This window comes from Streptomyces yamdrokensis, from assembly GCF_053890455.1.
Genome location: NZ_CM132679.1, coordinates 4439084 through 4493245, shown reverse-complemented (window position 1 = coordinate 4493245; position 54162 = coordinate 4439084). Strand labels below are relative to the sequence as shown.

The following is a 54162-nucleotide window of genomic DNA, read 5'->3' as shown; positions in this document are numbered from 1 at the left end:
GCACGGCGACCGACTTGGCGGTCTGGACGGCCTCACGGTCGAGGCCGGAGTCTACCCCGGGGAGGCATTGCAAGTGGCCCGACCCGGAGACGTCATTCCCAATTACACACTAGCCGCACCGGCGTCCGGTCCAGGGGGCGGCTTCAGCGTATTCGAGAACTCGGTCACAGTGGTTGAACGAACAAAGCTGGACGCGCTACTCAAGCCCGGTATGGGGACCGTACACTGGGCCGCATGCCGTGAAATCTTCTGAAGGGGCCGAACGAATGCAGTGGGACCACACGGAAGGGGACTGGGTAGAAACGGGTGTGCAGTTGGTCATCCGTAAGTCCGACCTGGACCCTGCCCTTCTCTCGGAAACCATGCAGGTACCTCCGACCTCGTTGAGCCTTCCGGACGCCGATACCCGGAAGGCCGGCCTACCTCAAGAAGGCGTTTGGTCTCTGACTGTACACAAAAGGCTACCGGGAGGGGTAAACGAGCAGTTCCAGAAACTTCTTGAACAAATTGAACCCCACGCCTCCGGAATTGATCATCTGACTTCGCAGGGGTATGAGATCTCGATCAGTGTCACTGGTTTCGTCGGCAACGGCAGCACATTCTCACTGACCCCGGACGTGGTCTCAAGACTGGCCGACCTGAACGTACCCCTCGTTGTTTCACCCAGCACAAGTGACCGATAGCGAGAATGATGACGATCTCGACCCGCTCATGGGACAGTCTCGCAGCGACCCTCCTCATCACAGGAGAGGACCTGACTCCAGGAGACGTCACACGCGCGCTCGGCATTTCCCCGTCGCTGTACCGCGAGCCGACGGCGGACTCACGCTTCCGGCCCGGTGAGGGAATCTGGGCGATCCAGGTCACGGCCGGACCGCATCAGGGTCTTGAAGAGGCTCTGAACGAGTTGGCGGACCTGATCTCCGGTGTTCTGGAAGGCGTCCGGGAACTCGACGAATCCGGGCTCACCGTGCAGGTCGACCTGAGCGGCCGGGTGGACGGGCGTACCCGTATCCCCCTTTCACCACATGCTCTGTCACGAGTGGCCGCTCTGGGGCTTCCGCTCTCCTTCACCACCGGCGCGGTCCCTTCCGAACGTTCCGAAGACCTTTGGGACTGGCTGCCCGCAGCCGACGGGTCTCACCGCGCGCCCCAACGGGACGATGAGGAAGACCCGGGCACCGTCGCGGACCCGGCGCCCGTCGGGGTGTCGCTGGCGGTTCCCGACTCGTGGTGGGAGTTCGACATCCGTCCGGAAGGACGCGAGGCCACGATCCGGGCGCTCGTCGAGGAGCGGATCCGTGAACTCCCGGAACTCGCCCCGTACCGCGCCGACCTGACCGCCATGCTCCGCAGGATGGCGAAGGACGCCCACGACTCCGGTGCGCTCTACCTGGGCTGCATGGCCGAGAACTTCGACGGCGTCCCGCTCTCCGCGACCGTCACGGTCTCCGTCCTCGGTGCCGGGAACGAGCAGGGTGTGGCCCTGTCCACCGACCCGCGGGCCATCGCCGGGAGCCTGGGCACGATCACCGCCCGCCGCGAGGGCGACGCCTGGCGCAAGGTCACGACCGTCGACATCCCCGACGTGGGCCCGGCCGCGCGGACCTACGGCGTCGAGGACGTGCCCGTCGCGCGGGGCGACAGCCGTACCCTGCGTATGGTGCTGACGCAGACGTACATTCCCGTGCCGGGAACCACCGACCAGGTCGTCCTCGTCTCCGGGGCCAGCCCGGTACTGGACCTGGCCGAGGCGTTCCACGACGTCTTCGACGCGGTGACCAGCACCTTCCGCTTCGTCTGAGCGGATCCGCAGAAGATCCGCAGAAGAGAGGACTCCGGGCCATGGGCAAGAGCGACCTCGCGCTCCCGCTGAGCGAGATGGAGGACTACGGGCGCCGGCTGCGGTCGCTCAGGACACGGCTGAACCACACCAGGAAACTCTTCGACTCCTACAAGGACGACATCGGTGACGGCAGCGTCAACGACGCGCTCTTTGACTTCGAGTCCAACTGGGAGGACGGCCGCGAGGACATCTCCCAGCAGCTCGACGCCCTCGCCGGCCTGTCCGACGCCGTCGTCCGCGAGTTCAAGAAACTCGACGACGAACTCACCCGACAGGTCAAGGACAAGATGCAGGTCAAGGACGAACGGGGCGGCAGGGCCGACACGTAGCGGGGCGACACCGCGGGACCGCATGCCGCCCCGGCCGGATTCCGCACGAAGTGACCTCGCCTCCGGCGCTTCACCTACCGCGGACCTCGCCTCGGAGCTGCCCGCCTGGGGCTGGTCTCAGAGGGCCACGGCGTACAGAGTGGACGACAATTCGTCACTCAACGTGCCGCCGACGACGAAGTAGACCATGCCTTCACCGATGACAGGCGGCATCTTGGTCGCGATGTTGCCGGTCTCGGTCTCCTGGTAGGTGCTGTCGAAAGCCCAGCGCTCGCGGCCGGTCCCAGCATCAACGGCATACAGCACTCCCTTGTCGCTGAAGCAGACCGTGCCACCGTCGACGACCGGCGTGGTGAGTACTTCCGCCTTGTCCTTGAGGGAGAAACTCCAGCGCTGCTTTCCGCTCGTGCCGTCGACCGCGTACAGGTTTCCCTGGTCCTCCTGCACATAGACGGCCTCGCCGAAGGCGACAGGTGCCAGGAACCGGCCCTCGCCCCGGAAGGTCCAGCGTCGCTTTCCGCTGACGGCGTCCAAGGCGTGCAGCGTGCCGTGGCCGCTGGGAAGATAGACCGTTCCGGATGCGTCCGCGACGGGCGGGAACTTCTGGGCGCCGTCACCAGGACGTGTCCAGCGCTTCTTTCCGGTGGCGGTGTCGACGGCGAACAGGGTGCCGTCGACGCCTGCGATGCAGACAGTGCCCTCGACGACGACCGGAGCCAGCGCCTCGAGGCCAGGGTCGTACGAAGGGTAGGAGTAACGCCAACGCTGCTTCCCGGTGGTGGCGTCGATCGCGTACAGCTCACCGTCGGTACCGTCGACACTGCCGACGTACACGCTGCCGTCGGCGACCACCGGAGCAGTGACGACTCGGCTGCCGCGTGTGGAGAACGTCTGTTGCTCCCCATGGGGGCCTTCGACGATCACCTGCTTCCGGGCCGGTCGTCCGCCGGGTTGGAAGGACCAGCGTTCCTTTCCGTTGCTCGCGTCAACTGCGTACAGCATGCCGCCGATGCAGGTCGCATACACGGTGCCGTCGACGACCGCTGGGGCCGTTCTCAGCATGCCGGTGAGCGGGAAGGACCAGAGCGTCCTCCCATCCGTGGCATCGAGGGCCAGGAGCAAGTCGCTCTCCCAGTCGTAGCCACCGACGTGGAGGGTGCCACCGGCTATCGATGCGGGGGACGTCGTGAAGCACTCCGGCACCGTCCAACGCTGTGTGCCGCCCTGTTCCTCGGCTTTGGATACCTCACTGCCGCCGGAGCCGGATGCCCTGCCTTGCCGCTCGTTGTCCGAATCGCCGCCACCATCGTTGCCGCCCATGAGTCGCCAGCCACCGAACCCCAGGCCGACGGCCCCCAACGCAGCTGCTGTAAGCAGAAGGTGCCGGCGGGTACGAGTCGTCGGGCCGATGGCCCGTTGAGGTACGGGATCCTCTTTCGGCTGTTCCCCAGACACAGCCGCTTCGGCACGATCCTGTTCATGAAGTCGGTCTCGGCCCGCCGGACGGGGCTCGTCCGTCTCCAGCTCTGCGCACACTGCTGCGTCCTCCACTCGGTTTCCCGCCCTGAGGATCAGGAGGCTGCGGGACTGGTGCACGGTACCGGCTCGCACCGGAGATGCAATTGCGTCGAATGGAGCCGGCCTGCCTCCGGCCAGCTCACCGGCCGCCTGGTTCGTCGCCCCTCTCCCCTCGGGAGGCGCGTCAGAGCGACAGCGTGTGCGCGATGCCGTCCACGATGTCTTCCAGGGGTTCGTCCAGGACCGGCTCCGTCCAGGAGACCAGGAGGGTGACCGCGGCGTCCGTCGTGACCGGCCGGACGCCGTAGAAGAGGGTGCGGATCACCGGACGCGGTCCGAGGAGGCGCTTCCTGTCCTCGACGAGGTTCTGGCGGATGCGTACGGCGTCGCCGAGGGGCAGCCGCGTCTCGCGGACGTCCGGTTCTCCGAAGTCCCGCGCCGACATGGCCCCGGTGAGCAGGGGGAGGGTGACCTCGGGGTGGGTGGCGTCCGGATGGACGGCGTCGAGTTCCAGGACGGCCGCCACCGCATGGTGCCCGCTGACGTACCAGCCGAAGGCGCCGAGGGGGTCGCGGGTACGGCAGTCGGCCGCCGCGCGCTTGAGGTCGCGGGCCAGCAGGCGGGCGTTTCCCTTCTCCCCGTCGCGCTCGTACCGTTCGACGAGTTCCTTCGCCTGGTGCGTGGCCCAGTAGTCCAGGTCCAGGGTGCCGGACAGGGGGAACGGCACCCAGTCCTCCGAGCACTCCAGGCCGAGGTTCGACAGGTCGTCGGTCATGTCCGTGGTCACTCCGTCCAGGTCAGCGAGGAGGCGATCGCGTCGAAGAGGCCGGCCATCGCGTCGGCGATCGGCTCCAGGGGCGTGGAGAAGGTGAGCAGCAGGAACTCCGTCGTGCCGGGGACGGGTACGTGGTACTCCACCGAGACGGAGACGTGGCCCCCGCCCTTCTCCTCCCCCGGTTGGCGCGTCGTTCTGCGCACCCGTACGGCGGTGCCCGCCGCCAGTTCCTCGATGCCGACCTCCGTCGCCTCGGCCGGATCGGCGTCCTGGGTGAAGGCCCGGGCCAGAGCCTCCGGCGGCAGCGGTTCGGCGTGGCGGAGCGGTGCCAGGCTCACCAGCAGCGAGGCGGGGACGGTGACGGGCCCCGCCTCCTGGAGGCTGAGGTACAGCTCGATGCCGCCGCCGCGGTGCGCCTCGGCGGCACGGCGGCGCAGGTCCGCGCGCAGCTCGTCCTTGAGGTGGGGTGCGTTGTCGATGCCGTGGAACTGCCGTTCCACCAGCGCGTCGACCGACCTGTCGCGCTGTTCCGGGTCCAGCAGGATCCGGAACCATCCTTCCGGCAGGAGCAGGTGGTAGTCGGCGGGCGGGGCGCTCTTCCCGGTGCGTGTCATCGGCTGCCTTCCCTGGACGTCCGTTCCACAACCGGCCGGTCGAGCAGGAGTCGGCTGCGCAGCTGGTGGATCGCGTACGGCACGGCCTGCAGGACGAGGCCGAGCGCCCCCATGAGGACCGCGGCGGCCGCCGGCCCCGGGGCCGGGTCCGCGATCCGCAGGCCCTGGACCACGGAGAAGAAGGAGCCGAAGGCCATGACGGCGGTGGACGACACCCCGGCGACGGTGCCGGGGAACCGCGCCGTGCGACGGGCTTCCCCGCCGGAGCCGGGCAGCAGCCCGGTGCCCAGTACCGGCCCCTTGGGCCAGGCGGTCCCCCTGCCGCCCAGGCGGCGCTCGGACACCGCGAGCCCGGCGGCCCGGCGCAGCCGCGACCACCCCTCGGCGCCCTCCTCGCCGCCGAACCACAGGTCCCACGGGAACACCGCCCGCACCTGCTCCCCGGGGCCCCGGAGCTCGACACCGACCGGCCTGCCCGTGCGGTCCTCCACCCGGACCAGCGAGGTCACCGCGTGCGGGCCGGACAGCGCGAACCAGTACTCCTGGCCACCCAGGTCGCGCAGGACGAGGTCCCGGTCCTGTACCCGCAGCTCGGTGTCCCGGCGGAACCTGACCGTCGCCCCGGTCTCCCGCGCGGGGCCGGGCCGGACGCGTTCACGGACGACGAGGTCGTGGCGCCCCGTCCGCAGCCGGGTCCGGCCCCGCAGCGCCAGCCGTGCCACGGGCGCCGAGAAGGCGGTCGCGGCGAGCAGCAGGACGATCCAGGGGACCGTCGTGTCGGAGAACACGACCCACGTGAACACCGCGAACCAGACGCTCCCCGCGACGGCGCGCACGCCCCAGTACCAGGCCGGGAAGGAACGGCCCGGGCCGAGGGAGGCGCCCGCGCCCTTCGTGGCCACCAGGGGGTCGTTTCCGTCCCGTACGACGTGCAGCGGCACCTCCGCGGCCCGCAGCAGTCCCGCCACGCCCGTCCGGGCGAGCAGTTGTTCGCCCTGCACCGACCGCTTGGGCAGCGCGGGGGCCTCGGGCAGCCAGTCCTCGATGTCGAAGCGGCCGACCAGCGCGCCGTCCCCGTCCTGCAGTTGCACCTCTCCCCAGGAGCCGGGGAGGTCGGGCCCCACGCGCGTTCTGTCCCCACCCGCCGCGTCGACGAACACGGCACGGGCGACACCGGCGGTCCCGCCGACCGGGAAGCGGCGGGTACGGCCGCGGGTGCGCAGGACGAGAGCGCCGTCCTGCGCGTAGAGCCGGGAGGCGTGGCATCGTTCCAGGCCGGGGCCGCGCGAGGCGGCCGGCCTGAGGGCGGGCTCGGGAATCACCTCGTGACCCCGTCGTAGAGGGAGGTGACCGTTCCGTAGGCGCCCTCCGCGCCGGCGATGGTGCCGGTGGACGTGGCGCCCGCCCAGACGTTGGTCTGGCCGGTGAAGTTGCTCAGCGCGCTGCTGACCGCGGGCAGTTCCCGCGCTGCCGGTGCGATGCCGTCGAGACCGGCGGCCGTCCTGGCGAGATCGGGGTCCAGGGTGCCCGCCGAGCGGGGGGCGACCATGGTGCTGAGCCCGTCGCGCCAGCCCTGTCCGGAGAACGCGTTGCCGACCGACCTCACGCCGTCGACCGTGTCCCGGTACATGGCGGACGGGCTGAAGCCCTCCTTGATGTTGCTCCAGTTGGGAAGCTTCCCCTTGGGCATGTTCGCCATCGCCTGTGCCGCGTCCTTTCCCCGGATGCTCCCCTGGGCGCCGCGGTTGGCGAGGTTCCAGGCCTTGTTGGTCTTCATGCCGGACGCCACGGCGTTCTTGTAGAGGTTGCTGCGTGCCAGGGCCTTGCTTCCGGCGGCCACGCCCTTGGCCCCGGCCACCGCCGCCCGTCCGAGACCGAAGGTGGCGACGCCCACGGCGTCCAGGATCACCGCCTTCCAGCTTCCCTCACCGCCCAGCGCGAGCACCAGGTCGGTGGCGAGCGCCACGACGCTGGCCGCCAGGGCGACGGCGCCGGCCACGGCGGCGATGGCCTGCCCGATGACCGGGATCCAGCCCAGGGCCAGGGCCGCCACTCCCGCCCACAGGGCGATGCGTCCCGCCCACTTGGAGATCTCCTTGAGCCAGCCGGCGTTCTCGTGGACCCAGTTCTTGAACTTGTCCTTCCAGCCGTCCTTCAGCCCGTCGCTCTCGATGACGTCGTGGATCGCGTCGGCGGCCCTTCGCGCGGCACGGTCGCGGATGCCCTTGGCGGTCTCCAGCGCCTCCTTCGCCGCCGACAGGGCGGAGGACGCCGCCTCCTGCTGCCGGGTGTGCCTCTTCCTGTCCGGATCGTCCTTCGCGGTGCCGTCGGGCAGTCCGTCCAGCGACCGCTTCGCGGACCCCAGGTCCTCGTCGGCCGTCTCCGCGTCCCGCAGCGCCTTGTCGGCCATCTGCTGGGCGCGATGCAGTTCCGAGGCGAACTCGTTGCCGCACACCCCGTCCCGCACCTGTGTGCCGAGCGCGTCGGCGGCCTCGTCGTAGCGCTTGAACGCCTTGCGGAGCTTGTCGCCGGCGCCCTCGGCCGCGCCCCGGAACTCGGTGGCCGCCTTGCCCTTCCAGTTCTCCACGGACGCCAGCGCCTTGATCTCGCGGGCTTCCTTGTCGATGGCCTCGGCGGTCTTGCGCAGTTGCCGTCCGAGACGTGCGACCGCGTCCGGGTCGCCGGGGACCGGGTCGGAGGACTCGTCGAGCACGGCCCAGCGGTGCGTGGCGGGGCGTGCCGTCATTTCCCGCCCCCCTTCGGCTGCCGGTCGTCGGTGCTCCTGAGGGCCTCGGCGAGTTCGTGGTCGAGCGTCTCGTACGACTCGGCGGCACCCTTGGTGATCCCGTGCAGTTTCTCCAGCTCCTCCGTGAGCTGCCTGCGGCGGATCTTCCAGTTGCTGTCGAACGCGTCGAAGGCGTCCAGGATCCTCTGCGAGCCGATGTCGTCGACGCCGTACCCGTCGGCCGGGTTCGCCCGCTCCGCGAAGGTGTCGCGGACGCGCTTCAGCGCGCGGGCGCTCTCCTTGATCCGCGCTATGTCCGCTTCCTGGTCTCCCATGGGTACTCCTCACTCGGGCCCCGGCTCAGCCGACCTCGTTCTCCGCCACCGCCTGGCCGCGGACCACCACGTCCCCGCCGTAGAACACACCGGTGAAGACGGGCGAGTACGTCAACTGGACCTGCACCTCGACTCCTTGCGGGCTCGCCGCCACGCAGTGCGTACCGGCGACGTCCGCGCCGGACATGTCCATCTCGCGGGCGAAGGCCTTCACCCGGGCGTCGCAGTTCTCGTAGTTGATGGGCGCGGGCTCGTCCACGTTCTCGTACAGGGCCTCGCGGTCGATGTCCTGGGCGGCGTAGCGGGCGGCCTGTTCCGCGATGTCCGCGGCGCGTTCGCGCTGGGAGATGGAGAGGCCGCCGTCGATGACGAAGGCCGCGAGGGAGATGAAGACCAGCGCGAAGACGATGACCGCGCCGGCGCCGGAGCCACGGTCGTCGAACCTGGGACCGCGACGCGCCGGCCGCGTACGCACATGTGTCCTCACGCCGTCCTCCGGTACGGGTCCAGCGGTGAACTGAAGCTCGCGGACAGGGTCGTCGGAATGTTCAGGCCCAGCGTGGCCAGACCGCGCACCTCGCAGCTCACCTCGACCGTGAAAAGGGTGTCCGGTTCGAAGCCCGGACTGGTCTGTACGACGTTCACCGGACCCGAGCAGATGTCCGCGAGGTTCGCCTCGGCCGCGTCGCGTGCCTCGGCCATCGCCCGCGCGTGGTCCTTCTGGATGGAGCCCGCGCGTGCCGCGTCCCGGGCGGCGCCGTCCAGCGCGCCGCGTCCGCTCACCAGTTGTCCGAACGCCACCAGCACCAGGATGAACAGGATCATCACCGGGGCGAGGATCACCACCTCGACGGTGGACAGGCCGCGGTCGTCCGCGGGTGGCCGGCGGGACAGGCCCCGGCCGTCCACCGGCTCCCGGCGCTCCGGCCGAAGGGGGAGGTCCATCTAGTTCTCCCCCTCTTCCACGAACCGCTCCACCGGCCCCGCCGACCGGGCGTGCACCGTGAGGTCGAGGCCCGGGAACACCGTCGGGATGCGTGCTGTGATCTCCACGCCCACCGTGTCCTGCTCCGGCTGGAGCATCCGCACGTCCGGCGACAGCACCAACTGCGGCCCCAGTTGCCGGATGTAGCTGTCCACCACGTCCTGTGCCTCGCCCCGCCAGCCGCCGGGCTGGTCGTGCGCCGTCGCCCGCGCCTCGCGCGCGCCCGCCTGCGCCGCCGCCTGGGCGACGTGGTCCGCGAAGAAGTACAGCGCGAACTGCACCGTCGCGAAGATCATGAAGAACAGGACCGGAGTGAGCAGCACGAACTCGATCGCGGTCATGCCGGAGTCGCCGCGGGCAAAGGCGGCCTCCACCCGTCGGCGTACCCAGCGACGTACGCGCACCGGCATCCCCGTTCCCCGTAGGCGTCAGGTGTCAGACGTTCGGCAGTGACAAAGACAGTGACAAAGTACGGACGGTCAGCAGGTGCTGCCCGCGTTCGCGCCCTTGATGCAGTCGCCGACCTTGTTGGCGCCCTCGCTGAGCGCCGCGTTGATGATGGCGGCGACCACGCCGACGATCGCGACGACGACCGCCGAGATGATGACCCACTCCACCGCGGAGGCACCGCGGTCCAGTTCGCCGGAGCGGGCGCGCTCCACGCGGGCCTGCATGAAGGTGACGAGGAAGTCCACGGCGGGGACGCCGGTGTGGAAGGTACGTCCGTTCATGACGCTTCGTCCTTTCGTATGCGGTTCACAGATGCTCTGACGTACGGTTCACGGCTGTTGGTTCGCAAGGGGCGGTGCGGGGCCCGTGATGTGCGGCGGCACCGCTCCCGTTCACGGTTCTCACACCTGGAACACCCTCATCGCCGCCGGGAAGATCAGGAACACCAGGAACCCCGCACACAGCAGCAGCTGCGCCACGAGCATCGACTGGGACTTCTCGCCCGCGCTGCCCTCGATCTCGGAGAGTTCGCGGTGCCGCATGGTCTCCGCGCGGGAGGCGAGGGACTCGCGGACCTTGGCGCCGTCGTCGGCGACCAGGGCGAGGGAGGCGGAGAGGTCCTTCAGTTCCTCGACGCCCAGCTCGTCCCCGAGCTGCCCCAGCGCCTGCCACTGGCTGATACCGGTGATCCGGGCGTCGGCGAGGGCGTTGCGGATGCGCTGCGTCGCCCAGCCGTCGGACACCTCGGCCGCCGCCATCAGCGCCTCGGGGAGTCCGCGCCCGCCGGCCAGGCTCATCGACACCAGGTCCAGATAGGCGCCGATGACCCGGCGCAGGTCGCGCCGCTTCTCGGCGGCGTCCCGGCGTACCTCCAGGTCGGGCAGGAAGAAGAAGACGGCCGAGCAGAGCAGCGCCAGCCAGACCGGGACGACCGGGCTGCGGCTGAAACCGAGCGTCCAGACGACGGCGAAGAGGAACGGCCCGAAGAACAGACCCCCCGCCGCCAGCAGCACCTTCGTCGCCAGGAACTTCTCCCAGCTGCGTTCCAGTACGGCCAGGTCGGCGCGCAGCGAGCGCTGCTCCCAGCCCTGCTGGAGATAGAACTCGGCGATGCGCGAGCCCACTTCGGCGCGCAGCGAAGCGAACCGGCCGGTGTCCTTGTGCGTGCGTGCCGACTCGTACGCCGCGCCCCGCGCCCGCATCGCGTCGATCCGGGCGACCTGGGCGACCGCGCTGCGTCTGGTGGGCATCAGGGCCCGGATCAGGACGTACACGCCCAGTCCGAGGACCGCGCCGACGACCACCGGCATCGTCAGTTCGTCGTTCACCGTTGTACCCCCCTGCCCTGCTGGTGCGGGAGCCGCAGCGACGGCGCGTGCCCCGGTTCCGTCTGCCCCGCGGCGGCCGCCGTCCCCGGAGTACGGGGCCGCACGAACTGGACCGCCGCTTCGTCGCGCACCAGGAAGCGTTCGGGTGTCTCGATGGTGGACAGCTTGCGCAGCCACCAGAAGCCGAGCGCGAAGAGCCCGCAGACGCACGCGAGGACGAGCTGTCCCACCGCCGTCCCGTACGGCTCGACGAACTCCCGGTTGAAGATGGCCAGTCCGAGGACGAACGAGATCGTGACGGCCACGACGATCTGCACCGACCTGCGGGTGGAGGCCCGTTGGGCCATCACGCGCTGCCGCATGTCGACCTCTTCGCGCGCCGACTTGGCCAGCGCGCCCAGCACCTGCCGCAGGCCGGGGCCGCGCAGCTTGGCGTTGAGGATGAGCGCGGCGACGATGATGTCGGCGGAGGCGTCGTCGATCTCGTCGGCGAGATGCTGGAGCGCCTCGGGCAGTGGGGTGCGGGAGCGCAACCGGTCGACGAGCGCGTCGAGATGGGGGCGCAGGACGGGCGCGGCGGCCCGCGCCGACGCCGGAATGGCCTGCTCGAGGCCCACCGCGCCGGCGATGGTGTCGCGCAGCGACTCCGTCCAGGAGGCCAGGGCCTCCACGCGCCGCATGGCGGCCCGTTCCTCCGCGGCTCCGCCGAACAGGCGGTCCCAGAAGAAGACGAGGACGGCGGCGGCGGCGCCGGCGACGGTCCAGCGGGTCAGCAGCAGCACGGCGAGGCCGACGATCGCGGCGAGGGAGCCGCGCTGCCCCGCGAACCGGATCAGCTCGGCGGCACGCGCGCTCGTCTTCTGCTTCTCGTGCTCGGGCTTGGCGGGCAGTCCGCGTACGGCGACGACGAGGAGGGCGAGTCCGCCGCCGACGGCGATGCCGCACGCGAGCGCGTACAGGACCGTGGTGGAGAACAGTCCGCCCATCGAGCCGAGCGATCCGGCGGCGGTGAGGTCCGTTGCGGCAACGGCGTTGTCGGCAGCGGCGGCAAGGAGGTCCGGGGTCGTAGTGGTCGTAGCAGGGGTCACCGGATCATCACCCCCACGTTCCGCTGGGGCGGTAGCCGTAGGCCATCAGTTCCTCCAGGCAGGAGATGGGGGCGTGCGGCACGACCCGGCCGTCGGACGACTGGGCGAACACCTCGCTGGACAGGACGCGTCCGTCGACGCCGTTGACCTCGCGCACGGAGGTGACCATGCGCTGGAGCCGGCCGCCGCTTTGGAACTCGTTGCGCCGCTCGACGAAGACGACGAAGTTCACCGCTCCCGCGATCAGCATCTGGCTGGCCTCGATGGGCAGTCGCTCCGTCGCCTGCAGGGCGTACGTCGAGATGCGGTTGAAGACCTCGCTGGAGCTGTTGGCGTGGATCGTGGACAGCGAACCGTCGTTGCCCTGCGACATCGCGTTCAGCATCGTCACGATCTCGTCGCCGAGCACCTCACCGACGATGACCCGCGAGGGGTTCATGCGCAGCGACCGGCGCACCAGCTCGGCCATGGAAATGGTGCCCTGCCCTTCGGAGTTGGGCAGTCGCTCCTCGAACGCCACGACGTTCGGATGGAGTTCGGGAAAGGAGTCGAGACCGAGTTCCAGGGCCCGTTCGACGGTGATGAGCCGTTCGTGCGGCGGGATCTCGTTGGCGAGGGCGCGCAGCAGCGTCGTCTTGCCGGCGTTCGTGGCTCCCGCGATCATGATGTTCTTGCGGGCGCGCACCGCGCAGGCCAGGAAGTGCCCCAGCTCCGGGGTGAGCGTGCCGTTCCCGACCATGTCGGAGATGAACACCTTGCCCATGCGGGCCCGCCGGATGGACAGCGCGGGGCGCCTGGTCACGTCCATGACGGCGGAGAGGCGGGACCCGTCCGGCAGCCGCAGGTCGAGCTGCGGGTTCGCGGAGTCGAAGGGCCGGGAGGAGAGACCGGAGTACGCGCCGAGCACCTGGATCAGCTCGATGAGCTCCTCGTCGGTCTCTGCGACGGGCTCGCCCTGCACCTCGTGGCCGTCCGCGTAGCCGACGAACACCTGGTCGCAGCCGTTGATGTCGATGTTCTCGACCTCGGGGTCGTCGAGCAGCGGCTGGAGCCGTCCGACGCCGAACAGCGCGGCGTGCACGGCGGCCGCGTACTGCTCCTCGGTCTCGGCGTCCAGCGGTGTACGGCCCGCGTTGATCTCGGAGCGGGCCTGCTCCTCGAGGATCTGCGCTATGACGGCCCGCGCGAACTGGCGCTCGTCCTCGGTGGACATCGGCGTGACGCCGTTGACCTGGTCGAGGCGGCGCTGTTCGGAGATGCGGTCGCCGGCGTCCTGTCGGAACCGCTTGACCAGTTGGTGGTCGACAGCGGTCATCGCCCGGCTCCGGCGCGGCCGTCGGACGGCCGGCCGCCCTGCGGGGCGGCCGGCTGACCGGGCCGACCGGCCTGGCCCGGCTGAGTCTGCGGTGCGTGGTGCGCCTGCTGCGCGTACCGACCCTGCTGGGGCTGGTGCGGCTGCTGGGGCTGAGCGGCGTGGGCGGAGGCCGTCCAGGCGGCGCCGTACTGCTGGTACAGGTCGGCGGTCACCTTGCGGGCGGTGCGGATCAGCAGCGACTTGTCGAGCCGGCCCCGCCTGCGGCCCGCCAGCTGCTCGGCGCCGGCCGGGTCGTCGGCGAGGGTGCCGAGCACGCGGGCGCCGGTCTGGGCGTGCACGAGCATGTCGTTGACCTGGGAGGCGAGCTTGGCCGCGCTGCCGGTGTCGGCGATCAGGACGACACCGACCACGGGGCTGCCCGGCCCGGCGACACGCGAACCGCCGTTCAGCTTGCCGGCCAGGGCGGCGGCACGGTCCCGGACCCGGGCGAGGGCCTCCGGTTCGGTACGGGAGACGAGCAGGACGAGGGAGGCGTGCGGGAACAGCTCGACCGCCGGGGTGTCGCCGCTGATCCGCCCGCAGTCGGCGACGACGTCGGCGGCCGCGTGCGGGGAGTCGGCGAGGGAGGCGAAGGCGTGCCCGAGGGTCGGCCACAGCCCGGCGAGGCCTGCGGCCTGCTCGGAGTTGCCGAGTCCGACGAGCACTTCGAGTCCGCCGCTCAACGGCTGGACGTGGTCCCACAGTTGGTCGGGCACGAGCCCGCGCCGCGCGGTGGCGGCGATGGACAGCATGCCGGTGTTGGGGTTGAGCGGACCGCCGTGGGCGGCGGCGCTGCGGTAGACGAGGTCACCGCCCGCCGGGTCGGTCTCGGCGAGCAGGACACGCCGCGGCCAGACCGCCGCGAGAGCGACGGCCGCGGTGGTGACGCCGGGGGAACCCTTGTCGGCGGCGAGGGCGATCAGGGCCATGAGTGGGGTGCCGCCTTCTAATTGCCAGGAACGAGGACGAGTGCCACCTCGCCGTTGGAGGCGGCCTGGGTCAGTGCCGCCGCCCGGGCGCTGTCGACGAGCAGCGTCACGGGCAGGTTGGTGCTGCTGACGACGCTGCTGTCGCCCCCCTGCCTGGGCACGGACTCCACGCGAGCCTGCTCGACGATCAGGGAATCGCTGTTGCCCGCCGCGGAACCGCCGTCCTCGTCGGCCTCGTCCCCGGAGCTCGGCCCGGCACCCCCGACGCGGTACACGGCGACGGTGTCGCCGCCGTCGATCCCTGCCGGGTACTGCCCTTCCTTGAGGGACAGGCCGACGACGGACTTGCCGTCCGGAATCTTGGCCCCGTCACCGAACATGTCGCCGACGGCGACGACGTTGGCCGGGATGGTGCTGACGGCCTTGAGCGTCTTCAGCGCGGACAACTGGGTCCACGGGACGTAGTTGATCTCCGGGTCGTCGACGACGAGCACGGACTCGACGTTGCTGCCGTTGACCGACTGCCCCGCCGGGATCTCCTTGGTGACCTTGACGACCTCGATCCGGTCCCCGACCTGGAGCACCAGCATCGTGGCACCGAGCGCGCCCACCAGGATCAGCAGCACCGCGAGCGCGGCCAACGCGGGTTTGCGCTCGCGCGGCGGAGTGGGAAGCCGGTCACCGACCGACGGCTGGGCCGGAGCAGCGGGACGCCCCGCGCCCGCCCCCGTACGCTCCTGGATCTTCACGCCACCGCTCCCCGTACACCCAAGATGATGTCTGCCAAGTACCCCGGAAATCAGGACACTTCACCCACGTCCGCTCGCGCACAGACATGCGGGACACGGCCGGAACCACCGGGCCGGCCTGGACAAATAGCCAGCGTCGAGGTGAGTGTCAAGCCATCGCACCGTACCAGTCACACATCAGCCCCTCAAGGCACACCCAACGTCACGGACACCACATGACACACCGTTACTGATCTGCAATTTCACCCTTGGGCAACTCCGTCGGGAACTGCACCAAGACACAGCCCACCCCCTGTGCACCGGCGAAGCGCCGAGCCCGCCGACCACCCACTCCGCCCACCCGGTCCGTCACACCCCACCCATGAACCCCGCACGACTCGCTCACGCGAACTGTTGCCGTCACCACTCGACTTGACCGTCCAACGTGCATTCCTCCTCCTCACGGAACCGAGGTCACGGACTCAAGTCCGGCGGCGACACCGGCCTCACGGCTTTGCCTTCTCTTTACAACCCGCTCCCCCGCTGCCTCGTCTCTCCGCTCGATCCGTAACGCAGTCCGCCGCGCCCACCGGGCGGGTGGACCGACGAAAGAGAGCGATTCATGCGCCGAACCGGCCTCAGTGCCATGGCACTCGCGTGCACCGTCGTACTGGCGGGCGCGGTGCCCGCGTTCGCCGACGGAGGGTCCCCGACCCCGGCACCCACCCGGGCTGCCACCACCGAGCCTCCGCGCCAGGAAGCGACCCCTGCCCCCGCCCCCGACACCGACGCGACCCCCGTCCCCTCCGAAGCCACCGACGCGAGCCCTGTCCCCTCCACCGAGCCGCCCCGGGCCCAGGTGCCCGTCGTGCCCAGCGGAGCGCCGAACACCGGTGTGACGCCGACGGCGTCGGGCTCGGGCAACGAGGGCGCGCTGGTCGGCGGGGGCGCCGCCACGGCGGTCGTCCTGGTCGCCGGCGCGGCCTTCCTCGTACGTCGTCGGCGCGCGACCGGGGCATGAGCCCGCTCTCCAGGCGCGCCTTCACCACCGCGGCCCTGACCTCGCTGCTCGTGGGCTGTGGCGGCCGTCCAACCGAGCGGGACACGGGCACGGGCACGGACGCCGCAAGCTCACCGTCCTCCGCGCGGCCGCCCGCGAAGTCGTCGCACGCGCGGGGGCGTTCGGTCCCGCTCCGGCTGCGGGTACCGGCCATCGGGGTCGACACCCCGGTCATGCGGCTGGGCCTGGCCCCGGACGGCAGTATGCGGGTGCCTCCGATCACGGCGCACGACCGGGCGGGCTGGTACGAGCACTCGCCGACGCCGGGACAGACCGGACCGTCGGTGATCGTCGGCCACGTCACGGTCGGGTCCCACGGGGACGGGGTCTTCCGGCACCTGTCCGCGCTGCACCGGGGCGACCGGATCGAGGCACACCTGGAGAACGGCGGGACGGCGGTGTTCACCGTCACCTCGGTGCGCAGGGTCGCGAAGGCGGAGTTCCCGTCGGACGAGGTGTACGGGAACGTCGACCGGCCGGAGCTTCGGCTCATCACGTGCGGCGGCCGGCGCGTCGGTGACGAATACCTCGACAACGTGATCGTCTTCGCCGCCTCGAGCTCCACCGGCCCGAAGACCTGAGCCGCCCACCGGATCTCTGGGTCACCGGGCCGGGATGGAACCCGGCCCGGTGACCCAGGGTCTTCGACACGTCCTCACGAACACCCCCACGGCCACGAAGAACACGGAGAACGTTGAAACGGTCCCGCGAGAAGGCAGCGTCCGAGCTGTTCGCCGCCCTCTACCCGCGTCTCGCCGGCTGGTGCCGCCGGCTGGTCGACGACGACGAGACGGCCCACGAGATCGCCTCGGAGGCGTTCACGCGGCTGTGGGCCCGTTGGACCACCGTGTCGGAACCTCGGGGCTTCCTCTACGTCACCGCGGCGAACCTCGTCCGGGACCACTGGCGCAAACTGGAGCGGGAACGCCGGGCCGTGCGCCGGGCCACCACAGAGGCCTCCCTGAGCCCACAGCCCGAACAGGCCGACCCGTCGGTGCGGTTGCTCGTGCAGGCACTGCCGGAGCGCCTGCGCATCCCGATCCTGCTGCACTACTACGCCGACATGCCGATCCGGGAGGTGTCCGTCCTGACCGGACGCAAGGAAGGGACCGTCAAGGCCGACCTCCACGCGGCCCGCGAACTGCTCCGCGCCCACCTGAGGAGAAGCCTTGATCACACACTCTGACGAGGGCCCGGACTTCGACCCCGACGACCCGCTCACCGTCATCCTGCGGCCTCCCTCGGAGCATCTCGGCCCGCCGCCCGGCCGCTACAAGGCGATCCGTCGCGGCGCGGCCCGCCGCAAGCTGCTGCGCGGGGCGGCCGGCGCCGCCGTGGCCTGCGGCGTCGCCGCGCTCGTCGTACTGCCACTGCGCCTGTCGGCCTCCGACTCCCCCGGGCCCTCGACGCCTCCCATGGCCCCGCCGCTGCCCGCGACCAGCCCGTCCGCCGTGCCGGCACCCTCCACCGCGCCGACACCGGACCCGGCCCCGAGCAGGGCGCCCGAAGCAGACGGTCCCTCCCCGGTCCCGCAGGCCCCGACCGCCGCCCCGACCAGCTCGCCGCCCCCGTCGGCCCCCGTCGGCGCAACGCCCGGGGCCCCGACCGGGTCGCCGACGAGAACGGCTCCGCCGACGACCGAGCCGTCGGCACTCCGTTTCCCCGACGCGGCAATCCCCTCGGTCGACACCCGGCGCTGAGGGCACGGGGAGGGCACGGGGCGCGGCTGAATCCGTACCGGACGCACGAGGAGGGACGCCGGCGACTCGGCCACCGGGCGGAGTTGTGGACATCGGGGCTGCACAAGTTCGCTGTGGCGAAACCGAGAACAACACCGATACCGTCATGGCCCTTGACTGCACATCTGTCTCACGGGGAGTCACTGTGAAGCGCCGCTCATTGCCCGTTGCTGCCGCGTTCGCCGCCGCCGCAAGCCTGCTTCTGACCGCCTGCGGGGGCGGGGACGACAGCGGGAAGACCGCTGACAAGATCGCCGGCGCCGACCAGGACACAGAGGCGCCGACGAAGTCGGCGGAGCCCTCGGGAGCACCGGCAGAGGACAAGCCGGACGGCGTGGACGTGTCCCTGCCCGCGGACATGAACCTGGTCTTCGACTGGGAGAAGCCGAAGGACCAGAACGAGGCGGCTGCCATGTCCGACGCGGCCAACTTCTTCCGTGGCATCTACCGGGGCGTCGACAAGCGCACGACCGAGGATGCGTCCGTGGCCACCTATGCCACCGGTGAGGGGCTGAACTACGCGGAAACGCAGATCAACGCCTGGATCGAAGGCGGCTGGACCGCCACCGGCACACTGCGCCACTACGACGCCACCACCCGGTCCGCCGAGAACGGCACGTCGGTGGAGGTGGCGTTCTGTGCGGACTCGGGCAAGTTCTACGGCAAGGAAATCAAAACCGAGAAGGTCCTCGAGACCGAGCCCAGCATCGAGGACTTCGACCACTACAAGATCATCATGGTCAAGCACCCCACAGGCGACGGCCTGTGGCAGGCGTCCAAGGTGTTTGTCGAGACGAAGGCGGCGAAGTGCCGGTGAAGGGGACACTTCGCACGTTCGTCGGCACCGCGACACTGACGTTGGCCCTCAGCACCCTCGTCCTCACTGGACCCGCCTATGCGGCGAAACCGGTGGGTTCCGACAAGGGCGCCAGCACCGAACAAGGAGGCGGAGGCGACGACACCGGCATCTACGCCGCCGCACGCATCCAGTACTCCGGATCCGTCGCCAAGAACGGCAGCACCGGCAACGTGACGTCCTCCGACATCAAATGGACGCCACCACCCTGCTGGTACGCCCCCTACCTCGGCGCCGAGGACTTCAAGAAGAAGATGTCCAAGGACATCGACAGCCAGATGAACGCGCCCGGCATGGGCGGCCACGCAGGTGCGGCTCTCAGCGAGTTGCAGCGCCACTACGAGGACGCGTACGGCTGGTCCGACACCCCCGGCTACAAGGACTACAACGTCGATAGGGACGGCGAGGGGATGTTCTGGGCCGGTGTCGAGAACCCCAACGAACCTGACGTACTCAAGCGGAGCTCCTGCACCGACCTCCCCTTCTGGGTCGACAACGGCGAGGCTCCGCCGCCCCAGTACGAGGAGGCCATCACCCCCGAGATACTCGCCGCTCTCGCCTACCAGCACATGCAACTTCCCGACACCGAGGTCAGCCTCGCCCCCGAGGAGACCACGAAGGTGAATCTGCCGACCTGGGCCTGGCTCGACAAAGCCGTCTTCGACGAAGTCCAGGCCACGGCGGCCATCAACGTCCCCGGCTTCGCCATCCAGGCCACGACGACGGCCAAGCCGGTGTCCCTCAAACTGGAGCCGGGCACGAAGGACGCCGAGACCTACCCGGCCTCCGGCGAGTGCACCATCAACGCCGACGGTTCCATCGGTGAGCCCTACTCCAAGGGCAAGGCCGACCGGACTCCGCCCTGCGGAATCACGTACCTCCGCTCCTCCGGCGACGGCACCTACGATCTCCAGGCCACCATCACCTGGGAGATCGCCTGGACCGGCACCGGCGGCACCGGCGGCGACCTGCCCGACGGCACCTTCGGCAACGACCAGGCAGTTGCGGTCCAGGAGATCCAGTCCATCAACCGCTGATCCGTTGCCATCGAGCGAACCCGAGTACAAAGCCTAACGGCAAGGCGGCGGGAGAGCCTGTGCGTCCTGTGCTGTTCATTGTTGTGGACGTTCCGCTGAACCTGCCATGCCACCCCCGTTCAGGTGAATACCAGGTGGATCGGCCCGCGAACCAGCGGACTGAAGGATGGTGTGAGCACCACCCCTGCCCATGATTTCGCCCTACGAACGGAACGGTCGTGTCGGAGCCGCCGGGCTCGGATCTCTACACCATCGAAGTCGAGCCAGAAGTGCGCGTGTGGCTGGAAACGCTCGGGCCCTTTGATCACAAGGCCGTGGAACGTTTCGCGGACCGCCTTGCCACCGACGGCCCGGCGCTGCCGTTCCCCCTCGCCAGCCACCTCGGAGAAGGACTGCGAGAGTTGCGCATCGGTCCAGTGCGGGTCACTTACTGGCTCGCTCCAGGACGTCGCGCGGTCCTTCTCACCGTCTTCCGCAAGACCAGAATGCGTGAGAGGGATGAAGTCTGCCGAGCCCAACGAGCGAAGAAAGTGTGCGAGGCGGAGCACGCACCAGCTGGTGAGCACGACGTCTACAGTAGGGACGAGGAGGTCCGATGAGCAGCGGATACCACACCACCTGGAACGTCCCGCCGGAACACCGGGAGGATCCTGCCTACCGTGCCGCGGGTCGCCGCATGGACTTCGCCCAGGCCGTCTACGACCGGCGCTCAGCCCTCGGCTGGAGCGTTGCGGAGCTGGCCCGGCGTGCCGAACTCTCCAAAGAAGACATCGAAGCCATCGAGGAAAGCGGCGTCGACCCCACCCTCGATCTGATCGAATGCCTGGCCACAGCAATGGACGCCGGCGCCCGCATCGATCCTCGTACAAGTCCCGAGTTCCGTTTCGAGGATCACGCGGCCTGACCCGCGCAACCCGGTATCATCTTGCGGTGTAGGGCAGCAAAACGCCGTAGACGGACAGCAGCCCTGGACCAGTGCCGCAAGGGGGACCACCGCATGAGAGCTGTGCACTGGACCCTCAGCAGGGCCGTTGATGCACGCCGGCCCGGGATCATGCTCCGCCCGCATCACGCGTCGGGAAGGTTCCTGTGCCGATCTCGACCCGCTCCCCGGTGGCCGGGGTAAAGCTGACCGGTTCGCCGTACGGAATCTCGACGACCCGTGCGTACCCCGCGGCGTGCGGTTCGGACATCAGGGTGACCGTCGTCCTGAGGGGATCGGCGATCATGTAGAAGTCGATGGGGAACGTGATGGGTACGTCGCCGAAGACACGCTCCCGCGCGATGCCGGAGGCCTTGACCGCGTCCTTGACGTCAGAAACGGTCCAGTACCGTTCCGGGCTCTGCGACGTCATGATCACCCTGCCGTCGAACACCTCGACCTTGTATCCCTCGGGGATGGCATCTCGCTCGATCAATTCACTCATCACGGACACGGCAGCTCACCTCCTACCCGCATCATGGCTGGCCGGGGCGCGAGCGGCCGCGTTTTCGCCCGACCAGGGCCTGCCATGCCCGACCCCGGTCGCTGCACGGCATGCCATCGCCCGCCGCCGGGCACCTTCGGCTCCGGTCCAGCGGATCACCCGTAAAGGCCACCTTGCCGTACACAGTGCCGATCAGCCGGCGCTCACGAAGCACCCGGCAGCGCGCCGCCCTCTGTGACAGATCGGGGTACTCCTCGAGTTCCACCTTGATGTCGCCACGGCGGTCGGCAGGGTAGGTACGCAGGGCCTCTCGGAGTTTCTCCTCCTGTTCCGCCTGCGCGGAGCGGTCACGGGTGACGCTCTTGGAGCCCCAGGCCCCGTTTGCGGGCATCGCGGCTCCTCGCGGTGTCCGAGCCTCGCCAGGTCATCCAGCCGACGGAGCCAAGTGCCGCGAGCGCGAACGCCGCTGAGCCGATCGCCTCGCCGGTGGCGTCTGCCTGGCCGGGTGTCTGAGGGCGCAGTTTCCCCTCGGGGTCCTCGATCACCGTGATCTCCTGGCCGACGTCATATCGGCCGGACGTCTCTTTCACATGATGAGTACGCACAGGGTCCCTCGGGACAGTTCTCCGTCAGACATGCGCAGGAAGCAACTGGAAACGTGCTCGGCGCCCGCCAGGATCGTCGTTTGGAGGACGCACTCGCCCGATACGACAAGTGGGAACGATCGGGGTGTATCCGCGCCCCGAAGGAGCAGTACACGCAGGGTTGCCCTGTTTCCGGGAGTAGTTCGCGGTGGCGAAACCGGGAACCTCACCGATACCGTCAGATCCCTTGACTGGCCCTTTGTCTCATGGGGAGCAACCCTGAAGCGCCGTCCTTTGCCCGTCGTTGCCACGCTTGTCGCGACTGCAGCACTGTTCCTGACCTCCTGCGGCACGAGCGGGGACCCCAAGAACGAAGATGAGATCGCAGGTGCCGATACCGGTGACACCGCGTCACCCGCAGCACCGAGCGCGGACACATCCGACTCCGTCGAGCGCCCGGAGACGAGCCTGCCGGATGGAGTGGAGGATCTCTTCGAGAGCTGGGAGACCGGCGACGCCGCCAAGGACGCGATTCTCTCCGACGCAGCGCGAGCGCAGACCGCCATGAACCACGCCATCGTCAACGGCAAGACGGACACAGCAGGGCTGACGTTCTACTACAAGGGCAAGGCTCTGACCTCGTCCGTGAAATGGGTGGAGAAGTGGCTGGATGCCGGGGTCACCTATATCGGCACGACCCGGTACTTCAGCCCCAAGGTCAAGGTCTTCGACAGCAAGTCCGCGGGTGCCTCGTTCTGCGCCGATGAGACGAAGGCCCACAACAAGGACCTGAAGACCGGCAAGGTCGACAAGGTCCCGGCCACAGACGACTCGTACGTGCTGTACAACACACGCCTCGAGAAGAATGAGGTAGGTGTTTGGCAGACGGTCGACGGTACGAGTGTACGAGGAAGTAAGACGTGCGCCCAGTGAACAAGGCACGGCTCGCCGCAGCATCGGGAGCGTTGGCACTCAGTTGCGTACTCCTCACCGCGAACACCGCCTTCGCCAAGGACCCCGGGGGGGTCTCAATTCGATGTCGAGGGGAACAACGATCAGGATGGAGGTCAGACGCTCGAGTCACGCATCATCTTCACCGGTTCAACCGGAGGACAGAAGGCCGAAGCTTCAGGCGGATTCACCCCCATGGGCGACTGGACTCCGCCTGCCTGCTGGTACGAACCCAAATGGACTCCTGACGAGTTCGCTGAGGAGTTCCGGAATGAGTGGAACGTCGCACATGCCAGCGGGATAGGAGAGGCCTACCAGATCGCGCAGGACCATTACGTCAACGGAAATCCGTACGAGGATTTCAACAAGTCTGAGGCTGGCAAGGGTATTTGGTGGACGTCAGTCCGGAACGAGAGTCGGACGGATGCAGGTGATCCGGCGGCATTTGCCTGCGATTCAAGAACGTTCTGGGTGGAGAACGGGGAGACTCCGAACGCAGAAAACGCAGTCACACCAGAGATCCTCGCCCAGCTCGCCTACAGCAGAATCAAGGTGCCCGACACTGAGGTCTTTTCAACCTGCGGTTGAACTGGCGTGATGCAGGGTGAGGACGGCCTGGACGAGGCCCGTGATGCGGGTGGTCGAGCAGCGGAGTTTGCGGAGGAGTCGCCAGCTCTTGAGGGTGGCCATGGCTTGTTCAACCAGGGCACGGATCTTGGCGTGGGATCGGTTCACGGCCTGCTGACCTGCGGATAGCGTCTCCCATCGGCCGCGGACGGGAACCCGGATCGTGTCGCGGGTGCCCTGGTAGCCCTTGTCCGCCCAGCAAGGCATGCGGGCTTGTTCGAGGGCGTTGATGATGCCGTGTTCACGGGCCGCGCGAACGTCGTGAGCTGCCCCAGGTAGTGCGGGCGAGGCCCACAGCAGTCGGCCGAACGGATCGGCGAGGACCTGCACGTTCATGCCGTGCTTCTTATGCTTCCCGGAGCAGAAGGGCCGGTCTGCGGCGATCCGGTCGATGGGCAGGAGCGTCCCCCGTCGAGTAGGACGTATGCCTTCGTCGAAGCAGCGAGGACGGCTTCCTTGAGGGTCGGTGCGAGTGCGGCCAGCAGGTCGACGGCCTCGCTGATGTAGCGGTAGACGGTGCTCGTCCCGATCCCGAAACCTGCTGCAAGTCGGGCGTACGTGGTTCCGTTCCGCAGATGGGCCAACACCAGCAGGGCTTGACTGCCGACCGGGAGCCTGCGCCAGCGGCTTCTGATCCGACGGCGGTGTTCGCGGAGGTGAGCGGCGAGGAAGGACAGGGATCGACTGGACACGTCCAGCCCGCAGGGGTAGACAAGCACACGAAGCCTCTGGTGGGTACCGGGTGATCTTGGTCGTGAACCCCGTCTACCAGAGGCTTCGCCCATCTGCCGAACCAACCGACTAGCTCAGGCCGCGCGTTGGCAATGGCTCAATGTGTCGAGGTGGCCCGGAGCGACGCTTGTCCCACCGTTCCCGTCCGCGACAGCAAGACCCCTACCGGCCCGGTCGTGACCATGGCGCGGACGCCTGGACAGCCTTTGTGAGCAGCCTCCGCCAGACCCCCGGGGCAGAGGTGCGTCGAACCTGTTCACGGGGCATCGAAAATGGTCACGGTCAGCGCCTTGTCCCACCGAGCGGCGGCCAGGTCGTCGTGGCGGATCATAAATTTCGTGTAGTACTCCTCGTAGATCCGTCCTTCATTGGCGAGCGGTATCCATTCGCTCGCCAGCCGAAGCGCGTCCTCGTCCAGCAAGGGCAACCATTGTCCCTTCGTGAGGGTCTTCGCCGTGATGCTGCCGACCGTCCTCTCGTCATCGGCATACCCGCCGATGACGAGGTAGGCGCCGGACGACCAGAGGCCGTAGGCCAGAGACCGAAGTTCGTCCAGGTGCGGCAGTTCACGCTCCATGTACCGAGCCAACTGCTGCTGGAAGGGTGACATGTCGTCCGACTCGAGATCCTCCCAGAACTCGTGCCAGTCCTCGTCCTCGCCCTCCTCGAGCCAAAGGGGTAGATCGGCTCTGAGCTCGGCGCAGACGTCGATCCGCTTGCCGACACCCTCGGAGTCGGGGGGTTCCGCGACCTCGGTTTCGGTGCCGTCCGGTACATACACGACTCGCGCGTACTGCCCCGGATAGGCCCCCAGTTCGCCGAAGTCTCTCTCTTGGTGAACGAAGAAGAGCAGCGTCCCGTCCGCCGGCAGGTCGAAGCCGTCGACCCTCGGCAGCGCCCCACAATCGACGGATAGGAGCAACGGCAACGGAATGTCCCCGGCGGATGGCCACTTCATGCCCACCGGCAGCCGGGGCAACCCACCGATGTGCCCGACCGGAGAACCATCGCCATCCCCGGACAGTCCGATCGCCAAACGAAGGTGCTGGCTGAACCTGCTGATCTCGTCGTCCGGGATGCCCAACTCAAGCGCTGCCCGACGAAACTCTCCCTGATGATCCACGTCCGATAAGATAAACTCTTTCCAACTCGGCTGTGCCGTCGGGGTGTTGGCGGGCATGGGTTGTACGTGGTGGATGCGAGTGGTCGGTCACCTTGGATCATCCCAGCGGATCCGCCTCCAGGAAGCCGCGCAGCTCCAAGGCGAGGTCGCATGTCCTCTCCGGGAGCGTGATCAGTCCTGCCTTCGAAGTGCCACTCGTCGCCGGGGGATGGATGGTGGCGCTCCATGTCCGTTGGACATGGGGCTCTACACGCTTGGCTGAGACCGTCGGATCCCGTTCCAAGGAACACCAGGTTCGGGCACCGTTCACCCACGAAAATCTTCCGCCAGCTCTGCCAAAAACACATCGAATCCATCACCGCCCCACATCGTCACCGGGAGTGAGGTTGAAAAAGGCTCACTACTGTCAGCCTCGCCCCTCAGAACGCCACCAAGGTCAACCTGCCCACCTGGGCTTGGCTCGACAAGGCCAAGTTCCAAGAGGTGTCGGTCACCGCGTCGCTCGACGTCGGCGGAGTCAATATCCAGGCCACGACGACGGCCAAGCCGATGTCCCTCCAACTCGACCCAGGCACACAGGACGCCGAGACCTACCCCGCCTCCGGTAAGTGCACCATCAACGGCGACGGATCCATCGGTCAGCCGTATGCCAGCGGCAAGGCCGATAAGGACCCGCCTTGCGGCATCAAGTACCTCCACTCCTCGGGCGACGGCACCTTCAAGATGCAGGCGACCATCACCTGGGAGGTCGACTGGACGGGCAGCGGTGGTGCGGGAGGCGGCCTGCCCGACGGGACCTTCGGCAACGACCAGGACGTCATCGTCCAGGAAGTCCAAGAAGTAAACCGATGAGCACACCGACCACCGAGACGTAAACCGGAAATTAGCCATAGAAACAGAAATCCGGCATGAGTGATTTACGCCCAGAAGACACCGTCTTCGTGCAGCTGAAGAAAACCCTTTCCTCCATCAGTGACCGCATGGAGACCACCCGCCGCAGCCTTCGAAGCGCCGATGCCTCGGCCGTCGGCGAGAGTAAACTCATCAAGGATGTACAGGACTTCGCCGACGACGGGGGCCACGGAATCAAGAAGCTTGGCAAGCACACACACGACGCCGTGAAGATGATCAACGCCATCGGTGAGTCATTCGACAAGCTCGACCTCGATCTGGCCGAATCACTCAAGGCGACCAAAGCCCAGAAGAAGGGAAAGTAGAGGTAGCCGGAACCCCAGGGCCCCGGCGCGGGTACGGACACCTCGGACGACCACGCGGCGCCTGGGTCGGGAAACACCACACCGGCCCCGCCCTATTGCACAAGGCCGCCCCTCGACTCGGTCTGACTCCGGACGACTTCACCGCGTTGACCGTATGGGCGGCAGCCCTCAAGTGACGCCGTCCTCCTCACGCCACCCACCGAAGCGAATGGGCCATGGCCTCGCACAGGTCACCCATGGGCCCCTCCGTTCCGCTCAGTGGCATCGAGAATGCGAGATGGAGGTAGCCGGCGTTTCCGGGCATCCGGACATGGAAGTCCAGGTTGGATTCCATCCGGGACCGGACCGTCCGGCCCGCGGGAAGGTCGATGACGCCGATGTCGGCCCCGAGAGCACTGTGGCGAGCCAGTGCCTCGGCGAGTTCCTCGGGGTTCGGGGCCGCCCCTCGGGCCATCGGTGGCCACGAGATCAGCAAGGAGGCCGGTGGGACGGAGCCCTCAGGCACCTCCGACCGCAAATAGAATTCCAGGGCACCGCGATTGAGGCCGTTCTCCGCGGTGTTGCGCAGCGTCACCCATATCTGGCGCACGACCTCCGCCGAGATGCCGCTGCCGGCGAACTCCCTGTCCACATAGGTCTTCAGCTGACCGCGCCAGCGTTCCTGCACAAGGTCGACCCGGAACCAGTCGCGGGGGACAAGGAGACGGTAGTCCGAGGGAGGGGCGTCGGGCACGGTGGCGGTCACGTTTCCGCCGCCGAGGTGATGAGAGGTGAGCCGTCTGCGTGGAACAGGCGGATGCTGCTGACGATGTTGCCGAACATCGTGGAGAACATGTCCCAGCCGGACATGGTGGGCGTCGACATCTCCATCATGAGCGTGGTGGCATTGGGAAGGGGGACATAGACGCGTATGTACGACGTCGGAAACGTGAAATCCTCACCTGACTGCGTGAGTTCGCCGATCATTTTGTCGTCCCGTGTGCCAATGTACGAGACGGCAAATCCGCACGGGAGCTCAATCCGGGACACCTCGCCGTCGTCCAGACGGCGAAGGCTCGCGGCGATCACCTTCGCCATGTCCGGCACATCTGCGGCGTCCGGGCTATCGAGCAGGGCGGCGAACACCGTCGCGGTGCACGGGGTTTCATCGATCGCAGTAACGCAGATTCCGGCGTACTCCGCCCCGGCGGCCAGCAACTCGTCGACGCCCAGCGCACACGTGACCGCGAGCGCCGTCTGCGCTTCTTCCCCGGCACCAGGGAGCGCCTTGCCCACGATTTCACCCAGCAGCCGTACTGCCTCGTCGTCGTCCGTGGCGTGGATCGGAATATCGTGGAAGTTCTCCGGCATCACCCAGCGGACGTGAATGTCGTCCGCGCGCAGTGCGGTCGGGGCAGGCTGGGTGGGTATCAGCTCTCCGAGTTCGGTCTGGGTCGTCACGACGACTCTCCCTTCTCGGGCACAGGACGGTCGGGCGCTTCGGGGAAAAATTTTCGCGAGGTGGCGTACATGCCGTAGTAGGGGTACAGGCGTGGGATGTCGGCGCCCCCCTTGCGAGCGATTCCGGCAATCCTGCGATAGAGCCGGGCTCGGCAGCGCACATTCCGTACGACGGGGTCGAGCAGGCTGGGCCGTCGAACGAGGTAGGCGCCGACGATCAAGGCGCAGAGGATCAGAGCCTCCACAACGATGAAGGCGACCTGGAACTGGCGCGACTTCTGGGATGCGACCAGATCCCAGAAGGGCCAGGCACCAAACCCGAAGATGATCAGCGGCACGGCGAACAGGCAGCCCATGATGCTGGCCTTCTCCGTGTCCTCCCGCCGCTGGAACAGCATCCAGTGCACGGCACTGTCGTCGAGGAAGTCGAAGCGGACCTCCCGCCCGTAGGCTTCCGCCGCTGCCTTGGCCTCCGGGACGGCGGCTATGACGGACGAGCGGACCATGTCGTGGACGGTCCCCTGGTCATCGACGAACTTACCGGGTTCCAGGTCACGGTAATCACTCATGGGTCACCTTCCTTACGCAGCGGGCGTCAGAGCCGCGTGGAACGACTTCGATGACGGTTTCGGACTCGGTTGCGGCGACGGTGACGGCGTGGGCCCCGGAACCACGGTGGGCGACCTGACCCTGTCGGGTGAGTCGCCGACCTCATCGAACCTGTTCTTGATCCTCACAGCACTCTGCACTCCAAGATTGACCAGGGACGCGCCCTTGATGTAGCGCGTGACGAGTTCCGGATCGAAACCGTTCGCCGGCAACTTCACTTTGGTGATGCCCTTGCTGGTCAAGTATTTGGAAGCCCAGACGACGCCCTTGTTGAAGTTCTTCACCGCGAAGCCGTTGGTGAAGCCGGCCCAGACGGCTCTCCTCGCGGTGAGCAGGCGCGCCCCCTTTGCCGCCGCAGTGAACCCCTTCAAGGCGCCGAGACCGGGAATGATGCCCAACACGTCCAAGCCGATCTTCATCAGATCAAGCTTTCCTCCTCGCGCGAAGACGTCGTAGAGGCGCCCGGTCAAAGCAATGGCACTGGCGGCCGCGGCTGCGCCGACCAGGATGACGCCAAGTATGCCGCCCGTCAGAACCACGGCCGCGACCAGAGCGGCAACTGCAAGCACCGTCGCAGCGGCGGAAAACCAGTCCGCATGGTCCGCGAGCCAGTTCATGATTCCACCCGGGTCCCGGACCGCATCGTGGTGCACGACGTTCTTGATATGACGGGCGGCCTTGTCACCCGCGTCGTCATAGATGTCCCTGGCGTCCTTCACCAACTTGCGCGCGCCACCGATGCGGCGCAGTGCCTCGTCGCGCTTCTTGACCCAGCGTTCGTACTCCTCCTTCTCCGCGGCCGGAATATTCTGCGCGGGATACTTGTCGGTGACCTTCCTCACCTCACCGTCCGCGAGGTCGTGGTCGGCCTTGGCCTCACGATAATCCGCGAGCGCCTTGTCCGCCTTCCTCTGCGCGCGGCGCATTTCGCCGGCGAACTGGTCGGAGCTCCCTTCGTGCACCTCCTCGCCGATGGCCTTGGCCGCCTCGTCATACCGCTCGAAGGATTTCCTCAGCTTGTCCGCCGTGCCACCGGCGATCTCGTGGAAGCCCTTTCCGGCCTCGCTGTCCCAGCCCTCCACCGAGGCAAGGGCCTTGATGACCCGGGACTGCTCGTCGATCATGTCGGCCATCTTGCGCAACTTGCGCCCGAGTTCCGCCACTTCCTCGGGGTCGCCCGGTGTCGGGTCGTCGTGCCACAGAGGCGGCCAGTCCTCGTCCCTCCTGCTCACTTCTTCCCCTTGCTCTCCGCCTTGGCATCCCGGATCGCCTTGGCCAACTCCTGGTCGATCTCGTCGTACGCTTTGGCGGCGGTCCGGGTGAACTCGGCCAGTTTCTCAAGCTCCTTCATCAGATTCTTTCGGGTTTTCTTCCAGGTGTCCCCAAAATCCGAGAAGGCGTCCTTGAGTCCTCCGTGACCTACCGCCCGACCGTACTCGTCCGCAGGATTTCCGTTTCGCTCGAACTCGCCATGAATTTTCGTCAGATCGCGTGAACACTGCTTGATGGCGGAGAGATCCGCCTTTATGTGGTCCCCCATGTTTAATTCCCCTCTACGACTCTACGAGTGTCCTCGATGGAATCCGACGAGTGCGGGCACGATTAAGGTCTCTTACACCTCATGTCACCCCGTGCGGGATACGCTCTCGACACACCGGTCCTGTTCCGCGTCGGCAAGGAGAGTCTCGACGTGACACGTAGGCGTAAGCAGCGCGTGGCAACGGACCGCCTTGGCGTCCACGCCGAGGCAGCCGGCTGGTGCACGATCAACAAGATCCCACACCCCCCGGCGGATGTGCTCCAGGCCGCGGACAACCCTCGGCTCCGCCCTGCCAGGATGCCCCCATTGGGCATGGCCGGTGCAGTGCTCGGTGCACCGTTCATACCCGTCATCATGTTCTTCGAGCTTCTGGCCAAAATAGAAGAAGCAGTCATGCGATCCCTTGACGCGAGGGACGAAAAGGAGCGGTTGCGGGCCAAGGGGGAGGACGAGAAGCGACGTCGGGACGCCACCATCGCCCAACAGGGCCTCGACAAGGTCTTCGACGGGAACTGGCACGGCAACGCCGGTCAGTTCCTGCTGCGTTGGTACACCCACTCGACCCACCACCAGCGACTTCTGCTCGCGACCCGGGACGGGGTTGTCCTCGCCGCTCCACCGCGGCGCGTCAGCGTGGGACGGGAGAAACACATGGAGATCGTCGCCCGTCTCCCCACCACCGAAGCGACCCTCATCGACCCCTTCTCCGGTGAGCTCGAGACGAGGATGCTGCTGATCCTTTTCCAGGACGGGTCCTGGCTGCGCGTCGAGACGGAAGAGCTCCGCAGCGACCTCCACATGTACGCGCTCCGGCAGCCCCTCCCCGACAACTGACAGGGCCCGTCCACCGGGCACCTGCCCGGTGCGTTCAACATCCGCTGCCGCACCGGGCAGGTACCGCACCCCTACTTGCGAGCCTGCTTCGCCAGTTCGTCGTCGATCTGCTCGAACTTGTCGGCGGCCATGGTCAGGTAGTCGCCCATGCCGTCGAGGCCGTCGAGGGTCGTCTTCGCGCCGTTGGTGAACTCGTCGAAGTTCTCGTCGAAGGCCTTGGAGGAGCTCTTCGTGACGTAACCGGAGTTGACCAGGTTGTTGATGTACTTGCGGAGGCCGTCCAGCTTTTCCTGGAGCTTCTCCTTCTCCTTCACGACATGCTTGGCCGCTTCCCGCATGTCCTGATATGTAATGTCAAGGTCCTTGGCCATGAAGCCGCTTCCTCTCGCAATGCCGCAGGGCCAACCCCCGTGGCTCCCTTGTTTGCGGAACTACCGGCCCACCGCCTCGCCTTCTGCGGCGCATGAGCCGCATGTGGCGAGCGGGGTGATCGTCCGCTCTTGCGGCAGCAGCTTACGGGGGACAACTGCGATGCCACATCCCCGCTTTGTGGAGGCGGCGGCGTGAAGTCGTGCACGACGTTGCCAATGGGAACGCCGTACGTCCTCCCCGCTGCCCCGGCTCCGTCCCCAGCGGATATCGTCACAAGGACTGTGGCCCGCGGGGTGGAAGCGGCCAGAGGGCCTGGGGAGGACAAGCGTGCGCCTGACTCTGACCGTCGTCGATCCGTTCGGCGGGGACGCCGCCGATGTCGTGCTCGACGCCGATCCCGAGTCCACCGTGGGGGACATCGCGGCGGAGCTGGCCGCCCAGGTCGGGTACAGCGGGGCCCAGGTCATTCCCCTCGGACAGCAACGGCAGGGACCGCTCGGCAGTGCGCCGCTCGTGTACGTGGACGGGTATGCCGTCGATCCCTCGGCGACCGTCATCGGGTCCCCGCTGCGCGAGGGGGCCGTCGTCTCCCTTCAGGATCCCTCCGGGTGCCTGCCCGGGGAGCCCACCGGGCTGGTCGAGCTGCGCGTCGTCGGCGGGCCCGCCGCCGGCTTCGTGCACCGGCTCGGGGTCGGGCGGTACGACATCGGCAGCGGGGCGGCCTCGGCCGTTCGCGTCGACGATCCCGAGGTCGACGCCCGCGCCCTCACCCTCTCCGTCGCCACGGACGGCACCTGCCGCGTCACCGTTCACCGCGACGGCGACGGCGGCCGTCAGGAGCAGGGACAGGGCCAGGGGCAGGACCAGGAGCACGTCACCCTTGACGGCGTACCGATCCAGGATTCTGAGAGCGGCGGCGAGAAGAAGAACGGCAAGGCGGAGAAAAAGGGCAAGGGCGGGAAGAAGAACAAGGGCGGCGCCGAGGTCAGCGGCGGGGAGACCTCCAGCGCCGGTACCTACGACTGGCCCCTCGGGGCTCAGGTCGGGGTCGGGAACACGCTGTTCGAGCTCGGGCGGTACACGCCGCCCAACGCCGCACTCAAGTGGTCCGACGACGGGGTCGGGCTCGACTACAACCGGCCGCCCCGGTTGCGGCCGGCGGACCGGCAGACCACCTTCCGGCTGCCCTCGGCGCCCCGCGACTACGAGCCGCGGCCACTGCCCTGGCTGATGGCGCTGACCCCGCTGGTCGGTGCCCTCGTCGCCGTGATGATCTTCCAGCGCTGGTACTACCTGATCATGGCGGGGCTCAGCCCCATCCTGCTCTTCGCCAATTACTTCAACGACAAGAAGCACGGGCGCAAGTCCCACGCCAAGCAGGTCAAGGAGTACGAGGAGCAGAAGGAGCGGATCGAGAAGGACGCCCAGGACGCGCTGATCCAGGAACGCGACGACCGGCGGCACGCGATCCCCGATCCCGCGGCCGTACTCTCCCTCGGCACCGGGCCGCGCACCCGGCTCTGGGAACGGCGGCGCACCGACCGGGATCACCTGCTGATCCGGGTCGGGACGGGGCAGCTGCCCTCCGAGGTCGTACTCGACGACCCCGAGCAGGACGACCACCGGCGCCAGGTGACCTGGAAGATCGAGGACGCGCCGGTCGCGCTCGACCTGCGCTCCCTCGGCGTCGTCGGCATGGCCGGGCCCGGGGACTCCGCGCGGGCCCTGGGACGCTGGGCGGTCGCGCAGACCGCCGCGTTGCACAGTCCGATGGACGTGCAGTTCTACGTGCTGAGCGAGAACTCGGCACAGCCGTCGTGGGACTGGGTGCGGTGGCTGCCGCACACGCGCCCCTCGAGTGGGCAGGACGTCAACATCCTCATCGGGACCGACGCCGAGACCGTCGGCGCCCGTGTCGGCGAGCTGACGCAGATCCTCGACGCCCGCAAGAAGGCCGCCGAACAGAACCGGTCCCAGGGGACGGCGTTCAGCGACCCGGACATCGTCGTCGTATGGGACGGGTCGCGGCGGCTGCGGTCGCTGCCGGGCGTGGTGCGACTGCTGCGCGAGGGACCGGCTGTGTCCATGTACGCGATCTGTCTCGACGCGGAGGAGCGGTTCCTGCCCGGCGAGTGCCAGGCGTTCGTCGTCGCCGAGCCCCGCACCCAGGAGCACGGCCGGGACCTCCAGGACCGGCAGCGCGCTCAGCCTCAGCAGGCGAGCGGCGGCTTCCCCTCCTTCCAGGCGTGGCACACCGCAGCGCCCGAACCCGGCCGCGCCGCCCAGCCGGACAGGCTGCGGCTGCGTGTCGAGGAGGCGGGTGCGGAGCGCATCAAGGACGTGCGGCCCGACTTCGTCCCGGCGGCCTGGTGTCTGCGGCTCGCCCGCTCCCTGTCGCCGCTGCGTGACATCAGCGGGGAGTCGGAGGACTCGGCGCTCCCGGGCTCCAGCCGGCTGCTCGACGTACTGCAACTGGAGCCGCCGACGAGCGACGCGATCGCCGCCCGCTGGCGCATGGGCGGCCAGTCCACGATGGCCGTGATCGGCGAGTCCTACGACGGTCCGTTCGGCATCGACATGCGCAAGGACGGGCCGCACGGGCTGATCGCCGGTACGACCGGTTCCGGCAAGTCGGAGCTGCTGCAGACCATCGTGGCGGCCCTGGCGGTGGCGAACACGCCGGAGAACATGACCTTCGTCCTCGTGGACTACAAGGGCGGCTCCGCGTTCAAGGACTGCGTGAAGCTGCCGCACACCGTCGGCATGGTGACCGACCTCGACGCCCATCTCGTCGAGCGGGCGCTGGAGTCGCTGGGCGCGGAGCTGAAGCGGCGCGAGCACATCCTGGCAGCCGCCGACGCCAAGGACATCGAGGACTACCAGGATCTGGTGCGCCGCGACCCCTCACATGCTCCCGTACCCCGACTGCTCATCGTCATCGACGAGTTCGCGTCGATGGTGCGCGATCTGCCCGACTTCGTCACCGGGCTCGTGAACATCGCGCAGCGAGGGCGCTCCCTCGGCATCCATCTGCTGCTCGCGACGCAGCGGCCGAGTGGTGTCGTGTCGCCCGAGATCCGGGCCAACACCAACCTCCGGATCGCGCTGCGCGTGACGGACGGCGGTGAGTCGTCCGACGTCATCGACTCACCCGAGGCCGGGCAGATCTCCAAAAGCACTCCGGGTCGCGCGTATGCCCGACTGGGCCACGCCTCCCTGGTGCCCTTCCAGTCGGGGCGGGTCGGCGGGCGCCGGCCCGGCGCGGCGGACCCTGCGGCTCTCGCGCCCTGGGTGGGGCCGCTGAGCTGGGAGGATCTCGGCAGGGCCGCGCTGGCCAAGCCGAAGTCCGAGGTCCGTGAGGACGACGAGATCACCGACCTCAAGGTTCTCGTCGACGCCGTGCGCGAGGCCAACAGCTCGCTGGGCATCCCCGCCCAGCACAGCCCGTGGCTGCCCGCGCTCGACGAGATGCTGCTGCTCGACGACGTCGAGGTCCCGGCCGTCGCGCTCACGCCCGGCAGGCTGGCGCCCGCCCCGTACGGTGTGGAGGACCTGCCGGGCGACCAGGCCCGCCGGCCCGTCGCCGTCGACTTCTCCTCCTTCGGGCACCTGATGATCGGCGGTGCCCCTCGCAGCGGCCGGTCCCAGGTGCTGCGCACGATCGCGGGCTCACTCGCCCGCACCCACTCCGTCGCCGACGTCCACCTCTACGGCATCGACTGCGGCAACGGCGCCCTCAACGCGCTGACCCGGCTGCCGCACTGCGGTGCGGTCGTGGGCCGGAACCAGACCGAGCGGGTGGTCCGGCTCGTCAACCGGCTCAAGGGCGAACTCTCCCGTCGTCAGGACTTGTTGGCGGACAAGGGGTACGCCGACATCGGCGAGCAGCGGGCCGCCGCCACCGAGGACGAGCGGCTGCCGCACATCGTGGTGCTGCTCGACCGCTGGGAGGGCTGGGTGCCCACGCTCGGCGAGATCGACCACGGCTCGCTCACCGACGAGTTGCAGACGATGATGCGGGAGGGCGCGAGCGTGGGCATCCACCTCGTGCTCACCGGTGACCGCACCCTGCTCGTCGGCCGGATCGCCACGCTCACCGAGGACAAGTACGGCCTGCGGCTCGCCGATCGCAGCGACTTCTCCTCACTCGGGATCCCGGCCCGCAAGGTGCCCGAGGAGATTCCGCCCGGCCGCGCCTTTCGCAACGAGGCTGGTACGGAGACCCAGTTCGCGCTGCTCGCCGAGGACACCACCGGTCAGGGCCAGGCCGCGGCACTGACCGCGATCGGCGAGGCGGCCGCCGCCCGCGACGCCGGCGTGCCGCGTGCCCGGCGCCCGTTCAGGGTCGACAGCCTGCCCAGCCGGATCTCCTTCCCGGAGGCGTGGGAGCTGCGGGACCCGGAGGCGTCGCGCTCCAAGCTGTGGGCGCTGGCCGGTATCGGCGGTGACGAGATCATCGGCTTCGGCCCCGATCTCGCGGACGGTGTACCGGCGTTCGTCATCGCGGGCCCGGCCAAGTCGGGCCGTTCGACCGTGCTGATGAACATCGCCCAGTCACTCCTCGCGCACGGCACCCGCCTGGTCGTCGCGGCCCCGCGCCAGTCGCCGCTGCGTCAGCTCGACGGCACGGACGGTGTGCTGAAGGTCTTCACCGGCGACGACATCGACGAGGACGACTTCGAGGAGCTCATCGACGAGGCGTCGGCCGAGGAGCCGATCGCCGTCCTCATCGACGACGGGGAGATCCTCGAGGACTGCGATGCCGGTAGCCAGATGAAGAAGATCGTCTCGCGCGGTGCCGAACGCGGCCTCGCCCTCGTCATCGCCGGTGACGAGGAGGACGTGTGCAGCGGCTTCTCCGGCTGGCAGGTCGACGCCAAGAAGGCCCGCCGCGGCATCCTGCTCTCGCCGCAGGAGTCGTCCAGCGGCGACCTCATCGGCGTACGCCTGTCCCGCAGCATGGTCGGCGGCCAGGTCGTCCCCGGCAAGGGCATGCTGCACCTGGGCGACGGAGAGCTGCGGACGGTGGTGGTGCCGGGGTGAGTCGCTACCCGATCTTCGACAGCCGTGCCTTCGGGCTGCCCGAGTCCTTGCTGTCCGATTCGTAGACGAGGTCGTCGCCGGTCGGGGTGAGGCGGACGGTGTGGCGGGCCTGGTTGCAGACGTCGCGGTTGGACTTCGCGCCGACGGAGGTCGCGACGAGCTGTTTCCCGGTGACCTGCTTCAGGGTGAGTACGTCGTCGCAGACGCCGCCGAAGATGTCGGTGTGCCGGAGCGTGGCCACCTGCTCGCCCGCCTTCGCCTGTTTCACCGTCACCCTGAACGTGCCGAGCGGAATGGCGATGCCCTCCCGCGAGTTGGCCTGGCCCTCCCAGGTGCCGAGGTAGGCGGCGGGGACGGCGGGGGTGGCGGCCGGGGCCTCGGAGGAGGCTCCGGTGCCGGAGTCCGCGTTGCCGTCACCGGAACCGCCCGGCATGAGGTCCAGTACGAACACCGAGCCGACGGTCACCGCGGCCAGCGCCCCTGCCACGGCGAGGGCCACCGTGCAGCTCATCCGTCTGACCCGGCCGCCCCCGCTCCGCTCCTGGCCGGACGCCGCGGCGACGGAGACCGAGAGCCTGCCGGGGCGGGGCGGGCGGGCGCCTTCGGCCGACTCGGCCGGCGGGTGCGGGGACCGGGGCCGGGGTGCGGGAACCGCGGCGGCCGGTGTGCTCGCCGGCGCGCCGTGGGCCGGCATCACCGGCGGCGGACCGAACACCCCGGCACCGGGCGGGTCCACGGCGGCGGAGGTGCCGGGTGCCGCGGGCGCCCCGGGCCCCCAGGCGCTCGCGCCGCCACCCGCCGGTCCGGTACCGCTTCCCGTCGGTACCCCGTCCACCGAAGGGCTGCTGAAACCCACGGGACCGGACACCAGGGCGCCCGACACCGGGGAGCCGCCCGCCGGACCGTCCCGACCCGCCTCCAGGTTCAGCAGACGCACCGCCGAGCGGCTCACCCGCTCCACCAGTGCCCCCGGCAGCCATCCGCCCGCCACCAGCCGGGCCGCGCCGCCCTCGGGGGCCAGCCGCCGGGCCACCTCGGCCGGGGTCGGGCGGGTGCCGGGGTCCTTGCTCAGGCAGGCCGCCACCAGGGCGCGAAGCTCGTCCCCGGAACCGTCCGAGCCGTCCTCGCCGTCCGAGCCGTCCCGCGCGCCCGGCCCTCGCGCGGCCGGTCCTTCCAGCCATCCCAGTTCGGGCGGCTCGTGGACGACCTTGTACAGCAGTGCCGCCGAGGAGTCACCGGAGAAGGGAGGCTCGCCCGTCGCCGCGTACGCCAGTACGGCGCCCAGGGAGAAGACGTCCGCCGCTCCCGTGGCGCCCTTGCCCAGGATCTGCTCGGGCGACATGTAGCCGGGCGAGCCGATCGACACACCGGTCGAGGTGAGGGAGGCCGTGCCGTCCAACGCGCGGGTGATGCCGAAGTCGATCAACAGCGGGCCGTCGAGGGTGAGAAGGACGTTCGACGGCTTCACGTCCCTGTGCACCAGGCCCAGTTCGTGCACCGCGGTCAGCGCCTCGGCCAGACCCGCGCCCAGCACCCGTACGGTGCGGGCGGGCAGCGGGCCGCCGTGCGTGACCGCCGCCGTGAGGGACGGGCCCGCCGCGTAGGCCGTGGCGACCCAGGGCACGCGCGCCTCGGGGTCGGCGTCCAGGACCGGGGCCGTCCAGGCACCGCCCACCCGGCGCGCGGCCTCGACCTCGCGCCGGAACCGGGCCCGGAACTCCTCGTCCAGCGCGAAGTGCGGATGCACGATCTTCACCGCGACCGTGCGGCCGCCGGCGCTGCGGCCCAGGTAGACCCGGCCCATGCCGCCGGCCCCGAGCCTGCCCAGCAGCCGGTACGGCCCCACGGCCGTGGGCTCGTCGACATCGAGCGGCCGCACGGAGTCGATCCCGTGCGCCCCCTGCGCCCCGCGCGCCCCGTCCACTCCGTCCACCCCGTCCGCCCCTCCCCCGTTGCACCCGTACCCGGGAACCCTTCAGCAGGGTAGTGGGCGGCCCCCGCGTCCTCACGGCTGCAGCAGGTCGACCTTCACGTCCGCCGCGAAGCCCGTCGTCGGTCCCACCCGGCGCGCGAACTCCTCGACCGCCGCCAGCTGCGGCGGGCCGAAACTGAAGTCGAGGGTGGTGAAGTACTGGGCCAGCGTCTTCTCGTCGAAGGCCTCCCAGCGGGACGCCTGCTCGGCGACCTTGCCGACCTCCTCCAGGGAGAGGTCGCGGGAGGCGAGGAAGGCCTCGTGCACCTTCCGGGTGAGGACCGGCTCGCGCTCCAGGTAGTCGCGGCGCGCCGCCCAGACGGCGAAGACGAACGGCAGCCCCGTCCACTCCTTCCACAGCGTGCCCAGGTCGTACACGTCGAGCCCGAAGCGGGGGCCGTCGATCATGGTCGCGCGCAGGGCGGCGTCGCCGATGAGGACGGCCGCGTCGGCCTCCTGCATCATCTGGCTGAGGTCGGGCGGGCACATGTAGTAGTCGGGCTGGACGCCGAACCGCTCGGCCAGCAGGAGCTGGGCGAGGCGGATGGACGTGCGCGAGGTCGACCCGAGGGCGACGCGGGCGCCGTCCAGGCGGTCCAGCGGGACCTGCGAGACGATCACGCACGACATCACCGGGCCGTCGCAGCCGACGGCGATGTCGGGGAAGGCGACCAGCTGGTCGGCGTGCTTGAGGAACTCGACCAGGGTGATCGGCCCGATGTCGAGATCTCCCTGCACGAGTTTCTCGCTGAGCTTCTCGGGGGTGTCCTTCGACAGCTCGAAGTCGAGGAGAGTGCCCGTTCTCGCAAGCCCCCAGTAGAGGGGCATGCAGTTCAGGAACTGAATGTGTCCGACGCGGGGCCGGGTGCGAGGATTGTCCACATCGCGAGGCTAGACCTCGTCCCGCGGAGCGGACTCCCCGGGCCCGGTATCGCCCCGATGTGCGACGCGGAAGTGAACATTCAAACATTCGGGTGACGTGATCTTGACCTCTATTGCGCGCGGGCGGTCGCGTGCTAGGCTCATCCGCAAGTTGCAGTTTGGTTTCCCTTGCAGTACAGAGCCTGCGGAGCATGTGACCGCGGGCTCTCGTCGTTCTCAGACGGATGCGATTGTGCGGAATTGGTCTTCACACTTGCTGGGTTCTGGAGCAGGGCAACCCTTTGGGCCCAAGGAGGGCTTATGGCTACCGGAACCGTGAAGTGGTTCAACGCCGAAAAGGGCTTTGGTTTCATCGCCCAGGAAGGCGGAGGCCCCGACGTCTTCGTCCACTACTCCGCGATCAATGCGAGCGGCTTCCGCTCGCTCGAAGAGAACCAGCAGGTGTCCTTCGACGTCACGCAGGGCCCCAAGGGCCCGCAGGCGGAGAACGTCACCCCGGTCTGATCCTCTCCGATCCGGGAACGACCAGCAGTACCCAAGGAGCCCCGCGCCGTCAGGCGAAAGGGGCTCCTGCCTTTCCCCGCCGTGGCCCCCGTGGAGGGTGGTCACCGCCAGGCTCCGCGCCCATGACGGACGCCACTGTCACCACCGCCCCGGGGCCCGGCCCGGACCACATCGTCGCCACCCGCGCCTTCTACGACGCCATCGCCGAGGACTACGCCGACCACTTCCGCGACGTCTTCGCCGCCCAGCCCCTGGAACCGGCGCTGCCGGCCGGATTCGCCGGGCTCGTCAAAGCGGCGAACGGCACCGGGAACGGCACCGGGACCGGCGGGACGAGCGGCGTCAGCGGCAAGGTCGCCGGCCTCGGATGCGGTCCCGGACGGGTGGCGGGCCACCTGGCCTCCTGCGGACTGGACGTCTTCGGCCTCGACCTGTCGGAACCGATGCTCAGGATCGCCCACCGTGAGAATCCCGGCCTGCGCTTCGAGCAGGGTCCGATGCTGGAACCGGGCATCTTGGACGGCACGCCGGCCGGCGTCGTCTCGTGGTAGTCGAGCATCCGCCTCCCGCAGGACGACCTGCCGGCGCTCTTCGCCGGATTCCACCGGCTCCTGGTGCCCGGGGGGCATCTGCTGCTCGCCTTCCAGGCCGGTGAGGAAGTCCGCCACCTCGACCGCTCCTTCGGCCGCCCGGTCGCCCTGGACTTTCAGCGGCGCCGTCCGGACCGGATGGCCGAGGCCCTGGAGACGGCCGGGTTCACCCTCGTGCTGCACACTCCGAGCGGGCCGCGGACGAGAAGCGTGGCGAGTCGACGCCCCAGGCGTTCCTCATCGCCCGCAGACCGCACGCCGACCGCTCAGCACCCTCCATCGCCGGTCGTTCCACCGCCGGTCGTTCACCGCCGGCCACCCCACCGCCCACCGCTCATGAGCCCGTGTACAGCCCTTCCACCTCCTTCGCGAAGTCACGCAGGACCGCGTCGCGGCGGAGCTTCATGGACGGGGTCAGATGACCCGCGTCCTCGCGGAAGTCGACGGGGAGGACGGTGAAGCGGCGGATGGACTCGGGGCGGGAGAGCATCTTGTTGGCCTCGTCGATCGCGCGTTGCAGGACCGCGCGCAGTTCCTCGTCGTCGACCAGGAGTTCGGCCGGGACCGGGTGTTTGCCGTTCATCCGGCGCCAGTGGGTGATGCCGTCGGGGTCGAGGGTGATCAGGGCGGAGACGTAGGGGCGGCGGTCGCCCAGGATCATGCACTGGGAGATCAGGGGGTGCGAGCGGAGCCAGTTCTCCAGCGGGGCGGGGGCGACGCTCTTGCCGCCCGCCGTGATCAGCATCTCCTTCTTGCGGCCGGTGATGGTCAGGTAGCCCTCGTCGTCCAGTTCGCCGATGTCACCGGTCGCGAGCCAGCCGTCACGTGCCGCGGGGACGACCCCGCCGGCCCGGGGGTCCCAGTAACCGCGCAGGATGTGCTCGCCCGCGACGAGGATCTCGCCGTCCGCCGCGATACGGACCCTGGTGCCGGGCAGCGGCCAGCCCACCGTGCCGAGCCGGGGCCTGAGCGGGGGCGTCACCGTCGACGCGGCGGTGGTCTCGGTGAGGCCGTAGCCCTCGAAGATCTCGATGCCCACGCCGGTGTAGAACGCGCTCAGGTCGCGGCCGAGCGGGGAGCCGCCGCAGATGGCGTAGCGGACCCTGCCGCCCATGGCGTTGCGGATACGGCGGTAGACCAGGGGGTCGTAGAAGGCGCGGGCGACCTTCTGGGACCCGCTCGGGCCGGGACCCGTACCGGTGTGGCGGGCGTCGACGGCCTCGCCGTAGCGGCGGGCCACCGAGGCCGCGCGGTCGAAGGCGGCCGCCCGTCCGCCCGACTCCGCCTTGGCGCGGGCGGTGTTGTAGATCTTCTCCAGCATGTACGGGATGGCCAGCAGGCAGGTGGGCCGGAAGCCCGCCAGGTCCGGGAGCAGTTCCTCGGGTTTCAGGCTCGGCGCGTGGCCGAGCCGTACCCGGGCCCGGACGCAGGCGACGGCGACCATGCGGCCGAAGACGTGCGACATGGGAAGGAAGAGGAGGACGGAGGCCTCCTCGCTGGTCCGGGCCTTGAAGATCGGATAGAGCAGTTCGACGGCGTTGTCCACCTCGGCGAAGAAGTTGCCGTGGGTGAGGGCACAGCCCTTGGGGCGTCCGGTGGTGCCGGACGTGTGGATGAGGGTGGCGAGGGTGTCCGGGCCGAGGACGCCGCGGCGTACCTCCACCTCCTGGTCCGGGAGGTGGGTGCCGGCCTGTGCGAGCTGTTCGACGTGGCCCTTCTCGACGACCCAGACGTGCCGGAGGTCGGGGAGGTGTGCCAGTTCGGGGCCGAGGGCGGCGGCCTGGGCGACCGTTTCCGTGACGAGGACGACCGCGCCCGAGTCCTGCAGGATCCAGCGGGCCTGGTAGACGGAGGAGGTCGGGTAGACGGGGACGGTGACCAGTCCGGCCGCCCAGGCGGCGAAGTCGAGGACCGTCCACTCGTAGACGGTGCGGGCCATGACGGCGATCCGGTCGCCCGGGGTCAGGCCCTCGGCGATGAGGCCCTTCGCCACGGCCATCACCTGGGCGGCGAACTCGGCGGCCGTCACATCCGTCCAACCGCCGCTCCCGCCACTCCCACGGTCCCCGCCGCTCCCGCCGCCTCTGGGGCGGCGGCTCATGACCACCGTGTGCGGGGCCGCGTTCGCGTTGTCGAAGGGCAGGTCGGCGAGCGATCCGTGCCGCACCGGCTTCGCGAGCGGCGGGACGGCCGCCTCCCGTACGACCCCGTCCAGCCGCCGCGTCTCGGGTTCGACCAGGGCCGGCTCGGCGAAGGCGTCACCCCTGGCGGTGGTGGAGTGGACGGCGGACGGGGCGAAAGGGCCGGAGGGGACGGAGGGGACGGCTGAGGGCGGGACGGCGGACACGGGCGGCTCCTGGGGCGTGCAGCGGACCTGCTTGCTGCGATGACGTACGTACCTCGCACGCCGGGGCGCTCACCGGCGCCCTCCGTCGTTCTCCGGCGCCCACCGGCGTCGCGGGAAGGGCGGGAGTCACGGAGTCGCCGCCGGTTCGGTCTCGGGATCGTACGGGTCCGACGTGGTGGGTTCGTGCGGGTTCGGGGAGGGTCCGGGGCCGGGGATGTGCAGCGTCGGGGGTCGCCCGGGGGTGCTTCACGTTCGCTCCAGAACGGCCGTCACGCCCTGCCCGCCCGCCGCGCAGACGGAGATCAGGCCGCGGGCGGGGGCGTCCCGTTCGGCCAGGAGTTTCGCGAGGGTCGCCACGATGCGGGCGCCGGTGGCGGCGAAGGGGTGACCGGTCGCCAGGGAGGAACCGGCCACGTTCATCCGGGTGCGGTCGACCGGGCTCAGGCCCTGCTTCTCCCAGGCGGCCAGGGTGGCCAGCACCTGGGAGGCGAAGGCCTCGTGGACCTCGATCAGGTCGAAGTCCGCGATGTCCAGACCGGCGCGTTCCAGCATGCGCGGGACCGCGTACGCGGGGGCCATCAGCAGGCCGTCCTCACCGTCCGCCACATCGCCGTGCACGAAGTCCACGGCGGCGCTCTCGTACGCGGTCAGGTAGGCCGGCGGCTCCAGGCCCCGCGCCCGGGCCCACTCCTCGCTCGCCAGCAGGACCACCGCCGCACCGTCGGTGAGCGGGGTCGAATTGCCCGCGGTCATCGTCGGGTCGGGGCCTTCGGTGCCGAACACGGGCTTCAGCTTGGCGAGTCCGCCGACGGTCGAGCCCGGCCGGAGGTTCTGGTCACGGGTCAGCCCGCGGTGGGGCACCACCAGGTCCTGGAAGAAGCCGCGTTCGTACGCCGCCGCCAGCCGCTGGTGGCTGGTCGCCGCCAGTTCGTCCTGGGCCTCGCGGGTGATGCCCCGGGTGCGGGCGGTGACCGCGGCGTGTTCGCCCATGGACAGGCCGGTGCGCGGTTCGGCGTTGCGCGGAATGTCGGGGACCAGGTGTCCGGGGCGCACCTTCGACAACGCCCTGAGGCGGGCACCGAGCGACTTCGCCCGTCGTGCCTCCAACAGCACTTGTCGCAGGCCGTCGTTGACGCCGAGGGGTGCGTCGCTCGCCGTGTCGGCGCCGCCCGCGATCGCGGACTCCGTCTGGCCGAGGGCGATCTTGTTGGCGGCGGCGATGACGGCCTGGAGGCCGGTGCCGCAGGCCTGCTGGATGTCGTAGGCGGGGGTACGGGCGTCCAGCGCGGAGCCGAGGACGGTCTCGCGGGCGAGGTTGAAGTCACGGCTGTGCTTGAGCACCGCACCGGCGACGAACTCCCCGACCGCGCCCGGCGCCTGGAGCCCGTACCGCTCGACGAGGCCGTCCAGGGCGGTGGTCAGCATCTCCTGGTTGGAGGCGGTGGCGTAGGGGCCGTCGGAGCGGGCGAACGGGATCCGGGTACCGCCGATGACCGCGACGCGCCGGACGACAGCCGGCTTCAGGGGGCTCATCTCGACCTGCTCCTCACCGTGACATAGCCTTACCTCCGGTAACCTTACTCTAGAGTAAGCACAGTGTTCGTCGTGAGTGAGCACGCACACCCCGCTGGGAGTCGCACATGGCCGACCGCTATCTGAGCTTCACCGGCACCACGCCGGGCCGCTTCCTGAGCCGCCGGCTGGGGCTCCCCGGGCCCGTGGCGCTGAAGCGCTGGTCACCGGCGCGACCGGGCCTGGAAGGCGGTCTGCTCCACCTCACCGCGGGCACGTCCGACCTCGATCCGGCGCCCGTCCTCGCCCGCGCCGGGCTGGGCGCGGACGACACCGGCCGGCCCGCAGCCGTCGTCCTGGACGCCACCGGGGTGCGGGACGTGGAGAGCCTCGCCGAGGTGCACGCGGCCCTGCATCCCGTCGTACGGTCGGTCGCCGCGAACGGCAGGATCGTCCTGCTCGGCGCCCCGCTCGACACCGCCGACCACCACCAGGCCGCCGCCCAGCAGGCGTTGGAGGGCTTCACCCGCTCCCTGGGCAAGGAGATCGGGCGGGGCGGCACGGTCAACCTGGTCCGCCTCACCGACGCGGACGCCGCCGAGTCCACCCTGCGCTTCCTGCTCTCGCCCAAGTCGGCGTACGTCAGCGGCCAGGTGATCGAGGTCGGCGCCGACGCCACCGCCACCACGGCCGCCGGCACCCGGGGGGTACCCGCCGCCGGCCAGGAGGCCCTCCCCCTCGCCGGACGCACCGCCCTGGTCACCGGCGGTGCGCGCGGGATCGGCGAGGCGGTCGCCGAAACGCTGGCGCGGGACGGTGCCGAAGTCGTGGTGCTCGACGTGCCGCGGGCCGAGGGGGACGCCCGGCGCGTCGCCGAACGCCTCGGCGGCCTCGCCCTCCCCCTCGACATCACGGCCGCCGACGCGGGCGCCCGGATCGCCGAGGCACTGCCCGACGGCCTGGACGTCCTCGTCCACAACGCGGGCATCACCCGTGACCGGCGGCTGGCCAACATGCCCGCCGAGCGCTGGGCCCCGGTGCTGGAGGTGAACCTGGCGAGCGTGCTGCGCACCACCGACGCACTGCTCTGCGCCGGCGCCCTGAAGCGGGGCGGGCGGATCGTGGCGACGGCGTCCATCGCCGGGATCGCCGGCAACACGGGCCAGACGAACTACGGAGCCTCCAAGGCCGGCGTCATCGGCCTGGTCCGCGCCCTCGCCCCGCGCGCGGCGGCCGAGCACGGGGTGACGGTGAACGCGGTCGCCCCCGGGTTCATCGAGACGAGGATGACGGCCGCGGTCCCGCTGCTCGTCCGCGAGGCGGGCCGGCGCATGAACTCCCTGTCCCAGGGCGGCCTTCCCGTCGACGTCGCCGAGACCACCGCCTGGTTCGCCCACCCGGCCTCGGGCGCGGTCAACGGACAGGTCGTACGGGTCTGCGGCCAGAGCCTGCTGGGAGCGTGACCACCATGGCCTCCGCACCTCCGCCTCCCTCCGTACCTCCCGCCGCGTCTCCGGCCCCGGTGACCCTCGCCCGCTCCCCCGCCCTCGCGCCCCTGCTGGCGCGCGGTGCGCTGCTGTCGCCGTTCAAACGGCCCCGCCCCGACGCCGCGTTCCCCCGCACCCGGCTGGTGCTGCCCGAACTGCGGGTGGATCTGGCGCGGTTGGCGGCGTACGAAAAGATCTGCGGCTTTTCGACCGGGAAGGACGCGCTGCCGCTGACGTATCCCCATGTGCTGGGCTTCCCGGCGGCCATGCGGCTGATGAGCGGCCGGGACTTCCCGCTGCCGCTGCCGGGGCTCGTCCACACGTCGATCGAGATCACCCAGAACCGGACCGTGCCCGCCACCGGGACGCACGAACTGAGCGTGCGCGTCGAGGGGCTGGCACCGCACCGGCGCGGTACGGAGGCCTTTGTGGTCACCGGGATGCGGACGCCCGGCGGTGACCTCGTATGGGAGTCCCGGAGCACGTATCTGGCCCGGCACCGCGCCTTCGGGCCCACCGCCCCGCCCCGGGAAAGGACGTCGGGGACCACGCGGACCCTGCCCGTCGTCGACGCGTGGCTGCTGGCCGGGAACACGGGGCGGCGGTACGCAGCCGCGTCCGGCGACCGCAACCCGATCCATCTGCACCCGCTCACCGCACGGCTCTTCGGCTTCCCCCGCGCCGTCGCGCACGGCATGTGGACCGTGGCCCGCTGCCTCGCCGCGCACGGCGTCCCGGAAGCGGTGACGGTCCGGGCCGACTTCAGAGCGCCGGTCCTGCTGCCGGGCACGGTGACGTACGGGGCGCGGGACGGGCGCTTCGAGCTGCGGGGCCCCGGCGACCGCCTTCACCTCACAGGGGAGGTCCGCCCGGCGTGAACGACCGCACCGGCCCCGGCTCCGGCGTCCTCGGCACCGGCGTCCGAGGCTTCGTCCTCGGGCGGTGACCAGGGGCGGCCCGCCATCAGGTCGCCCAGACCCGCCCAGGCGAAGTTCATCAGGGTGGCCGCTGCCTGCCGGGCGGTGACGCCCGGGGTGCTGTTGGCCCAGTCCGCGAGGGCCTCGGCGGCGCCGACCAGGGCCTCCGCGAGCCCGGCGACCTCGCCGCCGGGGAGGTGGGGGTCACGGTGCGCCTCGCGGGCGGCGGCGAGGATCAGCTCGGTCACGAACGTCACGATGTCCGCGCGCATCGCGGCGACCTCGGCGGCGAAGACCTCACCGTGCGTACGGGCCTGGAGGTGCAGGACGGCCCAGCCGTCCGGGTGCCGCGCGGTGTGGGTGAAGAACGCCGTCAGGCCCGACCAGAGCTGGCGGTCCGCGGGCAGTACGGGCCGGGCACCGGCACGTACCGCCTCGAGAAGAGCCTTGGCCTCACGGCGGATGCACGCGATGAAGAGGTCTTCCTTGGAGTTCAGATACAGGTAGACCAACGGCTTCGAAACGCCCGCCAGTTCGGCGATCTCGTCCATCGACGCGGCCATGTACCCGCGCTGGCCGAAGGTCTGCACGGCGGCGTCCAGCATCTGCTGTTCGCGGACCGCACGCGGCATCCGCTTGCTCTTCACGGCACCCATACGGATCAGCCTACGGGGCGGGGGCACCCCCGCCCGCACGGGAAACCCGCCCCGTCCGGGCCGGACCGGGCGCGGGCCCGGGGTCCTACGAGGCCTGTGCCCGTTCCTGCCCTTGCCCCTGCGCCCGCACCTGTGTGCCGCGGGCGGCGTCGTCGGCGTCGTCCTCCTGGTTGCGGTTGGCCTCCAGGCCGGCCTTCGCCCGGTCGACGCGGCGCACGATGTTCTCGGAGGCCACGTCCCGCTGCTTGCGCAGGACGACGAAGCTGATCGGTGCCGAGAACACCAGGGCGAGCAGGATGATCCACAGCCCGTTGGAGTCGCCCAGGCCGCGCGGGGCGAGACCCGAGTAGACGAGGCCCCAGACGACCAGGAGACAGCCCACGAAGATCCCGAAGCGCATCAACGTGTAGCGGAGCATCTTCTTCCACTCTCCCGGACGAACGGCCAGAACGTACCCCAAGGGGTTCCCAATGGGACATCCTCCAGTGAAGCACGCCCGCGCCCGGACGACCGCGGCGGGGTCGCGGGCGGGTGCGTACGGTCAGGTCAGCGACAGCAGCATGACGACGTCGTCCCGCTCGTCGCCCGGGGCCACCCGGATCGCGCCGGGGACCCGGCCGACCTCCTTGTAGCCGCAGGAGCCGTAGAAGCGCTCCAGGCCGAGGCCTCCCCGGCAGGTGAGCCGGATCGCCTCGATGCCGGGAAGGGTGCGGGCGGCCCGTTCGGCGGCGGCGAGCAGACCACGGCCGTACCCCTTGCCCTGGTGGCGGGGGTGGACCATCACCGTGTACAGCCAGAGCCAGTGCGTCATCAGGCGGTGGGTGTTGAGGGTGAGGAACACCGTCGCGGCGACCCTCCCCGCCTCGTCGAACCCTACGAGCAGCCGGGACCGCTGCTCCTCCATCGCCACGAACTGCCGCACCAGCTCCGGGCGGACGTCCTCCCGCGTCACCGGCGGCACGAAGCCGACGGCTCCGCCCGCGTTGGTGACGTCCACCCACAACTCCAGGATGCCGTCACGGAGTCCGGGAGTGACGGGCGGATCCAGCGTGAAGACCGGCGGCGTGGAACCGGGGTCCGGCAGCGCGGAACGGGGGCTCTCCGGCGCGGAACGAGGGTCCTCCGGCGTGGGACGGGGGCTCTCCGGCGTGGGACGGGGGCTCTCCGGCATGGAACGGGGACTCCTCAGACCCGCATCGGCTGCGGGGACTCGCGGCGGGCGGGGTCGGCGGCGTCGTACTCGCGGATGATCTCGTACCGCGTGTTGCGCTCCACCGGGCGGAAACCGGCGTCGCGGATCAGGTCCAGCAGGTCCTCGCGGGTGAGCTTGTCCGGCGTGCCGAAGTCGTCCGCGTCGTGCGTGATCTTGTATTCGACGACCGAGCCGTCCATGTCGTCCGCGCCGTGCTGGAGGGCGAGCTGGGCGGTGTTGACGCCGTGCATCACCCAGAAGACCTTGACGTGCGGAACGTTGTCGAAGAGGAGACGGGAGACGGCGAACGTCTTCAGCGCCTCGGCGCCGGTCGCCATCTGTGTCCGGGCCTGGAGGCGGTTGCGCACCTTCCCGTCCTTCATGTCCACGAAGTCGTGCTGGTAGCGCAGCGGGATGAAGACCTGGAACCCGCCGGTCTCGTCCTGGAGCTCACGCAGCCGCAGCACGTGGTCGACACGGTGGCGGGGCTCCTCGATGTGGCCGTAGAGCATGGTGCAGGGGGTCTTCAGCCCCTTCTCGTGGGCCAGCCGGTGGATCCGCGACCAGTCCTCCCAGTGGGTGCGGTGGTCGACGATGTGCTGCCGGACCTCCCAGTCGAAGATCTCCGCGCCGCCGCCGGTGAGGGACTCGAGCCCGGCGTCGATCAGCTCGTCGAGGATCTCGGAGGCGGACATCCCGGAGATGGTCTCGAAGTGGTGGATCTCGGTGGCGGTGAACGCCTTCAGCGACACGTCCGGCAGCGCGGCCTTCAGTTCGCGCAGGGAGCGCGGGTAGTAGCGCCAGGGCAGATTGGGGTGGAGCCCGTTGACGATGTGCAGTTCGGTGAGGCTCTCCCCCTCCATCGCCTTCGCGAGCTTCACCGCCTCCTCGATCCGCATCGTGTACGCGTCCTTCTCCCCCGGCTTGCGCTGGAAGGAGCAGTACGCGCAGGAGGCGGTGCACACGTTCGTCATGTTGAGGTGGCGGTTGACGTTGAAGTGGACGACGTCGCCGTTCTTCCGCGTCCGCACCTCGTGCGCCAGCCCGCCCAGCCAGGCCAGGTCGTCCGACTCGTACAGCGCGATGCCGTCCTCGCGGGACAGCCGCTCACCGGAGCGGACCTTCTCCTCCAGCTCGCGCTTGAGCCCGACGTCCATGCGGATACCCCTTTTCTGAGAAAGACTCCGTCAACCGTAACGCCCCGGCTACTGGACCTCTTCGGGCAGCTCGCCCACGCGGTTCTCCCACTTCGTGGAGAGCACGATGGTGGTACGCGTCCGGGAAACGCCCTTGGTGCCGGACAGCCGGCGGATCATCCGCTCCAGCCCGTCCACGTCGGCCGCCCGCACCTTGAGCATGAAGGAGTCGTCGCCGGCGATGAACCAGCAGTCCTCGATCTCCCGCAGGTCCTTCAGCCGCTGCGCCACGTCCTCGTGGTCGGCGGCGTCGGAGAGCGAGATGCCGATCAGGGCGGTCACCCCGAGGCCGAGCGAGGCCGCGTCCACGGTGGCGCGGTAGCCGGTGATGACACCGGCCGCCTCCAGCCGGTTGATCCGGTCGGTGACGCTGGGCCCCGACAGGCCGACGAGCCGCCCCAGCTCGGCGTAGGAGGCCCGGCCGTTCTCTCTCAGGGCCTGGATGAGCTGCCTGTCCACCGCGTCCATGCGATCGAAGCCTTCCGCTGAAGAGGTCTGAACGTGACTGAGAATCGGTCAGTGGTACTGCGGGGTGTACTGGGGCGCACGGGGAGTGCACCGGGGTGCGGGTGCTGCTCAGGCGGTACCGGGCGGCGATGATCCACTCCCGAGTTCGCCCTTCCAGCGGCGGTACAGCCGGTGCTCGACACCCGCCGCGTCGAGTACGCGTCCGGCGACGAAGTCCACCAGGTCCTGGATGTGCGTCGCACCCGCGTAGAACGCCGGTGAGGCGGGCACCACGGTCGCGCCCGCGTCGTCGAGGGAGACCAGCTGCCGCAGGGTCTGGCCGTTCAGCGGGGTCTCCCGTACGGCCACGGCCAGTGTGCGCCCCTCCTTGAGGGTCACGCTCGCCGCCCGTTGCAGCAGATCCTTGGACAGGCCGAGCGCCACCCCGGCCACACAGGCCGTGGAGGCGGGCACGATCAGCATGCCCTTGCTCGGATACGAACCGGAGGAGGGGCCCGCGGCGAGGTCACCGGCGGCCCAGTACCGCACGCCGTCGAGGTCCACGGTGAAGGTGTCCGGCTTGCCGTCCGCTCCACGGGACAGCCATTGCCGCAGGTCGTCCTGCCAGTGGGCGTCCCGGAAGGAGATGCCGGTCTCGTCCAGCAGGGTGAGCCGCGAGGCACGGCTGACGACGAGGTCGACACTCTCCCCCGCTCGGAGGAGCGCACGGAGGACGGCTGCCGCATATGGCGTGCCGGAAGCGCCGGAGACCCCCAGGATCCAAGGTGTTCGCGTCGTCTCTCCTGGCTTGAGGTGGTTCACGACACCGAGCCTATCCGGCATCGTGGGAAGGGAACCGGCCAAGGGGTCCGGTCCGTTTCCCCAGTGGACGACCGGTCCGTCTCCCGGGCGGACGCCGGGCGGACGACCGGTCCGTTCCCCGGGGGACGATCAAGGCGAGGGGGTGTGCCGTGTCCGGCATCGATACGCGGTGGTCGGGGCGCGAGCGGACGAAGACGGCGGCCGTGGTGATGGTGGCCTGGGTGGCTCTGCTGTGGCTGCTGGAAGTGGCCGACGTGGCCCTTGGTCATGCCCTGGACGACTTCGGCGTCGTGCCGCGCACGACCTCGGAACTGGTCGACGTCGTCCCCTCCGCCTTCATCCACTTCGGTTTCGCCCATGTCGCGGCGAACAGTGTGCCGCTGCTGGTGCTCGGTTTCCTCGCCGCCCTGGGCGGGCTGCGCCGGTTCGCCGCCGTGTGCGCGCTGATCATCGTCTGCGACGGTCTGGGGGTGTGGCTCATAGCCCCGGCGTACACCAACACGGCGGGCGCCTCCGGCCTGGTCTTCGGTCTGTTCGGCTTCCTGTTGTGCAGCGGCTTCGTGGAGCGCCGGCCGATGGGCGTCGTGGTCGCCGTGCTGGTCGGCGCGGTCTGGGGCGGCTCGATCCTCGCGGGCATCGCGCCCGGTCAGGCCGGCGTGAGCTGGCAGGGCCACCTCATCGGCCTGCTGGCCGGCGTGGCGTCGGCCTTCCTGTTCCGGCGCCGGCCGGGCCGCCGGGGCGCGCCGGCCTCCTGAGGCCGCGCCCCGGCACGGGAGGAGGCGCGAAGGACGCGCGGAGGACCGTGAGGACCGCGCGGGAGGTCAGAGGCCGAAACACTGCTCCGGGCGGCCGTCCGCGGGCAGGAGGCAGGCTTCGGCGTTCTTTGGATCGCCGCCCGTCATGGGGGTGTAGACGTACCCTTCGGCGTCGTACTGGTCCCGTACGGTGGCCTGCCGGGTCGGCCGGCCCGGCACCCTCAGCTCGATCCGGTCACCGCTGCGGGTCAGCCATGCCCGTGTCCAGAGAGCCCCGCAGTGGTCACTGTGCCGGATGTCCATGCGGGCACCGCCGGGGAACGACGCCTCCGCCACGATGCCGAACTCGGAACCCGGTGCGGTACAGCCCATGGACTCGGGATCCTCACCGTCGCACTCCCTGCCGCGGCAGCCCGGAGGGGTCGGCTCCGGTTCGGCGGACGCCGTGACGTGCGGGACCGTGCAGAAGGCGATCACGGACAGCAGGACGGAGACCCCCACGGGCCACCACCGGCCCGCGGCCCGACGCCAGGTCCGGCGCGGTCCTACACCCGGTGCTCCCCGGTCCGCGCCCCCCGCCTTCACCCCCGTACCCACACCCGTATCCGTACCCGTACCCGTTCCGGGCTCCGGAACCAGTGCGCTCCGCATCGGCGGCCCAGCGGGAGCCGGATCCGTGCCACCCGCACCGCCCTTGCCACCCGCACCGCCCGCATCGCTCGCGCCCTCCGCACGATCACCCGCGGTCCGGCGGGCAACGCCGGGGCTTCGTGCGCCTCCGGCGGGTTTCGGCGCTCCGCCGCCCTGTCGCTGCCGGCGCTCCTGCCTGCCGCTGCCGTTCGCCTCCACGGCCCTGGCGGCCTCCCACAGGGCCAGCGGGCGTCCCGGTGACACGTTGGTGAGGGAACAGAACTCGACGACCGCTTCCCTGGGCGGCAGGTTGTTCCCCGTGAGGTAGCGGTGCCAGGCCGACTTGCTGATGGAGGTCCGGCCGGCCAGAGCGTCCAGGCTCAGCCCGGACCGTTCCCTCAGTACCGCCAACTCCTCGGCAAGTCGGCGCAGTTCCGTGCTCCGCCCCTTCATCGCCGCAGAGCCTCCCAGGTGTGCTCGCCGATCACGCCGTCGACGACCAGGTGATCGCGGTCCTCCTGGAAGCGCTTGACGGCCCGCTCGGTCATCATGTCGTAGGCGCCGTCCACGACGGCCACCGGATAACCGTGGTACTCCAGCAGGCACTGGGCCTCCACCACGTCCCAGCTGATCACCAACTGGTGCAGATAGGCACGCCGGGTGTCGCTGTGGCCGGCGGTGAGGGAGGCACCTTCCCGCTCGACCCGGCAGTCGTAGGTGGTGCCGGGCCGGAACTCGAAGCCGTCCGCCCCCTGCCCGGACGCGCCGCCCGCCTTCTGAGAGGTCGCGGCGATGGTGACGGCCGTGCCGGCCAGGATCAGCAGGGACACCAGATACGGAGCCCGGCGCCGGACCCACGAAGCCCGCGCCGCCGCCCGCCATGCTGCCGCTCCCTCGGACCGGTACGTTCCACCGCCCGGCGCCCCGGCGCCCTCCGTGTCCGGGCCAAAGGCATCCGGCTGCTCCGCCACCGGCCGGGCGGCGCCGTTCCAGTCGTCGCCGGCCAGCTCGCGGAGTGCGACCCACTGGCCGGCGTCCTCGCCCGCCAGCCGGGCCAGATCGACGATCGCCTCGGGCGGTGGCAGGTTCTTGCCGTTGAGATAGCGCTCCCACGAGGAACGGCTGTACGCGGTACGCCTCTCCAGCGCGGACAGACTCAGGCCGGTGCGGTCCTTCAGTTCACGCAGACCGGTCACCAGGCGCCGGGCGTACGGGCCGAGCCCTTCGGGCAGAGGCCTCCACCGTGCCATGGCAGGCGATCCTTTCCTTCGGGGCGTAGCCCCAGGGTCGTCTTCCTCTTGGTGCCGAGTCCTGTGCCGAGCTCATCCCTTCAGAGCGTCCCAGGACGTGCCCCGGGACGTCCTTGCGGGCCGCATCTCCGCAGGCCAGCGACGGAGATGTCCCGGGGACTCCCGGGACGTCCTGGATCATAGCGCCACCGGGAAATCGACGGACAGGCTGAAAGCGGAATCGCACCGCACCGGTGTTCCGACCGGACGGCCCGTCAACTACGTTCCCCCGGAGGGAAGAAGAATGAACGTCCGCCAGAAGGTGGCTCTGCTCACCGCGTCCACGGCCCTGCTCGGCGGCGTGGCCGTGACCGCCGCGCCGGCCGCCGCCGCAGCGCCGGCAGCCGCCGCGTCCGACACCTGCTACACACAGAGCACGATCGGCCTCACCTGCCACTACCACTACGGCAACACGTGGGCCGAGCGCGGCAGCTACGGCGCGCACGTCGCCGAGATCCAGGCGCTGATCAACGGGACGACGAACTACCGCAACACCTCAGGTGGTTCCCGGCTCACCGTGGACGGCGACTTCGGGCCGGCCACCGAGCGGGCCGTGCGCTGGTTCCAGCGCACGTACATCGGCGCCTCGGCGGTCGACGGCATCGTCGGCCCCGACACCTGGCACGCACTGCGCGGCTACCGGAACTGAGCCGTCCGGTGCGAGGCCCTGTCGCGCGTGGGGACGACAGGGCCTCGCACCGGCAGCCTCCGGACCGCACCGGTCAGACCGTCAGCCCCCGCACCAGGAGGTCCAGCAGCGCGCAGACGA

At 69.7% G+C, this 54162-nt stretch carries 61 protein-coding genes and 4 pseudogenes (2 of these 65 only partly in view); 26 read left to right on the top strand and 39 right to left on the bottom strand.

Features of this window, described 5'->3' with window-relative positions; translation table 11 throughout:
* The 5 genes and pseudogenes from ACWZEH_RS20100 to ACWZEH_RS20080 all read left to right on the top strand — a co-directional run.
* Positions 1 to 253: the 3' portion of a putative adhesin gene (locus ACWZEH_RS20100; RefSeq protein ID WP_456192539.1), read on the top strand. It extends 1337 nt beyond the left edge of the window; only the last 253 of its 1590 coding nucleotides appear in the window; its start codon lies off the left edge, out of view; it ends in the stop codon at positions 251 to 253.
* Positions 240 to 683, top strand: a complete 444-nt coding sequence (locus ACWZEH_RS20095) for a DUF4279 domain-containing protein (protein WP_456192538.1) — start codon at positions 240 to 242, stop codon at positions 681 to 683. Before ACWZEH_RS20100 ends, ACWZEH_RS20095 begins: the two co-directional genes overlap by 14 nt.
* 5 nt (positions 684 to 688) lie before the next feature.
* Positions 689 to 1060, top strand: a pseudogene (locus tag ACWZEH_RS20090) (DUF4279 domain-containing protein); the annotation flags it as partial.
* A 285-nt stretch (positions 1061 to 1345) separates the two neighbouring features.
* Positions 1346 to 1804: a hypothetical protein gene (locus ACWZEH_RS20085; protein WP_456199716.1), complete on the top strand. Its 459-nt coding sequence runs from the start codon at positions 1346 to 1348 to the stop codon at positions 1802 to 1804.
* Between the two features lie 41 nt (positions 1805 to 1845).
* Entirely contained in the window at positions 1846 to 2175 is a 330-nt protein-coding gene (locus tag ACWZEH_RS20080) for a hypothetical protein (RefSeq protein WP_456192537.1), read from the top strand.
* A 117-nt stretch (positions 2176 to 2292) separates the two neighbouring features.
* On the opposite strand, the gene ACWZEH_RS20075 is transcribed toward ACWZEH_RS20080, so the two are convergent.
* The 15 genes from ACWZEH_RS20075 to ACWZEH_RS20005 form a co-directional block, all read right to left on the bottom strand.
* Positions 2293 to 3711, bottom strand: coding sequence for an outer membrane protein assembly factor BamB family protein (locus ACWZEH_RS20075; protein ID WP_456192536.1), 1419 nt, complete (start codon positions 3709 to 3711; stop codon positions 2293 to 2295).
* Between the two features lie 166 nt (positions 3712 to 3877).
* A complete protein-coding gene (locus tag ACWZEH_RS20070; RefSeq protein WP_266080957.1) occupies positions 3878 to 4468 on the bottom strand; it encodes a hypothetical protein in 591 nt (196 codons plus the stop codon).
* A gap of 8 nt (positions 4469 to 4476) precedes the next feature.
* The gene (locus ACWZEH_RS20065) at positions 4477 to 5082 is read right to left on the bottom strand and encodes a hypothetical protein (RefSeq protein ID WP_266080956.1); all 606 of its coding nucleotides are present in this window, start codon (positions 5080 to 5082) and stop codon (positions 4477 to 4479) included.
* On the bottom strand, positions 5079 to 6404 hold the full coding sequence (locus ACWZEH_RS20060; protein WP_456192535.1) for a hypothetical protein: 1326 nt from the start codon (positions 6402 to 6404) through the stop codon (positions 5079 to 5081). Before ACWZEH_RS20060 ends, ACWZEH_RS20065 begins: the two co-directional genes overlap by 4 nt.
* On the bottom strand, positions 6401 to 7828 hold the full coding sequence (locus ACWZEH_RS20055) for a putative T7SS-secreted protein (protein WP_456192534.1): 1428 nt from the start codon (positions 7826 to 7828) through the stop codon (positions 6401 to 6403). The genes ACWZEH_RS20060 and ACWZEH_RS20055 overlap by 4 nt, the downstream gene beginning before the upstream one ends.
* Complete coding sequence (locus ACWZEH_RS20050) at positions 7825 to 8142, bottom strand: hypothetical protein (protein WP_266080953.1); 318 nt, start codon at positions 8140 to 8142, stop codon at positions 7825 to 7827. Before ACWZEH_RS20050 ends, ACWZEH_RS20055 begins: the two co-directional genes overlap by 4 nt.
* A 25-nt stretch (positions 8143 to 8167) precedes the next feature.
* Positions 8168 to 8629 carry a TadE/TadG family type IV pilus assembly protein gene (locus tag ACWZEH_RS20045; protein WP_456192533.1) on the bottom strand — a complete coding sequence of 154 codons (462 nt, stop codon included), beginning with the start codon at positions 8627 to 8629 and terminating at the stop codon, positions 8168 to 8170.
* On the bottom strand, positions 8626 to 9087 hold the full coding sequence (locus ACWZEH_RS20040) for a TadE/TadG family type IV pilus assembly protein (RefSeq protein WP_456192532.1): 462 nt from the start codon (positions 9085 to 9087) through the stop codon (positions 8626 to 8628). Before ACWZEH_RS20040 ends, ACWZEH_RS20045 begins: the two co-directional genes overlap by 4 nt.
* Positions 9088 to 9537: a TadE/TadG family type IV pilus assembly protein gene (locus tag ACWZEH_RS20035; RefSeq protein ID WP_456192531.1), complete on the bottom strand. Its 450-nt coding sequence runs from the start codon at positions 9535 to 9537 to the stop codon at positions 9088 to 9090.
* A gap of 69 nt (positions 9538 to 9606) precedes the next feature.
* A complete protein-coding gene (locus tag ACWZEH_RS20030; RefSeq protein ID WP_456192530.1) occupies positions 9607 to 9858 on the bottom strand; it encodes a hypothetical protein in 252 nt (83 codons plus the stop codon).
* Between the two features lie 120 nt (positions 9859 to 9978).
* The gene (locus tag ACWZEH_RS20025; protein WP_456199715.1) at positions 9979 to 10887 is read right to left on the bottom strand and encodes a type II secretion system F family protein; all 909 of its coding nucleotides are present in this window, start codon (positions 10885 to 10887) and stop codon (positions 9979 to 9981) included.
* Between the two features lie 14 nt (positions 10888 to 10901).
* Positions 10902 to 11891, bottom strand: a complete 990-nt coding sequence (locus ACWZEH_RS20020; protein WP_456199713.1) for a type II secretion system F family protein — start codon at positions 11889 to 11891, stop codon at positions 10902 to 10904.
* A 109-nt stretch (positions 11892 to 12000) separates the two neighbouring features.
* Positions 12001 to 13308: a TadA family conjugal transfer-associated ATPase gene (locus ACWZEH_RS20015; RefSeq protein WP_456192529.1), complete on the bottom strand. Its 1308-nt coding sequence runs from the start codon at positions 13306 to 13308 to the stop codon at positions 12001 to 12003.
* A complete protein-coding gene (locus ACWZEH_RS20010) occupies positions 13305 to 14276 on the bottom strand; it encodes a hypothetical protein (RefSeq protein WP_456192528.1) in 972 nt (323 codons plus the stop codon). The genes ACWZEH_RS20015 and ACWZEH_RS20010 overlap by 4 nt, the downstream gene beginning before the upstream one ends.
* Positions 14277 to 14293: 17 nt before the next feature.
* Positions 14294 to 15025, bottom strand: a complete 732-nt coding sequence (locus tag ACWZEH_RS20005) for a hypothetical protein (protein WP_456192527.1) — start codon at positions 15023 to 15025, stop codon at positions 14294 to 14296.
* 601 nt (positions 15026 to 15626) lie between these two features.
* Between ACWZEH_RS20005 and ACWZEH_RS20000 the strand changes: the two genes are divergently transcribed.
* The 8 genes from ACWZEH_RS20000 to ACWZEH_RS19965 all read left to right on the top strand — a co-directional run bounded on the left by ACWZEH_RS20000 (position 15627) and on the right by ACWZEH_RS19965 (position 20600).
* Complete coding sequence (locus tag ACWZEH_RS20000; RefSeq protein ID WP_456192526.1) at positions 15627 to 16025, top strand: sortase-dependent protein; 399 nt, start codon at positions 15627 to 15629, stop codon at positions 16023 to 16025.
* Complete coding sequence (locus tag ACWZEH_RS19995) at positions 16022 to 16645, top strand: class F sortase (protein WP_456192525.1); 624 nt, start codon at positions 16022 to 16024, stop codon at positions 16643 to 16645. Before ACWZEH_RS20000 ends, ACWZEH_RS19995 begins: the two co-directional genes overlap by 4 nt.
* 113 nt (positions 16646 to 16758) lie before the next feature.
* Positions 16759 to 17250 carry an RNA polymerase sigma factor gene (locus ACWZEH_RS19990; protein ID WP_456192524.1) on the top strand — a complete coding sequence of 164 codons (492 nt, stop codon included), beginning with the start codon at positions 16759 to 16761 and terminating at the stop codon, positions 17248 to 17250.
* A complete protein-coding gene (locus ACWZEH_RS19985; RefSeq protein ID WP_456192523.1) occupies positions 17234 to 17764 on the top strand; it encodes a hypothetical protein in 531 nt (176 codons plus the stop codon). Before ACWZEH_RS19990 ends, ACWZEH_RS19985 begins: the two co-directional genes overlap by 17 nt.
* A 184-nt stretch (positions 17765 to 17948) precedes the next feature.
* Positions 17949 to 18620 (top strand): hypothetical protein, encoded by a 672-nt coding sequence (locus ACWZEH_RS19980; protein ID WP_456192522.1) that lies wholly within the window; start codon positions 17949 to 17951, stop codon positions 18618 to 18620.
* The gene (locus ACWZEH_RS19975; RefSeq protein ID WP_456192521.1) at positions 18617 to 19696 is read left to right on the top strand and encodes a hypothetical protein; all 1080 of its coding nucleotides are present in this window, start codon (positions 18617 to 18619) and stop codon (positions 19694 to 19696) included. The genes ACWZEH_RS19980 and ACWZEH_RS19975 overlap by 4 nt, the downstream gene beginning before the upstream one ends.
* A gap of 218 nt (positions 19697 to 19914) precedes the next feature.
* Complete coding sequence (locus ACWZEH_RS19970) at positions 19915 to 20295, top strand: type II toxin-antitoxin system RelE/ParE family toxin (protein ID WP_456192520.1); 381 nt, start codon at positions 19915 to 19917, stop codon at positions 20293 to 20295.
* Positions 20292 to 20600, top strand: a complete 309-nt coding sequence (locus tag ACWZEH_RS19965) for a helix-turn-helix domain-containing protein (protein WP_456192519.1) — start codon at positions 20292 to 20294, stop codon at positions 20598 to 20600. Before ACWZEH_RS19970 ends, ACWZEH_RS19965 begins: the two co-directional genes overlap by 4 nt.
* 148 nt (positions 20601 to 20748) lie before the next feature.
* Here ACWZEH_RS19965 and ACWZEH_RS19960 read toward each other — a convergent pair whose 3' ends face one another.
* The 3 genes from ACWZEH_RS19960 to ACWZEH_RS19950 are packed head-to-tail and all read right to left on the bottom strand — an operon-like array spanning position 20749 to position 21713.
* Positions 20749 to 21123, bottom strand: coding sequence for a hypothetical protein (locus ACWZEH_RS19960; protein ID WP_456192518.1), 375 nt, complete (start codon positions 21121 to 21123; stop codon positions 20749 to 20751).
* 31 nt (positions 21124 to 21154) lie between these two features.
* On the bottom strand, positions 21155 to 21514 hold the full coding sequence (locus tag ACWZEH_RS19955; protein ID WP_456192517.1) for a hypothetical protein: 360 nt from the start codon (positions 21512 to 21514) through the stop codon (positions 21155 to 21157).
* A complete protein-coding gene (locus ACWZEH_RS19950; RefSeq protein WP_456192516.1) occupies positions 21471 to 21713 on the bottom strand; it encodes a hypothetical protein in 243 nt (80 codons plus the stop codon). Before ACWZEH_RS19950 ends, ACWZEH_RS19955 begins: the two co-directional genes overlap by 44 nt.
* 288 nt (positions 21714 to 22001) lie before the next feature.
* Between ACWZEH_RS19950 and ACWZEH_RS19945 the strand changes: the two genes are divergently transcribed.
* Positions 22002 to 22640, top strand: a complete 639-nt coding sequence (locus tag ACWZEH_RS19945; RefSeq protein WP_456192515.1) for a hypothetical protein — start codon at positions 22002 to 22004, stop codon at positions 22638 to 22640.
* A gap of 213 nt (positions 22641 to 22853) precedes the next feature.
* The gene (locus ACWZEH_RS19940; protein WP_456192514.1) at positions 22854 to 23246 is read left to right on the top strand and encodes a hypothetical protein; all 393 of its coding nucleotides are present in this window, start codon (positions 22854 to 22856) and stop codon (positions 23244 to 23246) included.
* On the opposite strand, the pseudogene ACWZEH_RS19935 reads toward ACWZEH_RS19940, so the two are convergent.
* Positions 23232 to 24004: pseudogene (locus ACWZEH_RS19935) on the bottom strand (transposase family protein). The gene ACWZEH_RS19940 and the pseudogene ACWZEH_RS19935 sit on opposite strands and share 15 nt — an antisense overlap.
* Positions 24005 to 24109: 105 nt before the next feature.
* On the opposite strand from ACWZEH_RS19935, the gene ACWZEH_RS19930 reads away from it, so the two are divergent.
* Positions 24110 to 24229: a DUF397 domain-containing protein gene (locus ACWZEH_RS19930; protein WP_456192513.1), complete on the top strand. Its 120-nt coding sequence runs from the start codon at positions 24110 to 24112 to the stop codon at positions 24227 to 24229.
* A gap of 44 nt (positions 24230 to 24273) precedes the next feature.
* Here ACWZEH_RS19930 and ACWZEH_RS19925 read toward each other — a convergent pair whose 3' ends face one another.
* Positions 24274 to 25197 (bottom strand): DUF1963 domain-containing protein, encoded by a 924-nt coding sequence (locus tag ACWZEH_RS19925; RefSeq protein ID WP_456192512.1) that lies wholly within the window; start codon positions 25195 to 25197, stop codon positions 24274 to 24276.
* 342 nt (positions 25198 to 25539) lie between these two features.
* On the opposite strand from ACWZEH_RS19925, the pseudogene ACWZEH_RS19920 reads away from it, so the two are divergent.
* Both ACWZEH_RS19920 and ACWZEH_RS19915 read left to right on the top strand, forming a co-directional pair.
* Positions 25540 to 25992: pseudogene (locus tag ACWZEH_RS19920) on the top strand (hypothetical protein); the annotation flags it as partial.
* 56 nt (positions 25993 to 26048) lie between these two features.
* Entirely contained in the window at positions 26049 to 26357 is a 309-nt protein-coding gene (locus tag ACWZEH_RS19915) for a hypothetical protein (RefSeq protein WP_456192511.1), read from the top strand.
* A 187-nt stretch (positions 26358 to 26544) separates the two neighbouring features.
* On the opposite strand, the gene ACWZEH_RS19910 is transcribed toward ACWZEH_RS19915, so the two are convergent.
* The 5 genes from ACWZEH_RS19910 to ACWZEH_RS19890 are packed head-to-tail and all read right to left on the bottom strand — an operon-like array spanning position 26545 to position 29946.
* Positions 26545 to 27102 (bottom strand): hypothetical protein, encoded by a 558-nt coding sequence (locus ACWZEH_RS19910; RefSeq protein WP_456192510.1) that lies wholly within the window; start codon positions 27100 to 27102, stop codon positions 26545 to 26547.
* Positions 27099 to 27797 carry a hypothetical protein gene (locus tag ACWZEH_RS19905; RefSeq protein ID WP_456192509.1) on the bottom strand — a complete coding sequence of 233 codons (699 nt, stop codon included), beginning with the start codon at positions 27795 to 27797 and terminating at the stop codon, positions 27099 to 27101. Before ACWZEH_RS19905 ends, ACWZEH_RS19910 begins: the two co-directional genes overlap by 4 nt.
* On the bottom strand, positions 27794 to 28366 hold the full coding sequence (locus ACWZEH_RS19900) for a hypothetical protein (RefSeq protein ID WP_456192508.1): 573 nt from the start codon (positions 28364 to 28366) through the stop codon (positions 27794 to 27796). Before ACWZEH_RS19900 ends, ACWZEH_RS19905 begins: the two co-directional genes overlap by 4 nt.
* 12 nt (positions 28367 to 28378) lie before the next feature.
* Positions 28379 to 29638, bottom strand: coding sequence for a putative T7SS-secreted protein (locus ACWZEH_RS19895; RefSeq protein WP_456192507.1), 1260 nt, complete (start codon positions 29636 to 29638; stop codon positions 28379 to 28381).
* On the bottom strand, positions 29635 to 29946 hold the full coding sequence (locus tag ACWZEH_RS19890; protein WP_456192506.1) for a WXG100 family type VII secretion target: 312 nt from the start codon (positions 29944 to 29946) through the stop codon (positions 29635 to 29637). Before ACWZEH_RS19890 ends, ACWZEH_RS19895 begins: the two co-directional genes overlap by 4 nt.
* Positions 29947 to 30339: 393 nt before the next feature.
* On the opposite strand from ACWZEH_RS19890, the gene ACWZEH_RS19885 reads away from it, so the two are divergent.
* Positions 30340 to 30780: a hypothetical protein gene (locus ACWZEH_RS19885; protein WP_456192505.1), complete on the top strand. Its 441-nt coding sequence runs from the start codon at positions 30340 to 30342 to the stop codon at positions 30778 to 30780.
* A 71-nt stretch (positions 30781 to 30851) separates the two neighbouring features.
* Here ACWZEH_RS19885 and ACWZEH_RS19880 read toward each other — a convergent pair whose 3' ends face one another.
* On the bottom strand, positions 30852 to 31151 hold the full coding sequence (locus tag ACWZEH_RS19880; protein WP_384013510.1) for a WXG100 family type VII secretion target: 300 nt from the start codon (positions 31149 to 31151) through the stop codon (positions 30852 to 30854).
* A gap of 328 nt (positions 31152 to 31479) precedes the next feature.
* On the opposite strand from ACWZEH_RS19880, the gene ACWZEH_RS19875 reads away from it, so the two are divergent.
* Complete coding sequence (locus ACWZEH_RS19875) at positions 31480 to 36195, top strand: FtsK/SpoIIIE domain-containing protein (protein ID WP_456192504.1); 4716 nt, start codon at positions 31480 to 31482, stop codon at positions 36193 to 36195.
* A gap of 4 nt (positions 36196 to 36199) precedes the next feature.
* Here the strand turns inward: ACWZEH_RS19875 and ACWZEH_RS19870 are convergent, their stop codons facing one another.
* Together ACWZEH_RS19870 and ACWZEH_RS19865 are read right to left on the bottom strand one after the other, a co-directional pair.
* Positions 36200 to 38074, bottom strand: coding sequence for a serine/threonine-protein kinase (locus ACWZEH_RS19870; RefSeq protein WP_456199712.1), 1875 nt, complete (start codon positions 38072 to 38074; stop codon positions 36200 to 36202).
* Between the two features lie 126 nt (positions 38075 to 38200).
* Positions 38201 to 39049, bottom strand: coding sequence for a menaquinone biosynthetic enzyme MqnA/MqnD family protein (locus ACWZEH_RS19865; RefSeq protein ID WP_456192503.1), 849 nt, complete (start codon positions 39047 to 39049; stop codon positions 38201 to 38203).
* 300 nt (positions 39050 to 39349) lie between these two features.
* On the opposite strand from ACWZEH_RS19865, the gene ACWZEH_RS19860 reads away from it, so the two are divergent.
* Together ACWZEH_RS19860 and ACWZEH_RS19855 are read left to right on the top strand one after the other, a co-directional pair.
* On the top strand, positions 39350 to 39553 hold the full coding sequence (locus ACWZEH_RS19860; protein ID WP_003992177.1) for a cold-shock protein: 204 nt from the start codon (positions 39350 to 39352) through the stop codon (positions 39551 to 39553).
* A gap of 122 nt (positions 39554 to 39675) precedes the next feature.
* A pseudogene (locus ACWZEH_RS19855) lies at positions 39676 to 40397 on the top strand (class I SAM-dependent DNA methyltransferase); the annotation flags it as partial.
* An 80-nt stretch (positions 40398 to 40477) separates the two neighbouring features.
* Here the strand turns inward: ACWZEH_RS19855 and ACWZEH_RS19850 are convergent.
* The gene (locus ACWZEH_RS19850; RefSeq protein ID WP_456192502.1) at positions 40478 to 42490 is read right to left on the bottom strand and encodes an AMP-dependent synthetase/ligase; all 2013 of its coding nucleotides are present in this window, start codon (positions 42488 to 42490) and stop codon (positions 40478 to 40480) included.
* Positions 42491 to 42736: 246 nt separating this feature from the next.
* Positions 42737 to 44023, bottom strand: a complete 1287-nt coding sequence (locus ACWZEH_RS19845; protein ID WP_456192501.1) for an acetyl-CoA C-acetyltransferase — start codon at positions 44021 to 44023, stop codon at positions 42737 to 42739.
* 107 nt (positions 44024 to 44130) lie between these two features.
* Here ACWZEH_RS19845 and ACWZEH_RS19840 point away from each other — a divergent pair, with 107 nt between their 5' ends.
* Positions 44131 to 45465: a 3-oxoacyl-ACP reductase gene (locus ACWZEH_RS19840; RefSeq protein WP_456192500.1), complete on the top strand. Its 1335-nt coding sequence runs from the start codon at positions 44131 to 44133 to the stop codon at positions 45463 to 45465.
* Between the two features lie 5 nt (positions 45466 to 45470).
* Positions 45471 to 46367, top strand: a complete 897-nt coding sequence (locus ACWZEH_RS19835) for a MaoC/PaaZ C-terminal domain-containing protein (protein WP_456192499.1) — start codon at positions 45471 to 45473, stop codon at positions 46365 to 46367.
* Here the strand turns inward: ACWZEH_RS19835 and ACWZEH_RS19830 are convergent.
* The 6 genes from ACWZEH_RS19830 to ACWZEH_RS19805 form a co-directional block, all read right to left on the bottom strand.
* Positions 46337 to 47062, bottom strand: coding sequence for a TetR/AcrR family transcriptional regulator (locus ACWZEH_RS19830; protein WP_456192498.1), 726 nt, complete (start codon positions 47060 to 47062; stop codon positions 46337 to 46339). The two genes, ACWZEH_RS19835 and ACWZEH_RS19830, sit on opposite strands and share 31 nt — an antisense overlap.
* An 85-nt stretch (positions 47063 to 47147) precedes the next feature.
* The gene (locus tag ACWZEH_RS19825) at positions 47148 to 47480 is read right to left on the bottom strand and encodes a DUF4229 domain-containing protein (RefSeq protein WP_456192497.1); all 333 of its coding nucleotides are present in this window, start codon (positions 47478 to 47480) and stop codon (positions 47148 to 47150) included.
* Positions 47481 to 47603: 123 nt separating this feature from the next.
* Positions 47604 to 48233, bottom strand: coding sequence for a GNAT family N-acetyltransferase (locus ACWZEH_RS19820; protein WP_456192496.1), 630 nt, complete (start codon positions 48231 to 48233; stop codon positions 47604 to 47606).
* Positions 48234 to 48247: 14 nt separating this feature from the next.
* A complete protein-coding gene (gene mqnE, locus ACWZEH_RS19815; protein WP_456192495.1) occupies positions 48248 to 49411 on the bottom strand; it encodes an aminofutalosine synthase MqnE in 1164 nt (387 codons plus the stop codon).
* Positions 49412 to 49459: 48 nt separating this feature from the next.
* A complete protein-coding gene (locus ACWZEH_RS19810) occupies positions 49460 to 49918 on the bottom strand; it encodes an Lrp/AsnC family transcriptional regulator (RefSeq protein ID WP_384013482.1) in 459 nt (152 codons plus the stop codon).
* Positions 49919 to 50026: 108 nt separating this feature from the next.
* Complete coding sequence (locus tag ACWZEH_RS19805; protein ID WP_456192494.1) at positions 50027 to 50719, bottom strand: UbiX family flavin prenyltransferase; 693 nt, start codon at positions 50717 to 50719, stop codon at positions 50027 to 50029.
* A gap of 209 nt (positions 50720 to 50928) precedes the next feature.
* On the opposite strand from ACWZEH_RS19805, the gene ACWZEH_RS19800 reads away from it, so the two are divergent.
* A complete protein-coding gene (locus ACWZEH_RS19800) occupies positions 50929 to 51474 on the top strand; it encodes a rhomboid family intramembrane serine protease (RefSeq protein ID WP_456199710.1) in 546 nt (181 codons plus the stop codon).
* 66 nt (positions 51475 to 51540) lie between these two features.
* On the opposite strand, the gene ACWZEH_RS19795 is transcribed toward ACWZEH_RS19800, so the two are convergent.
* Positions 51541 to 52557 carry a helix-turn-helix domain-containing protein gene (locus ACWZEH_RS19795; RefSeq protein WP_456192493.1) on the bottom strand — a complete coding sequence of 339 codons (1017 nt, stop codon included), beginning with the start codon at positions 52555 to 52557 and terminating at the stop codon, positions 51541 to 51543.
* Entirely contained in the window at positions 52554 to 53354 is an 801-nt protein-coding gene (locus ACWZEH_RS19790; RefSeq protein ID WP_456192492.1) for a helix-turn-helix domain-containing protein, read from the bottom strand. The genes ACWZEH_RS19795 and ACWZEH_RS19790 overlap by 4 nt, the downstream gene beginning before the upstream one ends.
* A 283-nt stretch (positions 53355 to 53637) precedes the next feature.
* On the opposite strand from ACWZEH_RS19790, the gene ACWZEH_RS19785 reads away from it, so the two are divergent.
* Positions 53638 to 54042, top strand: coding sequence for a peptidoglycan-binding domain-containing protein (locus tag ACWZEH_RS19785; protein WP_456192491.1), 405 nt, complete (start codon positions 53638 to 53640; stop codon positions 54040 to 54042).
* A 73-nt stretch (positions 54043 to 54115) separates the two neighbouring features.
* Here ACWZEH_RS19785 and mqnP read toward each other — a convergent pair whose 3' ends face one another.
* On the bottom strand, positions 54116 to 54162 hold the 3' end of the coding sequence (mqnP, locus tag ACWZEH_RS19780; RefSeq protein ID WP_456192490.1) for a menaquinone biosynthesis prenyltransferase MqnP. It continues 877 nt past the right edge of the window; only the last 47 of its 924 coding nucleotides appear in the window; its start codon lies beyond the right edge, outside the window; its stop codon occupies positions 54116 to 54118.

Coding starts and splice junctions, on each gene's coding strand:
- ACWZEH_RS20085 (WP_456199716.1), top strand. CDS start 1,346: ATGCTCCGCAGGATGGCGAAGGACGCCCACGACTCCGGTGCGCTCTAC.
- ACWZEH_RS20080 (WP_456192537.1), top strand. CDS start 1,846: ATGGGCAAGAGCGACCTCGCGCTCCCGCTGAGCGAGATGGAGGACTAC.
- ACWZEH_RS20070 (WP_266080957.1), bottom strand. CDS start 4,468: ATGACCGACGACCTGTCGAACCTCGGCCTGGAGTGCTCGGAGGACTGG.
- ACWZEH_RS20065 (WP_266080956.1), bottom strand. CDS start 5,082: ATGACACGCACCGGGAAGAGCGCCCCGCCCGCCGACTACCACCTGCTC.
- ACWZEH_RS20055 (WP_456192534.1), bottom strand. CDS start 7,828: ATGACGGCACGCCCCGCCACGCACCGCTGGGCCGTGCTCGACGAGTCC.
- ACWZEH_RS20050 (WP_266080953.1), bottom strand. CDS start 8,142: ATGGGAGACCAGGAAGCGGACATAGCGCGGATCAAGGAGAGCGCCCGC.
- ACWZEH_RS20040 (WP_456192532.1), bottom strand. CDS start 9,087: ATGGACCTCCCCCTTCGGCCGGAGCGCCGGGAGCCGGTGGACGGCCGG.
- ACWZEH_RS20035 (WP_456192531.1), bottom strand. CDS start 9,537: ATGCCGGTGCGCGTACGTCGCTGGGTACGCCGACGGGTGGAGGCCGCC.
- ACWZEH_RS20030 (WP_456192530.1), bottom strand. CDS start 9,858: ATGAACGGACGTACCTTCCACACCGGCGTCCCCGCCGTGGACTTCCTC.
- ACWZEH_RS20025 (WP_456199715.1), bottom strand. CDS start 10,887: ATGCCGGTGGTCGTCGGCGCGGTCCTCGGACTGGGCGTGTACGTCCTG.
- ACWZEH_RS20020 (WP_456199713.1), bottom strand. CDS start 11,891: ATGGGCGGACTGTTCTCCACCACGGTCCTGTACGCGCTCGCGTGCGGC.
- ACWZEH_RS20015 (WP_456192529.1), bottom strand. CDS start 13,308: ATGACCGCTGTCGACCACCAACTGGTCAAGCGGTTCCGACAGGACGCC.
- ACWZEH_RS20010 (WP_456192528.1), bottom strand. CDS start 14,276: ATGGCCCTGATCGCCCTCGCCGCCGACAAGGGTTCCCCCGGCGTCACC.
- ACWZEH_RS20000 (WP_456192526.1), top strand. CDS start 15,627: ATGCGCCGAACCGGCCTCAGTGCCATGGCACTCGCGTGCACCGTCGTA.
- ACWZEH_RS19995 (WP_456192525.1), top strand. CDS start 16,022: ATGAGCCCGCTCTCCAGGCGCGCCTTCACCACCGCGGCCCTGACCTCG.
- ACWZEH_RS19965 (WP_456192519.1), top strand. CDS start 20,292: ATGAGCAGCGGATACCACACCACCTGGAACGTCCCGCCGGAACACCGG.
- ACWZEH_RS19960 (WP_456192518.1), bottom strand. CDS start 21,123: ATGAGTGAATTGATCGAGCGAGATGCCATCCCCGAGGGATACAAGGTC.
- ACWZEH_RS19955 (WP_456192517.1), bottom strand. CDS start 21,514: ATGCCCGCAAACGGGGCCTGGGGCTCCAAGAGCGTCACCCGTGACCGC.
- ACWZEH_RS19940 (WP_456192514.1), top strand. CDS start 22,854: ATGGGCGACTGGACTCCGCCTGCCTGCTGGTACGAACCCAAATGGACT.
- ACWZEH_RS19930 (WP_456192513.1), top strand. CDS start 24,110: ATGGCTCAATGTGTCGAGGTGGCCCGGAGCGACGCTTGTCCCACCGTT.
- ACWZEH_RS19925 (WP_456192512.1), bottom strand. CDS start 25,197: ATGCCCGCCAACACCCCGACGGCACAGCCGAGTTGGAAAGAGTTTATC.
- ACWZEH_RS19915 (WP_456192511.1), top strand. CDS start 26,049: ATGAGTGATTTACGCCCAGAAGACACCGTCTTCGTGCAGCTGAAGAAA.
- ACWZEH_RS19900 (WP_456192508.1), bottom strand. CDS start 28,366: ATGAGTGATTACCGTGACCTGGAACCCGGTAAGTTCGTCGATGACCAG.
- ACWZEH_RS19890 (WP_456192506.1), bottom strand. CDS start 29,946: ATGGGGGACCACATAAAGGCGGATCTCTCCGCCATCAAGCAGTGTTCA.
- ACWZEH_RS19885 (WP_456192505.1), top strand. CDS start 30,340: ATGCGATCCCTTGACGCGAGGGACGAAAAGGAGCGGTTGCGGGCCAAG.
- ACWZEH_RS19880 (WP_384013510.1), bottom strand. CDS start 31,151: ATGGCCAAGGACCTTGACATTACATATCAGGACATGCGGGAAGCGGCC.
- ACWZEH_RS19860 (WP_003992177.1), top strand. CDS start 39,350: ATGGCTACCGGAACCGTGAAGTGGTTCAACGCCGAAAAGGGCTTTGGT.
- ACWZEH_RS19845 (WP_456192501.1), bottom strand. CDS start 44,023: ATGAGCCCCCTGAAGCCGGCTGTCGTCCGGCGCGTCGCGGTCATCGGC.
- ACWZEH_RS19840 (WP_456192500.1), top strand. CDS start 44,131: ATGGCCGACCGCTATCTGAGCTTCACCGGCACCACGCCGGGCCGCTTC.
- ACWZEH_RS19835 (WP_456192499.1), top strand. CDS start 45,471: ATGGCCTCCGCACCTCCGCCTCCCTCCGTACCTCCCGCCGCGTCTCCG.
- ACWZEH_RS19830 (WP_456192498.1), bottom strand. CDS start 47,062: ATGGGTGCCGTGAAGAGCAAGCGGATGCCGCGTGCGGTCCGCGAACAG.
- ACWZEH_RS19825 (WP_456192497.1), bottom strand. CDS start 47,480: ATGCTCCGCTACACGTTGATGCGCTTCGGGATCTTCGTGGGCTGTCTC.
- ACWZEH_RS19820 (WP_456192496.1), bottom strand. CDS start 48,233: ATGCCGGAGAGCCCCCGTCCCACGCCGGAGAGCCCCCGTCCCACGCCG.
- mqnE (WP_456192495.1), bottom strand. CDS start 49,411: ATGGACGTCGGGCTCAAGCGCGAGCTGGAGGAGAAGGTCCGCTCCGGT.
- ACWZEH_RS19810 (WP_384013482.1), bottom strand. CDS start 49,918: ATGGACGCGGTGGACAGGCAGCTCATCCAGGCCCTGAGAGAGAACGGC.
- ACWZEH_RS19800 (WP_456199710.1), top strand. CDS start 50,929: ATGGTGGCCTGGGTGGCTCTGCTGTGGCTGCTGGAAGTGGCCGACGTG.
- ACWZEH_RS19795 (WP_456192493.1), bottom strand. CDS start 52,557: ATGAAGGGGCGGAGCACGGAACTGCGCCGACTTGCCGAGGAGTTGGCG.
- ACWZEH_RS19790 (WP_456192492.1), bottom strand. CDS start 53,354: ATGGCACGGTGGAGGCCTCTGCCCGAAGGGCTCGGCCCGTACGCCCGG.
- ACWZEH_RS19785 (WP_456192491.1), top strand. CDS start 53,638: ATGAACGTCCGCCAGAAGGTGGCTCTGCTCACCGCGTCCACGGCCCTG.